General features: G+C 37.5%; 53 protein-coding genes and 11 pseudogenes (1 of these 64 cut by a window edge). 21 read left to right on the plus strand and 43 right to left on the minus strand.

Going from position 1 to position 57671, the window contains the following annotated elements; translation table 11 throughout:
• Positions 1 to 55: 55 nt before the first annotated feature.
• From JEU79_RS13990 to JEU79_RS14025, 8 genes are all read right to left on the minus strand, one after another.
• Positions 56 to 1180: an IS1 family transposase gene (locus JEU79_RS13990; protein ID WP_198264592.1), complete on the minus strand. Its 1125-nt coding sequence runs from the start codon at positions 1178 to 1180 to the stop codon at positions 56 to 58.
• A gap of 71 nt (positions 1181 to 1251) precedes the next feature.
• On the minus strand, positions 1252 to 1479 hold the full coding sequence (locus tag JEU79_RS13995) for a hypothetical protein (protein WP_198264593.1): 228 nt from the start codon (positions 1477 to 1479) through the stop codon (positions 1252 to 1254).
• A 2-nt stretch (positions 1480 to 1481) separates the two neighbouring features.
• Positions 1482 to 2096 (minus strand): hypothetical protein, encoded by a 615-nt coding sequence (locus JEU79_RS14000; protein WP_198264594.1) that lies wholly within the window; start codon positions 2094 to 2096, stop codon positions 1482 to 1484.
• Between the two features lie 271 nt (positions 2097 to 2367).
• A complete protein-coding gene (locus JEU79_RS14005) occupies positions 2368 to 2859 on the minus strand; it encodes a hypothetical protein (protein WP_198264595.1) in 492 nt (163 codons plus the stop codon).
• Positions 2860 to 2983: 124 nt separating this feature from the next.
• A complete protein-coding gene (locus JEU79_RS14010; RefSeq protein WP_198264596.1) occupies positions 2984 to 3193 on the minus strand; it encodes a CopZ family metallochaperone in 210 nt (69 codons plus the stop codon).
• A gap of 36 nt (positions 3194 to 3229) precedes the next feature.
• Positions 3230 to 6295, minus strand: a complete 3066-nt coding sequence (locus tag JEU79_RS14015; RefSeq protein WP_198264597.1) for a heavy metal translocating P-type ATPase — start codon at positions 6293 to 6295, stop codon at positions 3230 to 3232.
• Positions 6296 to 6455: 160 nt separating this feature from the next.
• Positions 6456 to 6875: a hypothetical protein gene (locus tag JEU79_RS14020; protein ID WP_198264598.1), complete on the minus strand. Its 420-nt coding sequence runs from the start codon at positions 6873 to 6875 to the stop codon at positions 6456 to 6458.
• A 154-nt stretch (positions 6876 to 7029) separates the two neighbouring features.
• A complete protein-coding gene (locus JEU79_RS14025; protein ID WP_198264599.1) occupies positions 7030 to 7677 on the minus strand; it encodes a c-type cytochrome in 648 nt (215 codons plus the stop codon).
• A 211-nt stretch (positions 7678 to 7888) separates the two neighbouring features.
• Between JEU79_RS14025 and JEU79_RS26570 the strand changes: the two genes are divergently transcribed.
• Positions 7889 to 8305, plus strand: coding sequence for an SHOCT domain-containing protein (locus JEU79_RS26570; protein WP_246540313.1), 417 nt, complete (start codon positions 7889 to 7891; stop codon positions 8303 to 8305).
• Positions 8306 to 8374: 69 nt separating this feature from the next.
• Here the strand turns inward: JEU79_RS26570 and JEU79_RS14035 are convergent, their stop codons facing one another.
• The 9 genes and pseudogenes from JEU79_RS14035 to JEU79_RS14075 form a co-directional block, all read right to left on the minus strand.
• Entirely contained in the window at positions 8375 to 8863 is a 489-nt protein-coding gene (locus JEU79_RS14035; RefSeq protein WP_246540315.1) for a DUF411 domain-containing protein, read from the minus strand.
• Positions 8864 to 8874: 11 nt separating this feature from the next.
• Positions 8875 to 9165, minus strand: a complete 291-nt coding sequence (locus JEU79_RS14040; protein ID WP_198264601.1) for a P-II family nitrogen regulator — start codon at positions 9163 to 9165, stop codon at positions 8875 to 8877.
• 43 nt (positions 9166 to 9208) lie between these two features.
• Entirely contained in the window at positions 9209 to 12370 is a 3162-nt protein-coding gene (locus JEU79_RS14045) for an efflux RND transporter permease subunit (protein WP_198264602.1), read from the minus strand.
• The gene (locus JEU79_RS14050) at positions 12371 to 14134 is read right to left on the minus strand and encodes a copper-binding protein (protein WP_198264603.1); all 1764 of its coding nucleotides are present in this window, start codon (positions 14132 to 14134) and stop codon (positions 12371 to 12373) included.
• A gap of 71 nt (positions 14135 to 14205) precedes the next feature.
• Positions 14206 to 15519: a TolC family protein gene (locus tag JEU79_RS14055; protein ID WP_198264604.1), complete on the minus strand. Its 1314-nt coding sequence runs from the start codon at positions 15517 to 15519 to the stop codon at positions 14206 to 14208.
• Between the two features lie 258 nt (positions 15520 to 15777).
• Positions 15778 to 16170: pseudogene (locus JEU79_RS28660) on the minus strand (PepSY-associated TM helix domain-containing protein); the annotation flags it as partial.
• Between the two features lie 120 nt (positions 16171 to 16290).
• Positions 16291 to 16944 (minus strand): annotated as a pseudogene (locus JEU79_RS14065) (IS3 family transposase); the annotation flags it as partial.
• Positions 16945 to 16974: 30 nt separating this feature from the next.
• The gene (locus tag JEU79_RS14070) at positions 16975 to 17295 is read right to left on the minus strand and encodes a transposase (protein ID WP_198264606.1); all 321 of its coding nucleotides are present in this window, start codon (positions 17293 to 17295) and stop codon (positions 16975 to 16977) included.
• Between the two features lie 219 nt (positions 17296 to 17514).
• Positions 17515 to 18705 (minus strand): porin, encoded by a 1191-nt coding sequence (locus JEU79_RS14075; protein ID WP_198264607.1) that lies wholly within the window; start codon positions 18703 to 18705, stop codon positions 17515 to 17517.
• Positions 18706 to 18955: 250 nt separating this feature from the next.
• Between JEU79_RS14075 and JEU79_RS14080 the strand changes: the two genes are divergently transcribed.
• From JEU79_RS14080 to istB, 7 genes are all read left to right on the plus strand, one after another.
• Positions 18956 to 19534: a hypothetical protein gene (locus tag JEU79_RS14080; protein WP_198264608.1), complete on the plus strand. Its 579-nt coding sequence runs from the start codon at positions 18956 to 18958 to the stop codon at positions 19532 to 19534.
• A gap of 31 nt (positions 19535 to 19565) precedes the next feature.
• Complete coding sequence (locus JEU79_RS14085) at positions 19566 to 19847, plus strand: hypothetical protein (RefSeq protein ID WP_246540317.1); 282 nt, start codon at positions 19566 to 19568, stop codon at positions 19845 to 19847.
• A 59-nt stretch (positions 19848 to 19906) separates the two neighbouring features.
• Complete coding sequence (locus tag JEU79_RS28040) at positions 19907 to 20164, plus strand: hypothetical protein (RefSeq protein WP_343074970.1); 258 nt, start codon at positions 19907 to 19909, stop codon at positions 20162 to 20164.
• 62 nt (positions 20165 to 20226) lie between these two features.
• Positions 20227 to 20589 (plus strand): DDE-type integrase/transposase/recombinase, encoded by a 363-nt coding sequence (locus tag JEU79_RS28045; protein WP_343074971.1) that lies wholly within the window; start codon positions 20227 to 20229, stop codon positions 20587 to 20589.
• A 78-nt stretch (positions 20590 to 20667) separates the two neighbouring features.
• Positions 20668 to 21054 (plus strand): Mu transposase domain-containing protein, encoded by a 387-nt coding sequence (locus tag JEU79_RS28050; RefSeq protein WP_343074972.1) that lies wholly within the window; start codon positions 20668 to 20670, stop codon positions 21052 to 21054.
• Between the two features lie 14 nt (positions 21055 to 21068).
• Positions 21069 to 21365, plus strand: a complete 297-nt coding sequence (locus JEU79_RS28055; RefSeq protein ID WP_343074973.1) for a hypothetical protein — start codon at positions 21069 to 21071, stop codon at positions 21363 to 21365.
• A 13-nt stretch (positions 21366 to 21378) separates the two neighbouring features.
• Positions 21379 to 22137 carry an IS21-like element helper ATPase IstB gene (istB, locus tag JEU79_RS14095; protein ID WP_425511179.1) on the plus strand — a complete coding sequence of 253 codons (759 nt, stop codon included), beginning with the start codon at positions 21379 to 21381 and terminating at the stop codon, positions 22135 to 22137.
• 648 nt (positions 22138 to 22785) lie between these two features.
• Here istB and JEU79_RS14100 read toward each other — a convergent pair.
• The gene (locus tag JEU79_RS14100) at positions 22786 to 23805 is read right to left on the minus strand and encodes a sensor domain-containing diguanylate cyclase (RefSeq protein WP_214660575.1); all 1020 of its coding nucleotides are present in this window, start codon (positions 23803 to 23805) and stop codon (positions 22786 to 22788) included.
• A 633-nt stretch (positions 23806 to 24438) separates the two neighbouring features.
• On the opposite strand from JEU79_RS14100, the gene JEU79_RS14105 reads away from it, so the two are divergent.
• The 4 genes and pseudogenes from JEU79_RS14105 to JEU79_RS14120 all read left to right on the plus strand — a co-directional run bounded on the left by JEU79_RS14105 (position 24439) and on the right by JEU79_RS14120 (position 26485).
• Complete coding sequence (locus JEU79_RS14105) at positions 24439 to 24639, plus strand: SHOCT domain-containing protein (RefSeq protein WP_214660576.1); 201 nt, start codon at positions 24439 to 24441, stop codon at positions 24637 to 24639.
• Between the two features lie 68 nt (positions 24640 to 24707).
• Positions 24708 to 25142 carry a DUF4399 domain-containing protein gene (locus JEU79_RS14110; protein WP_198264611.1) on the plus strand — a complete coding sequence of 145 codons (435 nt, stop codon included), beginning with the start codon at positions 24708 to 24710 and terminating at the stop codon, positions 25140 to 25142.
• Between the two features lie 114 nt (positions 25143 to 25256).
• Positions 25257 to 26203: pseudogene (locus tag JEU79_RS14115) on the plus strand (IS1595 family transposase).
• Between the two features lie 12 nt (positions 26204 to 26215).
• The gene (locus JEU79_RS14120) at positions 26216 to 26485 is read left to right on the plus strand and encodes a response regulator (protein WP_198264612.1); all 270 of its coding nucleotides are present in this window, start codon (positions 26216 to 26218) and stop codon (positions 26483 to 26485) included.
• Positions 26486 to 26501: 16 nt separating this feature from the next.
• Here JEU79_RS14120 and JEU79_RS14125 read toward each other — a convergent pair whose 3' ends face one another.
• From JEU79_RS14125 to JEU79_RS14170, 10 genes and pseudogenes are all read right to left on the minus strand, one after another.
• Positions 26502 to 26879, minus strand: a complete 378-nt coding sequence (locus JEU79_RS14125) for a hypothetical protein (RefSeq protein WP_198264613.1) — start codon at positions 26877 to 26879, stop codon at positions 26502 to 26504.
• A 433-nt stretch (positions 26880 to 27312) separates the two neighbouring features.
• The gene (locus tag JEU79_RS14130; protein WP_425511180.1) at positions 27313 to 27930 is read right to left on the minus strand and encodes an Eco57I restriction-modification methylase domain-containing protein; all 618 of its coding nucleotides are present in this window, start codon (positions 27928 to 27930) and stop codon (positions 27313 to 27315) included.
• A 133-nt stretch (positions 27931 to 28063) separates the two neighbouring features.
• A complete protein-coding gene (locus tag JEU79_RS14135) occupies positions 28064 to 28222 on the minus strand; it encodes a hypothetical protein (protein WP_198262479.1) in 159 nt (52 codons plus the stop codon).
• Entirely contained in the window at positions 28219 to 28401 is a 183-nt protein-coding gene (locus JEU79_RS14140) for a hypothetical protein (RefSeq protein ID WP_198264615.1), read from the minus strand. The genes JEU79_RS14135 and JEU79_RS14140 overlap by 4 nt, the downstream gene beginning before the upstream one ends.
• A 355-nt stretch (positions 28402 to 28756) precedes the next feature.
• Positions 28757 to 29916 (minus strand): annotated as a pseudogene (locus JEU79_RS14145) (IS3 family transposase).
• A 108-nt stretch (positions 29917 to 30024) separates the two neighbouring features.
• Positions 30025 to 30543: an N-6 DNA methylase gene (locus JEU79_RS14150; protein WP_246540320.1), complete on the minus strand. Its 519-nt coding sequence runs from the start codon at positions 30541 to 30543 to the stop codon at positions 30025 to 30027.
• 53 nt (positions 30544 to 30596) lie between these two features.
• A complete protein-coding gene (locus JEU79_RS14155) occupies positions 30597 to 30878 on the minus strand; it encodes a hypothetical protein (protein ID WP_198264616.1) in 282 nt (93 codons plus the stop codon).
• Positions 30879 to 30970: 92 nt separating this feature from the next.
• Positions 30971 to 31270, minus strand: coding sequence for a hypothetical protein (locus JEU79_RS14160; RefSeq protein ID WP_198262483.1), 300 nt, complete (start codon positions 31268 to 31270; stop codon positions 30971 to 30973).
• A 334-nt stretch (positions 31271 to 31604) separates the two neighbouring features.
• A pseudogene (locus JEU79_RS14165) lies at positions 31605 to 32762 on the minus strand (IS3 family transposase).
• Between the two features lie 30 nt (positions 32763 to 32792).
• Entirely contained in the window at positions 32793 to 33143 is a 351-nt protein-coding gene (locus tag JEU79_RS14170) for a hypothetical protein (RefSeq protein WP_246540321.1), read from the minus strand.
• A gap of 49 nt (positions 33144 to 33192) precedes the next feature.
• On the opposite strand from JEU79_RS14170, the pseudogene JEU79_RS14175 reads away from it, so the two are divergent.
• Positions 33193 to 34344: pseudogene (locus tag JEU79_RS14175) on the plus strand (IS3 family transposase); the annotation flags it as partial.
• A gap of 560 nt (positions 34345 to 34904) precedes the next feature.
• On the opposite strand, the gene JEU79_RS14180 reads toward JEU79_RS14175, so the two are convergent.
• Positions 34905 to 35489, minus strand: coding sequence for a hypothetical protein (locus JEU79_RS14180; RefSeq protein WP_198264617.1), 585 nt, complete (start codon positions 35487 to 35489; stop codon positions 34905 to 34907).
• A gap of 16 nt (positions 35490 to 35505) precedes the next feature.
• Positions 35506 to 36030, minus strand: coding sequence for a hypothetical protein (locus tag JEU79_RS14185; RefSeq protein WP_198264618.1), 525 nt, complete (start codon positions 36028 to 36030; stop codon positions 35506 to 35508).
• Positions 36031 to 36111: 81 nt separating this feature from the next.
• Here JEU79_RS14185 and JEU79_RS14190 point away from each other — a divergent pair.
• Both JEU79_RS14190 and JEU79_RS14195 read left to right on the plus strand, forming a co-directional pair.
• Positions 36112 to 36573 (plus strand): annotated as a pseudogene (locus JEU79_RS14190) (winged helix-turn-helix domain-containing protein); the annotation flags it as partial.
• A gap of 124 nt (positions 36574 to 36697) precedes the next feature.
• Complete coding sequence (locus JEU79_RS14195; protein WP_198264620.1) at positions 36698 to 37030, plus strand: hypothetical protein; 333 nt, start codon at positions 36698 to 36700, stop codon at positions 37028 to 37030.
• A 232-nt stretch (positions 37031 to 37262) separates the two neighbouring features.
• Here JEU79_RS14195 and JEU79_RS14200 read toward each other — a convergent pair.
• The 4 genes and pseudogenes from JEU79_RS14200 to JEU79_RS14215 all read right to left on the minus strand — a co-directional run.
• Positions 37263 to 37595: pseudogene (locus JEU79_RS14200) on the minus strand (IS3 family transposase); the annotation flags it as partial.
• A gap of 30 nt (positions 37596 to 37625) precedes the next feature.
• Complete coding sequence (locus JEU79_RS14205) at positions 37626 to 38003, minus strand: IS66 family transposase (protein ID WP_198264260.1); 378 nt, start codon at positions 38001 to 38003, stop codon at positions 37626 to 37628.
• The gene (locus tag JEU79_RS14210) at positions 38000 to 38209 is read right to left on the minus strand and encodes a hypothetical protein (protein WP_198264622.1); all 210 of its coding nucleotides are present in this window, start codon (positions 38207 to 38209) and stop codon (positions 38000 to 38002) included. Before JEU79_RS14210 ends, JEU79_RS14205 begins: the two co-directional genes overlap by 4 nt.
• A gap of 277 nt (positions 38210 to 38486) precedes the next feature.
• Positions 38487 to 39053, minus strand: a pseudogene (locus JEU79_RS14215) (IS3 family transposase); the annotation flags it as partial.
• A 1-nt stretch (position 39054) separates the two neighbouring features.
• On the opposite strand from JEU79_RS14215, the gene JEU79_RS14220 reads away from it, so the two are divergent.
• Positions 39055 to 40107, plus strand: a complete 1053-nt coding sequence (locus JEU79_RS14220; protein ID WP_198264624.1) for a sensor histidine kinase — start codon at positions 39055 to 39057, stop codon at positions 40105 to 40107.
• Between the two features lie 145 nt (positions 40108 to 40252).
• Here the strand turns inward: JEU79_RS14220 and JEU79_RS14225 are convergent, their stop codons facing one another.
• From JEU79_RS14225 to JEU79_RS14265, 9 genes and pseudogenes are all read right to left on the minus strand, one after another.
• Positions 40253 to 41401, minus strand: a complete 1149-nt coding sequence (locus JEU79_RS14225) for a response regulator (RefSeq protein WP_198264625.1) — start codon at positions 41399 to 41401, stop codon at positions 40253 to 40255.
• Between the two features lie 128 nt (positions 41402 to 41529).
• Entirely contained in the window at positions 41530 to 41868 is a 339-nt protein-coding gene (locus JEU79_RS14230) for a hypothetical protein (protein ID WP_198264626.1), read from the minus strand.
• A gap of 114 nt (positions 41869 to 41982) precedes the next feature.
• Positions 41983 to 43140: pseudogene (locus JEU79_RS14235) on the minus strand (IS3 family transposase).
• A gap of 19 nt (positions 43141 to 43159) precedes the next feature.
• Positions 43160 to 43666, minus strand: coding sequence for a transcriptional regulator domain-containing protein (locus JEU79_RS14240; protein WP_198264627.1), 507 nt, complete (start codon positions 43664 to 43666; stop codon positions 43160 to 43162).
• Positions 43667 to 43677: 11 nt separating this feature from the next.
• Positions 43678 to 44616 (minus strand): WD40 repeat domain-containing protein, encoded by a 939-nt coding sequence (locus JEU79_RS14245; RefSeq protein WP_198264628.1) that lies wholly within the window; start codon positions 44614 to 44616, stop codon positions 43678 to 43680.
• A gap of 105 nt (positions 44617 to 44721) precedes the next feature.
• A complete protein-coding gene (locus JEU79_RS14250) occupies positions 44722 to 45141 on the minus strand; it encodes a tetratricopeptide repeat protein (protein ID WP_198264629.1) in 420 nt (139 codons plus the stop codon).
• 17 nt (positions 45142 to 45158) lie between these two features.
• On the minus strand, positions 45159 to 47141 hold the full coding sequence (locus JEU79_RS14255; protein ID WP_246540588.1) for a PilZ domain-containing protein: 1983 nt from the start codon (positions 47139 to 47141) through the stop codon (positions 45159 to 45161).
• Between the two features lie 289 nt (positions 47142 to 47430).
• Complete coding sequence (locus tag JEU79_RS14260; RefSeq protein ID WP_198264631.1) at positions 47431 to 48111, minus strand: YciC family protein; 681 nt, start codon at positions 48109 to 48111, stop codon at positions 47431 to 47433.
• Positions 48112 to 48118: 7 nt separating this feature from the next.
• Positions 48119 to 51130, minus strand: coding sequence for an insulinase family protein (locus JEU79_RS14265; protein ID WP_198264632.1), 3012 nt, complete (start codon positions 51128 to 51130; stop codon positions 48119 to 48121).
• Positions 51131 to 51339: 209 nt separating this feature from the next.
• Here JEU79_RS14265 and JEU79_RS14270 point away from each other — a divergent pair, with 209 nt between their 5' ends.
• From JEU79_RS14270 to sat, 5 genes and pseudogenes are all read left to right on the plus strand, one after another.
• Positions 51340 to 53427: a 2-oxoglutarate dehydrogenase E1 component gene (locus tag JEU79_RS14270; RefSeq protein WP_198264633.1), complete on the plus strand. Its 2088-nt coding sequence runs from the start codon at positions 51340 to 51342 to the stop codon at positions 53425 to 53427.
• A gap of 15 nt (positions 53428 to 53442) precedes the next feature.
• A pseudogene (locus tag JEU79_RS28665) lies at positions 53443 to 54602 on the plus strand (IS3 family transposase).
• Between the two features lie 281 nt (positions 54603 to 54883).
• Positions 54884 to 55840, plus strand: coding sequence for an IS66 family transposase (locus JEU79_RS14290; protein ID WP_198264634.1), 957 nt, complete (start codon positions 54884 to 54886; stop codon positions 55838 to 55840).
• The gene (locus JEU79_RS14295) at positions 55841 to 57055 is read left to right on the plus strand and encodes an FAD-dependent oxidoreductase (RefSeq protein ID WP_198264635.1); all 1215 of its coding nucleotides are present in this window, start codon (positions 55841 to 55843) and stop codon (positions 57053 to 57055) included.
• Positions 57056 to 57320: 265 nt separating this feature from the next.
• Positions 57321 to 57671, plus strand: the 5' end (the start) of a protein-coding gene (gene sat / locus JEU79_RS14300) for a sulfate adenylyltransferase (RefSeq protein ID WP_198264636.1). 840 nt of this gene lie beyond the right edge of the window; only the first 351 of its 1191 coding nucleotides appear in the window; its start codon is at positions 57321 to 57323; its stop codon lies off the right edge, out of view.

Here is a 57671-nt window from a genome sequence, read left to right on the forward strand (position 1 = left end):
TTTATTTCGTTATGGAAAGCTGTTAAGCAGGTTGCTCTCATTCCAGAATCTTGATCTAAAAAGAATCTGATTTTTTCAACACCACTGAACAATTTATGTATAAAAAGAAATGTCCATACATCGTATATTCAGAATGGATCTGCATTCCATTTTGAGGCAATTTTTGTACTTGATAGAGAGCTTCTGATTCTTCTATATCATCACGAGAAATTGCATCCTTGTATGTTGCTGATATATCGGCACTTAAAGATGATCCATTTGTCTTTTTGGATCTTGAATTTTTCACACTCTCTTTATAATCACCATTCAACCAGAATCTTGCATGTTTTCGATAGGCGTATTGGGCATTATAATCATTAACAGATAAAGCATTTTCTTCTATTTCAATAGGGCTAATACAAGGATCATAGTTTAAATTCATTTGAAATACGTAGCCCGTTTCATTGTCAGCACTACCGATTGCTGAAAGTTTAATATTTCGTTTATCTTCTCTTGTCCAATTAACAATATATTCCTGTCTATCCACGCTAACATAAAGTCGCTTTATATTGCTTTTAATTAACCTCTGTTCTCTTTCTGATACAAAGGTCATGCACTGTTTATGCAGAAAATCAATTTTTGCATAAACAGTCGCCATACCAACATCAGCAACTTCACAGATTCGCCTTAAAGGGGATTTATTCATTAGAAGTTTGAAAATAAGATTGTTTTTATGAGGCTGTTTTTGACCAGTTGTAGATTGTTTAACTGAAAATGTTTTCTTACAAGACTTGCATCGATAACGACTAGAACCTGATTTTGTTTTCCCAAAAGACTGGTAAAATTCTTTTCCTAACTTAATACTAATGAGATTATTTTTACATGAATTATCAGGGCATGACACCTCTGGAGTTTCTTTTAAATATTCTTCAATTCGCTGTAATTCATCCCAAATTCCTTGATTGCTCTTAACTGGGAATAACTCATTACAAGACTTGCAAATCAGTTTAGTAACTGGCTTTCGACTACCACTTGATAATTTGTAGCAGTCTTTTTGTGATTTATGGAGTTTAACTTGGCTTTCTGTGCTGGCAGGAACACCATAATTTTGGCACAATGGATTTTTGCAAAAATTAACCTGAATATCGTTAATTTCAACTGGAATTCTTGGTTGTTTTATATCAGAAGATATTTTATCCATTTAGATATCCCCTTAAATGTTGATTTTACAAGAATAATAGCTTAATTTATCGCATTTATCAACACCTTTATTTATCGGCTTGTATTTCTAATGGGGGTTCGAAAAGGAACGACATTATCATCTTCTGCTACTTTCATAATAGATTCAGCAGCACGAATATGAGATTGTACGGTATAAACGGCAGCCACTTGTGCCATACGTTTTCGGTCTTTTTTCTCTCCCTGACTCAGACGACCTTTGAGCTTCTTATTCTTCTGGGCATTTTTCTTTGTGCATTCTCTTAAACCTTCAGGTCGCATAACTATCCCTTTCCATCAAAGGTTAAGACCAGAAAATCTGATGTTTTTTCGGGTTCAATAAATCGTTTTTTCTTATAAAAACCTTCAAAATCCTGAGCAACATCTCTCACTATATTGAGGCACTGTCTTTTGGGCACATGACCAGCAGTTGTACTATCAATACTTTCAACGACATCATCGAATGAACCTCGAATGGCTTCTTTAGACACTCTGAAATAAATACCATCACTGTAACTGTTAGTTGATAAATTCAGTTCAGCATCAATAGGAAATAAACTGTCTTTATTTCTTTGACTATAACCATTTCTGGTGGCAGTGACCTGACCAAACAAACTATTCAGCGAACGATGGGTGTTTGTACGGACATAATTCAGCTTGTCTCCTGAAACGGTGTTAACACAGCTTCTTTTTTCCTCGTTGGCGGCTTTTAAATCTAGCCAGCCCTGCAGTAGTCGTCTTAAAATTTCCTGACCTTCCTTGTTAATAAAATCTTCTATGTCACCATGTTCACAATTTTTATGTTTATCTGTTTGTAATTGTTTAATCAACTGTTCAAGTTGATCCTGAGCACCAAAAAAGAATGAATAATCGTTTGAATTTAGGTATGCTATGTTCATGAGAGAGGTCTTTTTATTGGGTTATGAAACTAAGAAGCTTATAAAACAATATTTTGATCTTTCTCTTTTCATTTTTCAAGCATTAACTATTGAATTTATTGTTTATTTTCATCGTTTTAGAAGATCTGCACCCAAACGATTTTGATGCGGTTCGTTCCTCACCACATCCTACTAATGTAAAGACAAATGGCTTATTTTATCATTCCAAATTAAAAAGGATGAATAAGTCTAAGCAAATCCACCCTTCATGATCACAAAACAGCCAATCTTATTAGTGCTTATGGTCACCATTTGATGAGCTGTTCATATTACCCATCATTGGCATAGAACCCATCATACCTTGCATTTTAGTCATGTGAGAATCTAACATAGCCTGACGCTTAACCGCATCAGTTTCATTGGTTATTGTCATCATTTCAGCCTGCATTGCCTGACGTTTTTGCATCATTTCAGGTGACATTTTCATACCTTTGTTAGCCATCATTCCACCCATCATACCCTGCATTTTTTGCATGTGAGCCGACATCATATCCTGACGAGTCTTAAGATCAGGCTCTTTTTGTATCTGCATCACTTCAGCACGCATTGCCTGACGTTTTTGCATCATTTCAGGTGACATTTTACCTTTACCCATACCACCATTCATAGGCATTGAGCCATCATTCATACCTGAGTGATCCATACCTGAGTGATCCATAGCGGCATAAACAACAGCAGAGCTGGCTAGTAGTGTCGATATTGTCAATGTTAGTAATTTTTTCATTGGTATCTCCGTATTGATATATTCATATTAATTGATAATAAATTTGTGTTGAGTCCATTATATGACAAAACAATTACGTAAAAGTGTCATAAACATTAAATATTTGTAATGTTGGGATAGAATATTAATTAACTAATTCAGCTTCATAGCCAGCATCAATTATAGCTGCAATTGCAGCATCACTGCTCATATCGCCTGAAATGTTTGCCGCACCAGGCTCTAAAGTCACTTCAACCTCTTCAACACCTGATACATCTTTTAAGGCCTTAGTCGCTTTCATCACACAGTGATTACAAGACATTCCGGTGATTTTTAAATTAATAACATTTCTCATAATATTCTCCTATTTTTAAATTCTTTATATTTGAACTTAAGGTTTAAAAAATCTTAATCGATTGGCATTGGCCACAACAGTGACTGATGACATGGCCATAGCAGCGCTTGCAAACGCTGGCGCTAATAACCAACCCGTTAGAGGGTAAAATACTCCTGCTGCTAAGGGTATGCCAATGACATTGTAAATAAATGCACCAAATAAATTTTGTTTTATATTTCTTATAGTTGCCGTGGAAATAGCGATTGCTGTACCGACATTCATTAAAGAGTTTCCCGCCAAGGTAATATCAGAATTTTCAATAGCAACATCAGTACCACTACCAATTGCAAAACCGGTATTAGCCTGTGCTAAAGCAGGTGCATCATTCACGCCGTCGCCTACCATTCCAACCAAAAATCCTTCTGCTTGTAATGCTTTAACAATTTTTAATTTATCTTCCGGCATCACTTGGCTATGTACTTCTTCGATACCTAATTCATCAGCAACAGCCTGAGCTGTTTTATGGCTATCACCTGAACACATAACCACTTTAATATTCTTTTGTTTCAAGTTTGCAATGGCTGCAGGAGTATCCGCCCGAATGGGGTCTTTTAAAGCAATTAAACCCAACAACTGTTGCTCACTCGCAAGCCAGATGGGTGTCGCTGAAGATTCTGCAAGCTTTTCAGCCTGTGACTGCAATTCTTCAGAGACTTTAACCTTGTTGTCCAGCATAAAGGCTAAATTACCTAATTGAATATTGCTATTTTTTACTATAGCTTGCACTCCCCTGCCTTCCACAGCTAAAAAAGAATCAATATCTAATAAAGCAATGCACCTTTCGTCACTCGCTTTAAGAATAGCTTCGGCGAGAGGATGTTCAGAATTTGTTTCAAGTGACGCTGCTAATTGTAAAAGACTATTCTCATCAAATTCCTGTAAATCATCCTTGGTGTCTTCTAAATCAGGATTAACAATAATTTTTGTCACTGTTGGACGTCCCTGAGTTAAAGTACCTGTTTTATCAACAACGATATGAGTTAAGGTACTAGCTGTTTGCAGGGCATCAGAGTTTTTAATTAGAATGTTGAGCTGTGCGGCTTTACTGGTTCCCATCATTATGGCAATGGGAGTTGCAAGACCCAGAGCACAAGGACATGCTATCACTAAAACAGCGATTCCCGCTGTAAGAGCATAGGCAAGTTGTGGTTCAGGGCCAACAAAGAACCAGATAAAAAATGTACTAATAGACACTACAATAACAATAGGCACAAATACTGATGCAATTTTATCCACCATTCGACCAATAGCAGGCTTGGTCATTTGAGCCTGTTTCACCATATTAATAATCTGTGATAAGGTCGTATCATCGCCCATTTTATTTACAGCGAAAATAAAACTACCCGATTTATTAATTGTACCACCGGTCACTTTATCGTCGATCGATTTCTTAACAGCTAAGGGTTCTCCGGTCAACATAGACTCATCTACCGTTGAAGAACCTTCCACAATACTACCATCAATTGCAATCCTTTCACCCGGTTTAACCTTGATTAAATCCCCCATTTGTAAGAGTGATACGGGTAAGGTAACATCGCTATTCTCATAAATAATGGTCGCAGTTTTAGGCGCTAACTCCACGATACTGGCGATTGATTCACTCGTAGTACGTTTTGCTTTCACTTCCAAGGCGTGACCAAACTGTAGAAATGCTAAAATAATGACTCCTGCGTCAAGGTACAAATGCCCTCCCCCTGGTATAAATTCAGGGTCAATGATAATAAGTAAGGATGAAAGCCATGCAGCTGATGTGCCTAAGGCAACTAGAGTATCCATATTAGACGATAAGTGTTTCGCTTGTTTTACTGCAGTTATATAGTAATTTCGACCACTGAACCACATCGTAAAAAGGCAAACCAAGGCAACAATAAACCAAAATAATTGCGTACTAATACCATAAAACTGCGTATTACTGCTGAGTTCTGGAAACCAGTTAAAATGCTCAGCAGTCATCAGTGTTGCGCCCACACTACCTGCCCAAATCGCACGTTGCCATGATTTGCGTATTTCTATTTTCGTTTTTCTAGCTTGCTCAAAATAAGGATTTTCATACTGCTCATTAATTGTTGCATCGATGCCAGCATTTTTAAGAATGACTAGTAATTTTGCTGGATGCAAGGTGCTGGTGATTTTAACAGTAATATCATTCTTTGAGTCAAGAAAGTTTGAGTCAAGAAAGTTTAACTCAGAAATATCAGCTTTTTCATCGGCTGAAGACGTTTTTATATAAGATGAAAAACATGCATTGACTTTATCTTTCAATAAGGTGAATTCTTTTTCATTTTGAACGTTTTTTAAAATGATTTGATAAGCATTACTGGTTTTTTTTTGTTCAATTAAATGTGCATCATAACCTTGATCAATAATCGCATTAATAACACTTTGTGGCTCACCACCTAATATCTGAGCGGTCTTTTCAAGTAGATTGACACTGCCTTCAATCACACCCGATACAGACATAATGGCTTTTTCTACTGATGAGACACAACTGGAACAGGTCATATCTTCAATTAAAATGGCATAGTAGTGATTTGATTGCGTTGATTTTGTTTGTTCTTTTATACTGGCATTATAGCCTTGATCAATAATCGCATTAACAACCTCTGTTGCCGAACCACCATGAACCTGGGCAATGTGTTCAAGTAAATTGACAGCAACATCGCTCACACCAGAAACGGATAATATGGCTTTTTCAACACTTGAAACACAACTAGAACAGGTCATATCTTCAATGTTAATAATATAAGGTATAGAGACATCGTTAACGTTAGGGGTAATATTCATTCTGTTGCTTACAGTTTTAGAATCATCTGAACCATTAATGTCACAGGATTCTGGAATGTCTGCAATGGGATGTGCAGGATAACCTGCCAGTGTTATAGCTTCTATGACTTCATGTGGTAAACCACCTTTAATACGAGCCAGGGAATTCTCTAAATCGACATCAATTGACTCGACATTACTTATAGCCAAGGCCGCTTTGCTGACACTCGCTACGCAATGTTCACAAGTCATATCTTCGATACCAATAGAATATGATTTGGTTTGATTTTCACTCATAGATAAACCTGATTAATTAAACTGAATTCTGGATGCTAAATTAGCTGAATATTATCGCATTATTGATAGCGTCTAACAATCAGCAAGGCATTAAAAAAGCCTCGAGTTTTTAAGGGCTCGAGGCTTTTTTGTTTAGACTCAAATAAAACCGAGTTAAAACTTAACGAAGTTGGTATTCATCAGCAGCTTCATCCCAAACAAAAACAGAATCAGGAGCAGATAAAATGACTTGACTGACAACAACTTGCTCCATCATAGCTTCAAGCATGCTGATGCGAGTTTCCATTTTTGACATTTTATCCATGTGATCCTTACCCATCATTGAATTCTTATCACCTTTCATCGTACTCATCATAGCACTCATACCCTTCATGTGCGTTTTCATCATTGATTTACGCTTGGCAGGATCTTTTTCTTGCTGAATTTTTTTCATATCCGCTTTCATTGACTTCATGCTAGCGCTCATATCGCTTGACATGCTCATAGCCATACCATCAGAATGCTTATGATCATCGCCTGCATAAGCCATAGTGCTAGTGGCCAAAACTAGTGCTGTTGCAATCATTGTGATTTTTTTCATTTGTAAATCTCCATATATATAAATAAATTTTTGATTAACATCCTAAAACAAGTTAGACATTTATTAAAATATTTAACTTGTATTAAGTATATAAAATCTTATATTACACAATGATGACATGAACATTAAATATAATTCATCTTAGCTAAAACGTTTAGTGTGAGTGATTATGTCCATCATCGGCTACAGGTTTTTCTTCTACATGATGAACAGGGGTTGATTCTGAACTGCCATCATGGTGATCGCTGGTCTCACTACTGATGCTGCTTTGTTCACCATGCCCACCTGCTCCATGACTATGACCACCACCACTGGATGTAGATAATTTTGTATATTGCTCTGCTGAGTAGGACTTAATTTTTTGCAAGAAGGCTACCATACCCCATATTTGCTCATCTGTGTGAGCAGGAGACCAGGCTGGCATTCCGGTCATTTTGATGCCATTTTTAATGACCCAAAATTGAGCTTCTGGTGTGCTAGCGTATTCTTCACTAGTAAATACAGGAGGAGTAGGATATAGACCAGCATTCAATTCTGATGATTCAAGCCCTGGCGCAAGGTGACAGCCTGTGCACATTTCAGCATAATGAACCGCACCTTCTGTTATCTGTGCTGTATCAGTGAGATCAGGTACTTTAATATCAGCAGAACGGGTGCTAATGGAGCGTTTAAGAACAAATTTTAAAAACTGTTCTGTACTATTTAAGTGTTTATCATTAGCAGCGACATTGTACAATCCAAACCAGATGACCGACATGGCAATCAGTAAACCTATAACAGCAGCTATTATTATTGTTTTCATATTCTTTATTCTCTTTAATCTCAAATAATTAGTGTCAAATTTTGTACTATTTTAATTCATTTATTGTGTCGCTAACCTTACATGAACATTACATTTAATTAATGTTCATGTAAGGTTAAATTCACTCTGATATGTGATACTGCTTTTTATATAGACAAGCTTATTCGAAATAAATTCGATAATTATTTTCAAAAAATTGAGGTCTTTTAATATGATGAATAATGGTTTAGAGATTGAGTCAATCGGCTACCAAACCATGGGCTACGGCGCTAATGGGATTTTTTGGGTTTTATTATTTATTCTCATTGTCTGGCTTATTTCTGTTTTAATGAATAAAAAAAATAACAATCAAGATAACAGCCATGAGCAAGATGACAGCCGTGAGCAAGATGACAGCCGTGAGCAAGATGACAGCCGTGAGCAAGATGACAGCCGTGAGCAAGATGACAGCCGTGAGCGAGATGACAGCCGTGAGCGAGATAACAGACGTGAGCAAAATAACAGCCATGATAGATCTGAACGCAATAATAGCCCAGTCGAAATATTACAAAAACGTTATGCCGAAGGACGTATTAACGAAGAGGAATACAATAAACGGATGGCTCACCTGCATAAAAGTATAGACTAAAATAGCCCTATACTTTTATCAGATGATAGTTGAGATAATTTAAGCAATTCAATATAAGAAAAAATCTTTCTAATATTGATTGACCACCGCAGCCTTTCCTGACTTATCAAATTCATAAACAGAATATTTATCAACTCGATTACCTTCCATACCAGGCGACCCCATCGGCATCCCAGGTACAGCTAGACCAGTGACCTGACGTTTTTCTTGCAATAATTTTTTTATGTCATCCGCCGGGACATGGCCTTCTATCACATAACCACCAACAATAGCAGTATGACAAGACCTTGCCCCCATTGGTACTCCATTTTTGTCCTTAATTGCCGTCATATTATCAGTATCAATAGCATTTACTTTAAAACCATTGTCTTCCAGGTGAGACACCCATTTTTTACAACAACCACAAGTAGGTGATTTATACACGGTGACAACATTTTCATCAGCATAACTTTCATCTGTTTGTAAGACTAAAATCAACACAATAAAAGATACAAAGGCAGCTGAAAAAATATACATAAAAAAATTGTTTTTCTGCGCTTTATTATTGGTTTGTGACATAAAATTATTCCTTATTTTTCTGCTAATTTTTTTACATTGAGTAATTTTGAAACGGGTTCAATAGCGACTAATCCACCGCCTTCTGTCATGCTCATTGACAAATCAGCCAATACTTGAGCAATTTCATCGGCCTGTTCGATGCTGGTATAAATTTCTACTTTTAAGCTATCACACAAGCCTAATTGTAAAAAATGATTGGCATAATCACCATAGCCTTGGACGTGACTCACCGTCACACCGGGTACATTTAATTTTTTTATTTCTTCACTGATTAAATTATAATCAGTGATATTTATTAGCATAATAACTTTACAATATGACATGAGCAATAAATCTCCTTGTTACTTACGAAAGCGATGCATTTTTAGTTTCATCAGTTGAGGGACAGGCTTTAAGTGTCACTGATTTCCATAAGTAATAGATAGCAGGGATCACCAACAAGGTTAATACAACTGAGCTAAGCATTCCACCAATCATTGGTCCAGCGATACGTTGCATGACTTCTGAGCCAGTTCCCGAACTAAACATAATCGGAATTAAACCCACAACAATTGCCGCCACGGTCATAACAATAGGACGAACTCTTTGACCTGCACCCGTCATCACAGCCAATTTTACATCATCTTTAGTTAAACATTGCCCTTTACTTTGTGCATCATCAGCAAACTTACAATAGGACTGATTCAGATAAACCAACATTAACACACCAATTTCTACTGTCACACCGGCCAAAGCAATAAAACCTACGCCGACAGCAACCGACATATCAAACTTGAGTAAATACATAAGCCAGAAACCGCCAATTAATGCGAAAGGTAACGTGCCCATAATGATCATTACTTCAATAATATTTCTAAAGTTAATATAAAGCAGCAAGACAATAATACCTAGTGTTAAAGGAATAACCACTGTCAGGCGTTCTTTTGCTCGCACCATATATTCATACTGACCTGACCAGGCAAGCGAATAACCAGCAGGAAGTTCTACTTGTTCAGCCACAATACGTTGTGCTTCGGCAACATAAGAACCCAAATCACGACCTTCGATATCAACCAGCGTCCAACCATTCAATCGTGCATTTTCACTCTTGATTGCTGGTGGTCCATCAGCGACATAAATATCTGCTACATCCGATAATGCGATGCGTTGATTACTCTTAGTGACCAATGGTAGCAATCTGATTTTATCAACAGAATCTCGATAACTCTGAGGATAACGTACATTGATAGGATAGCGTTCCAAACCCTCAATGGATTGGGAAACACGCATACCACCAATAGCAGTCATAATAACCTGTTGGATATCCGCTATATTGAGCCCATAACGCGCGGCTTTATCGCGATCAATGTCTGCTTTAATATAACGTCCACCGGCGACACGTTCAGAATAAACTGAAGCCGTCCCTTCTACATCTTTAAGCACTAGCTCCAATTGTTTACCGACTTTTTCAATTTCTTTTAAGTCAGGGCCTGAGACTTTAATGCCAACGGGGGTTTTAATACCTGTTGCTAGCATATCAATTCGAGTCTTAATGGGCATTACCCAGGCATTAGTTACACCTGGAAATTTAACTAATTTATCCAGTTCTTTACGTAAACTTTCTGTGGTGACCCCCTCTCGCCATTCACTCTTTGGCTTTAATTGAATGGTTGTTTCAATCATGGTTAGAGGTGCGGGGTCAGTCGCAGTTTCTGCTCGGCCTATTTTACCGAAAACAGTTTTTACTTCCGGAATAGTTTTTATCAGTTTATCCGTTTGTTGCAGTAATTCTCTTGCTTTACCAATCGAAATACCTGGATAAGTAGTAGGCATATACATCAAATCACCCTCATCTAAGGGGGGCATAAATTCGCTACCAATTTGAGTGACTGGCCATAAACCAATTGCCAAAACAATACCTGAAATGAAAATCATTGTTTTTGGTGCATCTAAGACGTTTTTGATAATCGGGTTATATATCCAAGTCACTAGACGATTAACCGGGTTTTTATGTTCGGGTAAGATCTTTCCACGCACAAAGTAACCCATTAATACCGGCACCAAAGTAATAGATAAACCAGCAGCCATAGCCATTGCGTAGGTTTTGGTAAATGCTAAGGGAGCAAACATTTTACCTTCTTGTGCCTCCAGACTGAATACGGGCAAAAAGCTCATGGTGATAATCAATAGAGAGAAAAATAAAGGTGGTCCGACTTCAACTGACGCTTCAGCGATAATTTGCCAACGATTTTCATCGGTCAATGGTGTTTTTTCTATATGTTTATGAACATTTTCAACCATCACAATAGCACCATCAACCATGGCACCAATAGCAATAGCAATACCACCTAATGACATAATATTGGCATTAAGTCCCTGCGCATGCATAATAATAAATGCACCGAGAATTCCGATGGGCAGACTGAAAATAATGACCAGTGAAGAACGAAAGTGAAACAGGAAGATGGCACAAATTAATACCACCACAATAAATTCTTCTATGAGTTTTTCATACAAATTTTCAACTGCGTGATTAATTAATGTTGAACGATCATAAGTAGGAATGATCTCTACACCTTCAGGTAAGCCTAATTTTAATTCTTCAAGTTTTTCCTTAACCAGATCAATGGTTTTTTGAGCATTCTCACCAAATCGCATGACGACAAAGGCACCAACCACCTCACCTTCACCATTTAATTCAGCAATACCACGGCGCATTTGTGGGCCAATAATGACATCGGCAACATCTTTGAGTTGTAATGGTGTGCCATTAACGTTAAGTCCCAAGGGTACTTTCTTTATATCATCAATGCTGGTCAGATAGCCTGTTGCTGTGACCATATATTCAGCTTCACCTAATTCAAGCACTGAAGCTCCTGCTTCTTGGTTACCCCGTTGAACAGCTTTTTTAATTAAATCAAGTGGAATGTTATAAGCACGTAATTTTTCTGGGTCAACAATAATTTGATATTGTTTAACCATGCCGCCAATAGTGGCAATTTCTGACACCCCAGGGACTGTTTGCAATTCATATTTTAAGAACCAGTCTTGTAAACTACGCAATTGACTAATATCGGTTTTACCCGTTTTATCAACCAGCGCATAACCATAAACCCAGCCCACACCGGTCGCATCAGGCCCTAATTGTGAAGAGGCCGTTGCCGGTAATGAAGAGGCCACTTGACTCAGATATTCGAGTACCCGAGAACGTGCCCAATACAGATCGGTGCCTTCTTCAAAAATGACATAAACATAGGAATCACCAAAGAAAGAATAGCCACGTACGGTGATAGCCTTGGGCACTGACAACATGGCTGTTGTCAGTGGGTAAGTCACCTGATCTTCAACAACTTGAGGCGCCTGCCCAGGAAATGATGTTTTTACAATCACTTGCACATCTGATAAATCAGGCAAGGCATCAATAGGGGTTTGTTTGACTGAGTAAATCCCAAAAGCAAACATAATCAGGGTGGATAAAATAACAAAAAAGCGGTTTTTTATCGACCAATGAATAATAGCAGCAATCATTTACAGACCCTCTTTGTTCATTTCGATAATTTCAATGGAACCATCACCGTGTTTCTCAACTAAGAAATTAAATTCAGTGCCTTCTTTGAGGCTAGTTAAATCCATGGATTTAATGACCGGAAAATCCATTTTCATAGCAGGCCAACCCCAGCTTTTTACTGGTTCATGTTCCAGTTTGAGCTTTTGCGCATCAGCCATAATGGTTAAAATTTTACCTTTAATCCATGCTTGATCATTGTTCGCTTTTTTATCCATGCTATTACTATTAGTCATACCTTCAATTTCAATGAGTTCGATAGAACCATCGTTATATTTTTCGACTAAAAACTTAATATCTTGCTGTGCTTTAAGCGCATCCATGGCTATGGATTTTTTTACAGGGAAATCCATTAACATATCAGGCCAGCCCCATTCTGCGACGGCCTTATGTTGTATAGTTAACATCTTGTGCCCAGGCATTACATCAATGATTTTTCCTTCAATCCATACTTGTGTCTTATCATCAGACATCTCATCGCTGTCACTCATCTCAGCCGGCTCTTCCATTCGGTCAAAAGAAGCTGTCAGACTCGATTCTGAATCAATCAAAAATTGTGCAGAAGTAACAATGACATCATTTTCTTTCAGACCACTTAATATCTCTATAAAATGACCACTTTCACTGCCAGTTTTAACGGCAACTGACTGAAACTTTCCATCGCCAAGAGATTTAACAACTCTTTCCATCGTGCCACTGCGAATAATCGCTTCACGTTTAACAAATAATGAATTTTTGTTAAAGCTACTATGGATTATTAAACGAGAAAACATATTGGGTTTTAACAATTGGCCGGGATTATTGAAACGAATTCTAACGCGGAGAGTTCTAGTTTTTTTATCAAGTACAGGATATATGTAGTCGACAATGCCTTTCCATGATTTTTCAGGATAGGATTCCACATTCATATCCACTGTCTGCCCTTCTTTAACCCAACTACTTTGGCGCTCAAATACTTCGGCAATGACCCAAACAGTATCAATTTGTCCAATGGTTAATACATTCATCGAAGGTTTAACAAACATACCTTCGAGAATTTTCATATCCTGAATAAAGCCACCTTCTTTAGCAAAATAAGAGACACGTTGTTGAATTTTACGTGTTTTGCCTAGTCTTGCTATCTGACCCTTGCTTATCCCCAATGAGATTAAACGATCTTTTGATGCTTTGATTAAAATTCTATTTTGACTTTTTAATGCAGTCACATATTCTTCTTGGGCATTAACTAAGGTAGGACTGTAAATTTCAAATAGTTTCTGACCTTTTTTTACCACTTCACCGGTTGCTTTAACCAGTAACTTTTCTACCCAGCCTTCAACGCGTGTATGCAAATGGTAGAGTTTTTCTTCATCAAAATTAATATAACCCACGGTATCAATTTCACGATCTAGCTGGCCTTTTTTGACTGAACCAGTACGAACACCGAGATTGTTTTGTACGATGGGAGAAATTTTAACCACCCCATCTTCACCACCATCGGCTTTATAAAATGGCACTAAATCCATTCCCATAGGTGATTTGCCTGGCTTATCTCGACGATAATTGGCATCCATTGGTGCCACCCAATAAAGAACTTCTTCTTCATCTGATTTGGCCGCACCCCCAGATGATTCATCCATTGCAATCAATCCGGATGCTTGTAATTGTTCTTGTAAAAAGGGCTGTGCATAATAACCCGCAACTAAGCCAGTACTGACTAGGATAAAACCTGATAAAAGTTTATTCACATCGAAATCCTCAAATTTTCATATACCACAAAAGCTATTTTTTATAAGCTATAGTTATAAATATTATTTTTTTAAGTGCCTGTATTATTTTGCTCAAAACTGGACGTAAAATATAAAATCTTTGCTTTACTCTGCAAATGATCAACGGCAATACGACGTTCATCCAATTTGACATTCAAGTCATCAATATAAGCACGCATTACATCAGCGAAATCACCACGATCTGACTGATAGGCGAGCAGAGAAGCCTGAGTTTGTTGTTTAGCCTGAGGCATCAGCAAATTGATATAAAGTTGATGACGGTTTTGCAATTGTTCTTCAACTGCTTGTTGTTGTTGTAAGCTAGCGACAAGTTGACGCAACATACTTACTCTTTTATCTTTTAAGGCTTGTAATTTATGTTCTTTGGATAAGAGTTTTTTATCCTGTCGATTGGCCGTAAACATCGGCAAATCAAAAGTCACGCCAGCAGAGACAAAATCAGAGCGAGAGCCACCACCAAATTCTTTTGGCTTGTTGTCACGATAGGCATAGCCAACATTAAGAGCCCAACCGGGTTTAAATGCTTCTTTGGCTAAGGCAATATCTTCACGAGAAATGTCAATTTGTTTATCGATTTCTTGAATTTTAGGATGGGAGTAAAACAATTGACTCAAGGTTTCAAATTCATCACTGATTTCTGGGATACTTAACTCCGGCAATTGACTACTCAGGGCATGAGTACTGTTTTGGTCTCGCACCCAACGGGAAAGTTTAGAGCGTTGCATATTAATTTTTTGCGTGATTTTAACAATCCGATCATCCAAACGGCTTAGTTCTAATTGCGCACGAATAAGATCTTGTTGATTATTGCGTCCCACAGAAAACATCGATTGAACAATTTCAACTAATTGCGAAAAAAATCGTTGATTTTGAACAATTGTTTTTTTGGCTTCTTCCCAATAATATATCTCAAAGTAAGTTAAGCGCACTTCTTTAATAATACTTAACTTTCGATCAGCAATTTTTGATAAGAATAATTCAGATTGCTTCTGAGTTTTTGCTTGCTTGATACTTAGGGTATCACCTGAGGGGAACTGTTGGATAATACCGACCTTAAGTTGGGTCATATTTTCCTGATCAAAATCAAAGGTATCGGTGGGCATGTTTGCCAGTGCCACTTGCATCTTAGGATCATTTAATTGGCCATCAGCAATCGACTGAGCCGATAATGATTCCATTTGCCATTGTTGGCTAATAATCTCTGGTTCATCTTCAAGCGCCATCGTTTCTGCTGCTTGTAAAGTGAGGATTGGTGCGGCTAAAGCCATGTTTGAAGCGCCAATAAGATTAAAGCCAATAATCAGTGCAAGAAGCTGTTTTTTTGAATGAAACACCAAGTGCATAATAAACTCCCAAATTATAATCAATGCCTTATCGCATTAATTAATTATCATCCGTTTTAGTATAGTTATAATTTTAGAGCCTATTCTACGGCCACTACATAACACCAGCCCTTCGTGAACATTAAATAAATTTAATGTTCATGAAGGGCCTAAATGGCAAGAAGACAAGGATAAACCCTAACAGAGGGGTAAAAGTTTGAAAATAGGTCTAAGATATTATCTAAGAAGGGAGAATTAATGACATTTTATCCTTTTAGATCAGGAGCTTAAAACCCTCCTTAATCGTTTACTCCAAATCCAAACACCACTTAAAGCAAGCAGTAGTAATATTATAGCAATAAGATCCATAAATAATACACCCAATGACCCCATTATTCTTCCGGAATGTAGGTCTTGAATTAATTTTTCCAAACTGAGTTTATTATCCAAATAATGTGCCTGATAGTTTTTAATTATTATCTTAGGGACTAAATGGTTGGCAAGAGGTTCTAATGAAGCAATTAATTCATTGCTCTCATCATCTGCTATTGCCTGCCAGTTGATATATTCATCATCCGGTGAAAAAAGCTGATTATGGACCCTTATTGCATATTTCGCTTCATGCGATGGAGTACTATTAATTAAGAGAAGCTCTGAAATAGGTGTAGGTAAGCCCTTTTCACTATCAAGTGATGTGTCAACACTTTTCCGGACAGTTTTCTAAATATTTTTTTGGCTGTTTCAAGTGATTTTTGTCATTTTGTATTTCCTATCATTTTAGTTTCTCATAGTTTTCAAACTATGAAAGAAGCTCTCTGATACAGCATTGTCCCAGCAATTTCCTTTGCGGCTCATAGACTGAATTATGTTATGATCCGACAATATTTTTCTATGACTATCAGAGGCATATTGGCTACCTCGGTCAGTATGCCAAAGCAATCCATCCATTGGTTTACGCTTCCATATGGCCATCAGTAAAGCATCATTGACTAGCTTGGCTTTCATTCGCTCATCCATCGACCAGCCAACAATTTGCCTAGAGAATAAGTCAATGACAACCGCTAAATATAACCAGCCTTCCTTGGTGGCAATATAGGTAATATCACCCACATAGTAGCGATCAGGTTGAGAGACAGTAAACTCTCTTTCCAGTAAATTTGGAGATATACGCTTATTATGCTTGGAATTAGTCGTCGCTTTAAAGCGTCTCTTCGTTTTACAAAACAAACCGGCTTTTTTCATTAATCGACCAATTCTCCGGCGGCTTATATGAACGCCTTTTTCAGCCAGTTTTCTTTTTAAGACGACGGGTTCCATAAGTCTTGCGACTGTCTTCAAACAGTTTTTTAGCTGCTCAGTAAGCGCTTCATTTTCTTTCTCTCTATCCGTTTTAGGAGAGCTAACCCAATCATAATAGCAACTACGGAAACATCCATAAAACGGCACAGAATCGTTACCGGGTAATCTTTAGCCTGATCAGTTATCCATGCGTACTTCACAAAGTTTCCCTTGCAAAGTACGCTGTGGCCTTTTTAATAAATCACGCTCCTGAATCACTTTTGCCAATTCTTTTTTCAGACGTTTTACTTCATCATAAATGTGTTCATCACTTCTATTGGCTACCGTCTTCACCGGTTTGGAATATTTACTGATCCAGGTATGTAGAGTATTTACATTAACACCTAGCTCCCTGGCAGTCTGAGAAACGGGTTGATCCGTCTCATTAGCTAATTTGACAGCTGATTCTTTAAATTCTGATGTATAGCTTTTTATTCGGTTTTTTGTTTGATCATTCATTTTAGGTCACACTTTTTATTTGGCACCGTATGATTGAAGACTTCATTTAGAAACTCATCGGATGTTTGATACACACCCTTAGCTAAAAGACTGCTAGGAAATATAATAATTAATAAAAAAAATGACTTTGTATTTCATTATGAACAACTTATAAAAGATTGATAGACATAGAAAACTTCAGGGGTGAATAACTCCCCTGAAACTGTCACTATTGGTTAATTAAAATTGATAACCAACGCCTAGATTAATACCACTGAATTCATTTTTACCTTTGGGTGCATTCTGGCTTTGATAATCAGCTTTTAATACCACACCTTCGTCTAACCAGTAGTTAACCCCGAAATCACTTTGCTTGTATTTTGTGTCTGAAGAGCGACCCGCAGCATTATCCCACTCATTGTAACGTGCAAATATACCCCATTTTTCGGTAATTTTATAGGATGGCTCTATATACCAGCCCTTTTGCTTATCAGCACCAATAACTTTTGCATTATCACCATTAAGACTCCAACTGGCATAGAGTGCCTTTAAAGTGACATCCTTAAGGGTATAAATAACATGTGATTCAAAACCATTTAAGCTATCAGAGCCACTGATTTGACCCTGGTTATAATCATCCTGATAAAAACCTGAAAGTGAAAGTTCAAGTCCTGACATACCGGTATACTTGACACGCCCAGCCATCGCCACAGAATCAGCCTTGGCCTGAGAAACACTTTGACGTCCCTTACGAATTTTAAAGTTATTTGCTGCTGTTAGATACAAGCCTGAAGTAACAGATACATCAGTACTGATGCCATTTTCAAAATGAGAGCTCAAACCCACTCCACCTTCCCACCAAGTTGCAGGAATAATATTCTTTTCCACGGGATTTCGTTCGGTACCATAAAAAGTTGTTGGCTCATGGCTTTCATTAATAATACCAAAGGGCATTAAAAAGACACCTGCCTTGGCACTATGGCTATCATTCAAGTCATATTCCACATAGGCTTGCTCAACTTCAACTTCACCATTTTTGCCTTCACCTGATACGGTGTGCTCGACTTCTAATTCAGAAAAAAATCTCAGGTCATCGGTAAACTCATGACCAAAAAACAACACAAAACGATGTAAATCAATTTCTTTTTTATCATTACCACCAGTTCGGTCATTGTCTAGATTATTGTAATGTAGTTCACCATAGCCACCCACGGAGGTTTTATTAAACCACTCTTTGGTTTTGCCATAAGTTTTATCCGATTCTTCTAATGCCAGCGTTGTTGCCTCAATTTTTTCTTCATTATCATTGGCAACATTTTTTAATCGGGATATTTCCTGTTTCTGAGCATCAAGCACTTTTTGTTGTGCTTGAATCATTTTCCACATTTCTTCCATACTCGGTGTACTACCGGCCATAGATGCCTCTGCCATTGTCAGCAGCAATAATGCTGACAAAGTAATTTTGATGACTTATTCACTACAATCTCCACTGTGTCAGGGGTCTCCTGAAAGTGTCCTAATCTTGGCCATTTGAAAATGTCATTTCTTCTTCTGCTTTTTCTTCCCAATTTTTAAAAAAATCTTTTGTTCTACTTGGATTTTCTTCTGTCTTCTTCCGTTCTTTTCTTTGCTGTACTTTTTCTTGCTTTTCCTCAACTATCTCAGGTAGAGGAAATACTCAATGCCACGTTCAGGAACTTGCAAGTGCTTGCACTGCCACACTTTTTTCAAACCCAACCCCCGCTCTAAAGGTCGTCAGAAATTCTGCTCAGCACCTGAGTGTCGACAAGCCAGTAAGGCCGCCAGTCAAAAAAAATGGCTGCAAAAACCTCAAAATAAAAACTACTTCTGTGGCACTGTCAATGTCCAGCGTGTTCAGCAATGGCGTTCCCAAAATCCAAAATACTGGAAAATTGTACAACAATCATTGGATAACCCATTACCGTTACAAGATACCTTAATCACGCAAGCGATTGATATAAAAGAGAAAACAGACGATCTTAACGCCAATGCGTTACAAGAGATCTTAAAGTCCCAACCCACTGTTTTAATAGGATTAATTGCACATCTTATCGGTAGTACGTTACAAGATGACATAGTCGAGAGTGGTCTGAAACTGCGAGAATTAGGCGAGGATCTTTTACTCAACACTCACCTAAAACATGGAGAAAACAATGACCGAGCATCCTATGCCCAATCCAGGGCAATTACGTCAAATCCCCTCTCAGTTCAGTTGGATCGATCACCGCCTGGTTCGTGATGGCCACTTTGAGTCTTGCTCTTGTGAATCAATGGCATTTTATTTATTTTTACTTACCGTTGCCGATCAAAATGGGCTGAGTTATTACTCACAACCGAGCTTAATGAAACAGTTGAATATAGGGACATTAAAGTTCACTCAGGCACGAACAGAACTCATTCAGGCCAAACTAATCACTTATAAACATCCTTTGTATCAAGTCCTATCTTTATCCCCATCAGCCAAATCTGACCCCGTTAGACAAACCTCATCTTCACCTGTCCACATAAAACAAATACTCAAACAATTAAATGCTGGAGGCCATCATGATTGATTATGAAGCCTGGTGCCGTATGAAACAGTATCAACAGGATAAGCTGAACGTAGGTCAGATTGCACAAAAGATGGATCTCAGATCACCGCACAGTAGAGAGCTGGCTACAGGAAAAACATTATCGACCACGGAAACCGGCAGCACAAAACAGCAAACTCGATCCCTATAAGGATGATATTGTCAGTTTGCTGGAAAAGCATGCTTATACGGCGACTCAGCTCTTTCAACGAGTACAGGAGGAGGGTTATGACGGGAGCTACTCTGTGGTCAAACGTTATGTTCATCAGGTTCGACCCAAACGAAAGCCCGCTTTTTAACCTTAGCCTTTGCACCAGGTGAAGCTGCTCAGGTTGACTGGGGCCTGTACAAAACCATTCAAGTGGGTGAAACCACTCGCAAGCTGAACTTCTTTGTGATGGTGTTATGCCATTCCAGAATGATGTACGTAGAATTCACTTTATCACAAAGCATGGAACACTTTCTGGCCTGTCATCAACATGCTTTTGAGTTCTTTGGTGCCGTGCCGGAAAAAGTCATGATTGATAATTTGAAGACGGGCGTTCTCTCTCGCCCTGCAGGAGAAGATATTGTTTTTAACCCTAAATACTTAGACTTTGCACATCATTATGGTTTTAGAATTAAAGCCTGTGGCGTTCGTAAGGGCAATGAAAAGGTCGGGTTGAAAACGGGGTGGGTTATGTCAAAAAAACTTCCTCAATGGCCTGGAGTTGACTCAGTTTGAGATCTTGAATCCAGCCATTAAAATCTGGATGGCTGACATTGCTAATGTGCGCATCCATGGCGAAACCCGAAAAAGCCAGTGGATTGTTTGCCTGAAGATGTGCAGGCCATGCGCTCTTTGCCCATTAACCGATATGACATTGCACGGATTGAAACCGTCCGCCGACCGAACAAACTGTTTCGCATCAGTCTGGATTCTAACCGCTATTCAGTGCCCGCAGAATATGCCAGCCAGTCACTGACCTTAAAAATCTATCCCGAGCGACTTTGTGTTTATGATCAGGAAAAACTCATTGCCCGACACATTCGCAGCTTTGAGCGCCATCGTGATTTTGAAGATCCGGACCATCCCAAAGAATTGCTAGCCCAGCGCAGACGTTCAGAAGATCAAAACTGTTTCAACGCTTTATTGCACTGTCACCTCGTGCCAGTGATTACTATCAAAAGCTGGCTCAGAAGCGTTTAAACCCTAAAGTTCATGTGCGAAAGATTGTTGGCCTCAGTGAAATCTATGGCATTGAAGCCACTGAACGAGCCATGCTGGATGCCTTTGTCTTTGAAGCCTTCAGTAGTGAGTATGTGGCCAATTTATTGGAACAGCGACTCAACAAATTACCCGAAGCAGGTGCTTTGCATTTAACCCGCAGTGAAGACTTACTCGACATTACGTTAGAAAAACCCGACATCAATATTTATCAACCTAAAGAAATCAAAGGAACAACTTATGACTCAACCATCCAGTTTGAAACAAAACAATCAAACAAAGAAGAAAAGTGAAGCCATTCAAATGATGCTTGATATGCCCACTGATAAAGAAGTCGAAAGACTACTTGAACAGTTGAAATACTTTAAGTTGCCTGGTATTGCCGAGCATTATGAAGAGACGGCTTTAAAGGCTAATAAAGACAGTTGGTCTCATGTTAATTACCTGACTCAGTTAATTGAGTTGGAAAATAATAGGCGACAGGAAAGAGCAATTGAACGTAAAGTGAAAACGGCTCGATTCCCATTTGTGAAAACACTACAGCAGTTCAGTTGGAACTGGCCAAAGAAAATTAATCAACTGCAGATCAAGGATCTCTTTCGGCTACAGTTTTTAAAGCAACACACTAATATTATTTTACTGGGTGGCGTTGGCTTAGGAAAAACGCATCTGGCCACCGCCTGTCATCATGCCTGTCTCAATGGAAAACGGGTCTTGTTTACAAATACGGTGGATGCCATTAACTCACTCATTGTGGCACAGAAATCGGGTCGTTTGAAACTGGAAATGCGCAAATACATTAAACCTGAAATCCTCATTTTAGATGAACTGGGCTACTTACCCATTGATAAGAATGGAGCCGATATGCTGTTTCAAATCATCTCTGGTCGTTATGAAGTGGGCTCAACGGTGATCACCACCAATCGTGCCTTTAAGGACTGGCCAGAGATCTTTAACAATGACAGCACATTGACCTCAGCATTGCTGGATAGATTACTGCATCATGCTCAGACAGTGGTTATTGAAGGAAAAAGCTATCGTATGAAAGATCAGATTGAAAGTTAAAGGGAAGTCATTCAAATCCCAGATCATGACTTGATCTGGGAGTCATTGAGGTGATCTGGCCGAAACAATTTCAAATGGCCAACTCTTTACAAATTCACGAGACCGCTGTCACCACTGTTTTAATTTTACGAGATCATAATACGAATCATTATCATTTGCAATAGTATTACTTAAATATTTCCTAATTAACTAATTGATTAAAAATAATCAAATGTGAATTTTATTTAATCTTCGTGTAAGGTTTGAGTAAGAATTGATATGGGATAATAACGAGAAAAATAATTAATATAAATTTCTGAACTATTAAATTCTGAACTATTAAATTCTGAACTATTAAATTCTGAACTATTAAATTCTGAACTATTAAATTCTGAACTATTAAATTCTGAACTATTAAATTCTGAACAAAAGAGCAGACCATGATAAATAAAGGCAATGAAAATTTCACAATCAAACTATTATTTATACTGCTAATCACCCTATTATTAATAGTATTAACTTTAATGTGGACACAACATAAAAAGTACCACAACTATCAAACAAACCAATATGGCCATTCTGAGGTGGTATTAATAAGTAATGAGGCGAGCAAGAAATTAAAATAGATTTATTTTAATTAAAGACTGTAAGCAATTGAAATAAAATCATTTAATGACTATTGCCATGATAAAAAGAATAGGTATTGCGACCAAGAGATTTAGCGTGATACATCGCATCATCCGCCTGTTTTAATAACTCACTTGAATCAGTCGTGTCATAAGGATAGAGGCTGACACCCACACTAGCACCTATATTAATTTGTTGTGACTTAAGATGAAAAGGTAAATGCATTGCCTGTATGATATTTTTAGCTATCAGTGAAATGGTCTGCTCATCAGACAGTGAGTTAATAATCATCACAAATTCATCACCGCCTACTCTTGCTAAGAAGTCACTACTACGCTTAACATTATTCATTCTTTGGGCAGCCATTTTTAGGATGGAATCACCAACATCATGACCATAAGTATCATTAACCGCTTTAAAACCGTCAAAGTCAATGAATAATAAAGCAACAGACATCTCATTACGTTGGGCATAAATGAGCGTCTGATTTAAGCGTTCATTGAGCAATAGGCGATTCGGAAGTCCGGTTAGATGATCGTGAAATGCCAAGTGCGCTAATTGTTCATCTCTGTCATCGGTATCAGAAATATCACTGAACACCCCAAAATGATACATTATCTTGCCCGACTTATTTTTGATGACATTGATTGTCAGGAGTTCAAGAAAAACCTCACCATTTTTACGCTTATTCCACACTTCTCCCTGCCATTGTCCTGTATTTTTAAGTGACTTCCAGAGTCTTTCATAAAATTGTTTGTTATGGCGCCCAGACTGTAAAAAACGAGGATTATGTCCCATAGATTCGGCCTCACTATAACCTGTGATTTTACTATAAGCATCATTCACACCGATTATTTTATGCTGGCTATCCGTCACTAACATACCGTCAGATGAATGGTTATAAATAAGTGAGCTATTAAAGGTATTTTGATTAGTAAAATAAGAAGTAAATGAAGTCATAGCACAACTCAGTTTGTGCATGAATAATGATAATAGGCCAATAACCCATTGCATTAAATGACTCAATGACATTCTCATAAACTGACTTCCCCAAGTATTCACTCATTTAAGCAATGCAGCATTGAAGCTGTAATGCCAGATGAATATTTATTTAAATTACGCTTATTTCTAAGCATAATTTCACATTAGGATTATCTAATTTGATCAAAAAAACATCAACAGCCTAAAGGTATACAGTTTTAAAGCCTCATTTGAGACTAAAGTCTATTTTCTTTAAGCCTATGATTATAATAGCAGATTTGTAATTTTTTTCATTGATATGTCTCACACAAGAAACCTAAATTATATTTAATGATGGTGTAAGGTTAGCGACAGAATTCTTATGTGATAATACAGCCATAGAAAGAAATTAAACCTTAAGTCAATCTAAACCTGACTCAATTAAAAAAACGACAAAAAAATTAAGGAGAAATAGTCATGAAAAACACTCACAAGCTAAATATAACATTAAATGCATTGGTTCTTCTGCTACTGGCATTATTTTTTCTGGCAGGCACTATGATGTGGTCACAAAGTCATCAATACCAGAATCATAGTTATATGCATCAAGATAGTTCCTACGGTCAGTTTAACTCCATGACTTGGAATAAAGCGGGTCAATAGTATAAAAGTAATAATTAAATCAAAATAATATAAGGCTATAAATTTTAATTTTATCTCTGGAGGTGTATCATGTTGTGGCTACTTTTATTAGTTGTTTTCGGTGCATTATATCTGTCCCACCAATCCGGTTATCTGGCTCAGACACTGCCTGAGTCACATAGAAAACAAAAAAATGCACAGGACGTTCTCGATGAACGCTATGCACGCGGTGAATTAGATACCGATGAATATGAGTCAATGAAAGCAACACTGACTCATAATCAGACTCACTAATTCTTTATCATGAGCAAAACTGGCGGTATAAAAGAGCTTTCTTTTATGCCGTTTTATTGGAATTATCAATGACACTCAATTTAACTGGCATTACTTTTTATATAGTCTTACTTAATATCGTCATATTTAGTGCAGATATTTCTGCTCATGGGATTCCTGTCCCCATGAATGCCTCAACGTCTATAAACTCACCGGCAGATGGCGATACTGTTAGCTCCCCTTTTCTGGTTAAATTCAGCGTTAGAAATTTTATGATCGCACCATCGGGTGAGAATGTTAATCGTGCCGGTCACTATCATCTTTTAATTAACGTCATTGAGCCGGTAAATTATCATGAAAGTCTGCCTTTTGATCAACAGCACTTAGATTTTGAACAAGGTGAATCAGAAGTATTACTCAAGTTACCTAAAGGTAAGCATCGCCTACAGCTAGTAGTGGGGGATCAAACTCACGAACCCATAAAGCCCTTGGTTTCTAATCCTATTACCATTACTGTTAAATAAAAAGCTAAATAAGAAGAAAAAATTACTTGATTACCCACAAAGCTCCGCCATATTTCGATAATTATACTATAATTATACTATAATTAAAGTATAGATTATGTGTGGAGTAGAATGATGTCAAAAAATAAAATTCAGTTTCAAGAAGGTTATAGTTTATTTGAGCTTTTTAATGATTATGGCACTGACAAACAGTGCCGACAAGCCTTATTTAAATGGAAATTTCCTGATGGATTTGTTTGCCCAGAGTGTGGCAATAAGACTTATTGCACTCTAGAACATCGCCATCTTTATCAGTGCCACCATTGTCATCATCAGACATCAGCAACCTGTGGGACAATATTTGATAGTACCAAACTGCCTTTATCTAAGTGGTTTTTAGCGATTCATCTTATGACTCAATTGAAGACAGCGGTTTCAGCATTAGAATTAAAGAGACAGCTTAAGGTAAGCTACAATACAGCCTGGAGTATGAAACAAAAGATCATGCAGGTTATGAAAGAACGTGATGACAGTAAACCTTTATCAGGCATCATTCAAATTGATGATGCCTACTGGGGTGGTGAGCACAGAGGCGGCTCCAGAGGTCGTGGTTCAGAAAATAAAACACCGTTCGCAGCCGTTTCTACTAATGAAGATGGACACCCGATTGCAATGAATTTAAATGTGCTTAAAGGGTTTAAATCCAGTGAAATAAAACGATGGGCACAAACTCATTTAACACCTGGAAGTACTGTTTACTCAGATGGGTTAAATTGTTTTCCTGCGGTTAAAGAAGCTGACTGTAAGCATGTTCCAATCGTCACGGGTGGTGGTGCGGCAAGTGTTGATAAAATTGAGTTTATCTGGGGTTAACACTATGATAGGTAATATTAAAAACTCTATGAAGGGAAGCTATCATTCCATTAACTCAAAACATTTACCTCGGTATCTTGCTGAATTTTGTTATCGGTTTAATAGACGCTTTAACTTAAAAGACATGATGCCAAGGTTTTTTATGCGTGGCGATGAAAACGCCACCTATGAATGGAAAGCTCCTAAAAATGGCGGAGCTTTATGGGTAATCAAGAAAAATTATGCGTATATTATTAATTGAAGACGATATCAGTGTTGCTGATTTCATTATCAAAGGCCTCGGTGAAAACAATCATGTTGTCGATCATCAGGCCGACGGCAAAGAAGGATTATTTTTTGCCACCACGGAAAACTACGATGTTATGATCGTGGATAGAATGCTCCCAGGCATCGAAGGCTTAACCATTATACGTACTATACGCGCCTCAAATATAAAAAACCCCCGTTATTATACCAAGCCGATAAACAAAGGTGTTGATATTTTTGTATAAAAACACCCATATTTGCTCAAAGTAATGAATTTCCAAGTTTAGAAATAGTTTTTAACAATGCTTGTCTTTTGATTTTGTTATCTTCATTATGTGCTACTTCACTTAATGCTGATAACTCTTTATGTTTCTTATTATCTGCATCAAATTCTGGTAAATTCATGTGTTTAAACACATTACCCACTTGAATTGAAATATTATGACTATCAATAAAAGCTTGTACTGTAGAGCTGTTTAGTAAACCACAAAGATAATAGGCTGGCTCTGAATCATAAAAATCAACAAAAAACAATTTGTGGTCGGGAACAAAAACTTTTTGACCACTGATAGGATCGTTACCTTTTGTAATGACTGCCGCTCTAAATGATTTATTGCCAGGCTGTTCAGGCCATACCACTTTAAATGGTGCGAAAGTATAACTGCCAACATTTGAAATACAGAAATAAAGGTGCGTGTTCTGTCATTCGTTTGCTATATGTTGATCTTAAAATAAGCTGGTCTTGATAGGTGCTAAAAAATCCTTCACACTTTGGTTTGTCTTCCATGTCATTTTCACAATCTTCTAATAACTGTTTTGTGATCCCCTTATTAGGCACCAGTACATATAAATCTTTTTTGATTGAGACATAACATTCCTGTATATCTCCAGCCCCTTAACTAAAGGATATAGAAAATCAGGTTCTATCCAAAACTTTCTTGCTGGTTTTACTTTTTCATTTCTTCCAAAGTCAGGGCAGGTTTTAATTTGCACCAAATTATTATTTTTATTTGTATCAATAATTTTTACAAAATAAATACCATTTAATTCTGTGGTTACTCCTTTTCTGCCGTTAACCCAAGTGCTTGCACCAGTGATCTTTTAAATGCTTTAAAACCACCTTTCGGTGTAATAGCCCATGGTGAATCACCTCCCGTAACAGGGGTTGCCTCACACTTATCAATGTCAACTGAATCAAGAGCTTCTTGTTTTGTGAGGTGAGCAGGGATTGCTTTTTATTTCCTTTAGCCGCTTCCCATATAGCATAGGGTATAGGATATTTTATTGTGTTACCTTTGCATTTTTTAGCAATAAAAATAGCTGTTTTATTGGCTGCATCAGGAAATGGCTTTAAAGCTTTTAGATCATCAATCCCTACAGGTTGAATGATCTGATTATTTCCGATATAAAATGATCGAAAACCTGCTGAAGATGGTGATTGAAAATGAGTTTGCGTGATAACAAATGCTAAAATTCCGTCTTCATCTTTGAGCCATTTATCTGCAACGGTATAGGTGATCATTCCTGATATATCAAGTTCATTTCCACCATGAAATTTTGTTTTTGAGAAAATTCCATAATGATCACAGGTTGGCTTTATACGTTCACGGTATAATTCGGGTAATTTTGACCATCTGACCCAAGGTGGATTACCAACAACCACATCAAACTTTCCTGCAATAGCAGACAGAAGAAATTACGCACTATACGAAACCAGATACCATTCCAGTTTCTTTCATGTAAATCCAGAATTTTTTTCATAAGTATGCTTGAGTGGTGATCTCCATTCTTTCATTTCATTGGATGTAATTAATTTTTTTGTATTAATTTTTTTCTGTCTCACGCCACTGAGTACTTTTTGAAACTAAATTATCCATTAGTAAAAATACGGAATCTAAACGACTTCTATCAAAAGCCAATTCTGAAGGCAATAAAATTTCAAGATCGGCTACTTCACTACCAATTTTATAAGAGACAATCAATTCATCTTTTTAGGATTTCGAGCTGGGGAATACACTGCATCCGCTAAAAGAATCGGTATTTCTATATCTGTTCCTTTGTTATTGTCTAATAAATCAGAAATAGCGATTAATATATTCACTCGGGCAGTCTGGACTGCTAAAGGATTTAAATCAAAGCCCCAGACATTGTGATGTGTCAACGGACAGTTTTCTAAATATTTTTTGGCTGTTTCAAGTGATTTTTGTCATTTTGTATTTCCTATCATTTTAGTTTCTCATGTTAACTTTAAACAGATGAAGAGAAAGGGCTTTGCCCTCTGGAACTTTTGTCATTTTGTATTTCCTATCATTTTAGTTTCTCATGTTAACTTTAAACAGATGAAGAGAAAGGGCTTTGCCCTCTGGAACGATAGAGCCGTTCCATTCACCCAAGGTATTTTCACAACGGTAATGATCCTGTTACAATATCTTCACGGCACAGGCTGAGGAGCCGATGGCCGTCAACGGTAATGGGCGGCATTTATGTCGCCTTTTACCCCTCTTCAATCAATCGATTTAAGCTATTTCCTGCTGTATTTCATAATCGACTGGTGACAAATAATCATTAGCCGAATGAAGTCGCTCCCGATTATAAAATACCTCAATATATTCAAATATTGCCTGCTTTGCTTCTACTCTGGTTTTGAATCGACAATGGTGCGTCAATTCAGTTTTCAAACTATGAAAGAAGCTCTCTGATACAGCATTGTCCCAGCAATTTCCTTTGCGGCTCATAGACTGAATTATGTTATGATCCGACAATATTTTTCTATGACTATCAGAGGCATATTGGCTACCTCGGTCAGTATGCCAAAGCAATCCATCCATTGGTTTACGCTTCCATATGGCCATCAGTAAAGCATCATTGACTAGCTTGGCTTTCATTCGCTCATCCATCGACCAGCCAACAATTTGCCTAGAGAATAAGTCAATGACAACCGCTAAATATAACCAGCCTTCCTTGGTGGCAATATAGGTAATATCACCCACATAGTAGCGATCAGGTTGAGAGACAGTAAACTCTCTTTCCAGTAAATTTGGAGATATACGCTTATTATGCTTGGAATTAGTCGTCGCTTTAAAGCGTCTCTTCGTTTTACAAAACAAACCGGCTTTTTTTCATTAATCGACCAATTCTCCGGCGGCTTATATGAACGCCTTTTTCAGCCAGTTTTCTTTTAAGACGACGGGTTCCATAAGTCTTGCGACTGTCTTCAAACAGTTTTTTAGCTGCTCAGTAAGCGCTTCATTTTCTTTCTCTCTATCCGTTTTAGGAGAGCTAACCCAATCATAATAGCAACTACGGGAAACATCCATAAAACGGCACAGAATCGTTACCGGGTAATCTTTAGCCTGATCAGTTATCCATGCGTACTTCACAAAGTTTCCCTTGCAAAGTACGCTGTGGCCTTTTTAATAAATCACGCTCCTGAATCTTTTGCCAATTCTTTTTTCAGACGTTTTACTTCATCATAAATGTGTTCATCACTTCTATTGGCTACCGTCTTCACCGGTTTGGAATATTTACTGATCCAGGTATGTAGAGTATTTACATTAACACCTAGCTCCCTGGCAGTCTGAGAAACAGGTTGATCCGTCTCATTAGCTAATTTGACAGCTGATTCTTTAAATTCTGATGTATAGCTTTTATTCGGTTTTTTTGTTTGATCATTCATTTTAGGTCACACTTTTTATCTTTTAGTTATTTTAAGTTGTGTGTCCGGTTAAGTATAACCACATTATTGTTTATGATGTGTTTTAACACTTCTAAATCACCCCACCCATCATCTGTTGCTTGTATTTTTTATTTTCCTGATTAAAGCCAGTAAGAAAGAAGCTGAACCACATGTTGGATCAAGAAATCGTTGAGTTAAAAAATTTTTTACATTGATTCTATCCAGAGTGACTTCAACCAACCATTCTGGTGTATAAAATTCACCCAGACTTTTTCGTAGCTCATTTGGCACGAGATCTTGATAAAACGACTTAAGAACATCTTTTGAACGTGCGGAAGTTAATTTATCCGCTCTATACATGGAGAATGAAAGCAAAATACCTTTTAATCCATCAATTATTTTGGCTTGATGTTGTTTCAATCTTGCAACATCAAGATACCAACTGAAAATAACTTCTTCTCCAAACCCATTTATTCCAGCACCAGAAAAGAAATTACCCTGTTCAATTTCATATTCCATTCGGTCAATTAATAATTGACCATCAAGGCTGACTGTTTCTCTGATAAATCCTTTATAAGTGGTTAGTGCATGTTCGGCAACAACTTCTGCACCAAGAATTTTTATCAAAAGAGAGTTGTAAGTATGTATGACAAAAAAGTGCAACAGGGATCTTCAATTCTTCAGACTTTTTTGTTCAGAGAAATTGACTTGAAATCAATATTATCAAGAATCCCATTCACTTGGCTGATGGAAAGATTTGATGTTTGTCCATAAAGAGCTTTCCACTCTTCAAAGATCATTTTTATTTTATTATTATTTTTCTTTTCCAGTCGCTCTGATAATGCGTCAGATAAAGCCTGTAACATATTACAGCCAGCATCAGAACTATGACCAAAATCAGTGATTAGATTTTCTGATGTAACAGGAACCCATTTACAATCAGTCAGAGCCTTAACTATCAAAGATACACTGGATTCACTTAATGGTAATAATGCATCATGAACTATTTTTCCTCGGCTGTACCGTGCAAATGCAATATGCTCTGCATCGGTAACTATTCCAATATAATCCTCATTGTCGAGGGATTCGAGTTTAGCACGAGTCGGGATATATTTTTTAAGCGATCAAACACCGCATTTTTAAATGCAGAACTGGAAGTACTGCCATTAAATAAGCCCTTATCCTTAAATTCAATAATAACTCTGTTATAACTGGCATCAACTCTTTGCCTCTCCATTTGAAAAGGAATATTTAAAGCATCACCAATAATCTTTATCCATCCCTGGCGTACTTCTGTTTCATTGAGCCAGTTACCTTTGTCTTTCTTAAGTTGTTTGAAAATTGTTTTATTCATAATGGCTCATAGTTAATTAGGTGAAAAATAAATGATGTCTTCTTGATGTGTCAACACTTTTCCGGACAGTTTTCTAAATATTTTTTTGGCTGTTTCAAGTGATTTTTGTCATTTTGTATTTCCTATCATTTTAGTTTCTCATGTTAACTTTAAACAGATGAAGAGAAAGGGCTTTGCCCTCTGGAACGATAGAGCCGTTCCATTCACCCAAGGTATTTTCACAACGGTAATGATCCTGTTACAATATCTTCACGGCACAGGCTGAGGAGCCGATGGCCGTCAACGGTAATGGGCGGCATTTATGTCGCCTTTTACCCCTCTTCAATCAATCGATTTAAGCTATTTCCTGCTGTATTTCATAATCGACTGGTGACAAATAATCATTAGCCGAATGAAGTCGCTCCCGATTATAAAATACCTCAATATATTCAAATATTGCCTGCTTTGCTTCTACTCTGGTTTTGAATCGACAATGGTGCGTCAATTCAGTTTTCAAACTATGAAAGAAGCTCTCTGATACAGCATTGTCCCAGCAATTTCCTTTGCGGCTCATAGACTGAATTATGTTATGATCCGACAATATTTTTCTATGACTATCAGAGGCATATTGGCTACCTCGGTCAGTATGCCAAAGCAATCCATCCATTGGTTTACGCTTCCATATGGCCATCAGTAAAGCATCATTGACTAGCTTGGCTTTCATTCGCTCATCCATCGACCAGCCAACAATTTGCCTAGAGAATAAGTCAATGACAACCGCTAAATATAACCAGCCTTCCTTGGTGGCAATATAGGTAATATCACCCACATAGTAGCGATCAGGTTGAGAGACAGTAAACTCTCTTTCCAGTAAATTTGGAGATATACGCTTATTATGCTTGGAATTAGTCGTCGCTTTAAAGCGTCTCTTCGTTTTACAAAACAAACCGGCTTTTTTCATTAATCGACCAATTCTCCGGCGGCTTATATGAACGCCTTTTTCAGCCAGTTTTCTTTTAAGACGACGGGTTCCATAAGTCTTGCGACTGTCTTCAAACAGTTTTTTAGCTGCTCAGTAAGCGCTTCATTTTCTTTCTCTCTATCCGTTTTAGGAGAGCTAACCCAATCATAATAGCAACTACGGGAAACATCCATAAAACGGCACAGAATCGTTACCGGGTAATCTTTAGCCTGATCAGTTATCCATGCGTACTTCACAAAGTTTCCCTTGCAAAGTACGCTGTGGCCTTTTTAATAAATCACGCTCCTGAATCACTTTTGCCAATTCTTTTTTCAGACGTTTTACTTCATCATAAATGTGTTCATCACTTCTATTGGCTACCGTCTTCACCGGTTTGGAATATTTACTGATCCAGGTATGTAGAGTATTTACATTAACACCTAGCTCCCTGGCAGTCTGAGAAACGGGTTGATCCGTCTCATTAGCTAATTTGACAGCTGATTCTTTAAATTCTGATGTATAGCTTTTATTCGGTTTTTTTTGTTTGATCATTCATTTTAGGTCACACTTTTTATCTTTTAGTTATTTTAAGTTGTGTGTCCGGTTAAGTATAGCCACATTATCTGGACTAACAATGCCTTTTGCCAGACCTAAACGCATAGCGGGTGTTTTTTTGTCTTTTCCTGCAATACAATAATTATAATAAACTCGGAATATATCGAGTAACTTAACAATGTTCTTTGGGTTGTAAGCAGAATACCCATACCACCTTCTGCCAGAACTGCTGGCAGATGAAATAACTCGCTCTAATAATGATAATCTACGTCTAACCTGCATAAAAAAATTATCAATCCCATGCATGGAGGCTTTGTTATATAACCATGCCTGATGGTCTTCATCATAGTTAATGTGGCTATACTTAACCGGACACACAACTTAAAATAACTAAAAGATAAAAAGTGTGACCTAAAATGAATGATCAAACAAAAAACCGAATAAAAGCTATACATCAGAATTTAAAGAATCAGCTGTCAAATTAGCTAATGAGACGGATCAACCCGTTTCTCAGACTGCCAGGGAGCTAGGTGTTAATGTAAATACTCTACATACCTGGATCAGTAAATATTCCAAACCGGTGAAGACGGTAGCCAATAGAAGTGATGAACACATTTATGATGAAGTAAAACGTCTGAAAAAAGAATTGGCAAAAGTGATTCAGGAGCGTGATTTATTAAAAAGGCCACAGCGTACTTTGCAAGGGAAACTTTGTGAAGTACGCATGGATAACTGATCAGGCTAAAGATTACCCGGTAACGATTCTGTGCCGTTTTATGGATGTTTCCCGTAGTTGCTATTATGATTGGGTTAGCTCTCCTAAAACGGATAGAGAGAAAGAAAATGAAGCGCTTACTGAGCAGCTAAAAAACTGTTTGAAGACAGTCGCAAGACTTATGGAACCCGTCGTCTTAAAAAGAGAAAACTGGCTGAAAAAGGCGTTCATATAAGCCGCCGGAGAATTGGTCGATTAATGAAAAAGCCGGTTTGTTTTGTAAAACGAAGAGACGCTTTAAAGCGACGACTAATTCCAAGCATAATAAGCGTATATCTCCAAATTTACTGGAAAGAGAGTTTACTGTCTCTCAACCTGATCGCTACTATGTGGGTGATATTACCTATATTGCCACCAAGGAAGGCTGGTTATATTTAGCGGTTGTCATTGACTTATTCTCTAGGCAAATTGTTGGCTGGTCGATGGATGAGCGAATGAAAGCCAAGCTAGTCAATGATGCTTTAAAGATGACGATATGGAAGCGTAAACCAATGGATGGATTGCTTTGGCATACTGACCGAGGTAGCCAATATGCCTCTGATAGTCATAGAAAAATATTGTCGGATCATAACATAATTCAGTCTATGAGCCGCAAAGGAAATTGCTGGGACAATGCTGTATCAGAGAGCTTCTTTCATAGTTTGAAAACTGAATTGACGCACCATTGTCGATTCAAAACCAGGTTATAAAGCAAAGCAGGCAATATTTGAATATATTGAGGTATTTTATAATCGGGAGCGACTTCATTCGGCTAATGATTATTTGTCACCAGTCGATTATGAAATACAGCAGGAAATAGCTTAAATCGATTGATTGAAGAGGGGTAAAGGCGACATAAATGCCGCCCATTACCATGACGGCCATCGGCTCCTCAGCCTGTGCCGTGAAGATCATGTAACAGGATCATTACCGTTGTGAAAATACCTTGGGTGAATGGAATTCTATCGTCCAGAGGGCAAAAGCCTGTTTAAAGTTAACATGAGAAACTAAAATGATATGTTGTAAAATGACAAAAATCACTTGAAACAGCCAAAAAAATAGTTTGAGTAAGATAACAAATCGCTTTTTCTGGTTCAGACATATTAGGAAAAGGGTGTAAAAGCCATTTATCTTTCCAGTTTCCAATTTCCTGCATGTTTTCTAATCGATCTTTTATTATTTTTAATTTTATTTTATTTTTGATAAATCAGGGTGTTCTTTTTTTTGCTGATCTGAAAAATAGTTCCTGGAATCATTTAAAGTTCTCCGCTTTTCATCAACAGTTAAATCCTTTGTTATTCGAACATAAAAAGCATCACAGCTTCTATTTTTTATTTCGTTATGGAAAGCTGTTAAGCAGGTTGCTCTCATTCCAGAATCTTGATCTAAAAAGAATCTGATTTTTTCAACACCACTGAACAATTTATGTATAAAAAGAAATGTCCATACATCGTATATTCAGAATGGATCTGCATTCCATTTTGAGGCAATTTTTGTACTTGATAGAGAGCTTCTGATTCTTCTATATCATCACGAGAAATTGCATCCTTGTATGTTGCTGATATATCGGCACTTAAAGATGATCCATTTGTCTTTTTGGATCTTGAATTTTTCACACTCTCTTTATAATCACCATTCAACCAGAATCTTGCATGTTTTCGATAGGCGTATTGGGCATTATAATCATTAACAGATAAAGCATTTTCTTCTATTTCAATAGGGCTAATACAAGGATCATAGTTTAAATTCATTTGAAATACGTAGCCCGTTTCATTGTCAGCACTACCGATTGCTGAAAGTTTAATATTTCGTTTATCTTCTCGTCTTGTCCAATTAACAATATATTCCTGTCTATCCACGCTAACATAAAGTCGCTTTATATTGCTTTTAATTAACCTCTGTTCTCTTTCTGATACAAAGGTCATGCACTGTTTATGCAGAAAATCAATTTTTGCATAAACAGTCGCCATACCAACATCAGCAACTTCACAGATTCGCCTTAAAGGATTTATTCATTAGAAGTTTGAAAATAAGATTGTTTTTATGAGGCTGTTTTTGACCAGTTGTAGATTGTTTAACTGAAAATGTTTTCTTACAAGACTTGCATCGATAACGACTAGAACCTGATTTTGTTTTCCCAAAAGACTGGTAAAATTCTTTTCCTAACTTAATACTAATGAGATTATTTTTACATGAATTATCAGGGCATGACACCTCTGGAGTTTCTTTTAAATATTCTTCAATTCGCTGTAATTCATCCCAAATTCCTTGATTGCTCTTAACTGGGAATAACTCATTACAAGACTTGCAAATCAGTTTAGTAACTGGCTTTCGACTACCACTTGATAATTTGTAGCAGTCTTTTTGTGATTTATGGAGTTTAACTTGGCTTTCTGTGCTGGCAGGAACACCATAATTTTGGCACAATGGATTTTTGCAAAAATTAACCTGAATATCGTTAATTTCAACTGGAATTCTTGGTTGTTTTATATCAGAAGATATTTTATCCATTTAGATATCCCCTTAAATGTTGATTTTACAAGAATAATAGCTTAATTTATCGCATTTATCAACACCTTTATTTATCGGCTTGTTATTATACTCAGTGCTATGGCTGATGTTGAACAACGCGTTGAGGGTCTTCAAAGCGGTGCCGATGATTATCTCGTCAAACCCTTTGCATTTTCTGAATTACTCGCCCGCATTGAAATACTTGGAAAACGAAATAATTCTTCAGAATCACAAGCACAAGAAACTCAGTTACAAATTGCAGATTTGAAAGTCGACTTATTAACGCACAAAGTCACTCGCAACAATCAGGACATTACTCTACTTGCAACTGAATATCGCTTATTAGAATACTTAATGCGGAATGCCGGTCATGTTGTTTCACGCACCATGCTATTTGAGCATGTTTGGGATTATAACTTTGACCCACAAACCAATGTTATTGATGTGCACATGAGTCGCTTACGAAAAAAAATAGATAAGCCTTTTGAATTTCCTTTGATACATACAATTCGTGGGGCAGGCTATGTTGTCAAAAGCAATTAAACCAAACCTCAGTAAAGATAAAAATCTCAGTTTAAAGCAGCACATAAGAAAAGTAATACACAATTCAACCTTTAGAATGGTTATTTTGTATTTTATACTCTTTATTCTTTCCTCACTAATTTTATTGAGTTTTATCTATTGGTCTACTGTTGGCTATATTTACAAACAATTAGACCATCATATTGAATATGATATGGAAAGACTGCAATTAATTTATAATACTCAAGGAAAAGATGCATTAATAGTTGCCATTGAAACCAGCTTGCTACAAAAGAATTATGATTCAATTTATTTGCTTTACAATAAAAATACTAAAGAAATTTTTGCCGGCAACTTAAAATACATCCCCAGCACACAAACCAAAACCAAAGGCTGGCATATTATTGAATTAACCGGTTTGATGTGTCAACACTTTTCCGGACAGTTTTCTAAATATTTTTTTGGCTGTTTCAAGTGATTTTTGTCATTTTGTATTTCCTATCATTTTAGTTTCTCATGTTAACTTTAAACAGATGAAGAGAAAGGGCTTTGCCCTCTGGAACGATAGAGCCGTTCCATTCACCCAAGGTATTTTCACAACGGTAATGATCCTGTTACAATATCTTCACGGCACAGGCTGAGGAGTCGATGGCCGTCAACGGTAATGGGCGGCATTTATGTCGCCTTTTACCCCTCTTCAATCAATCGATTTAAGCTATTTCCTGCTGTATTTCATAATCGACTGGTGACAAATAATCATTAGCCGAATGAAGTCGCTCCCGATTATAAAATACCTCAATATATTCAAATATTGCCTGCTTTGCTTCTACTCTGGTTTTGAATCGACAATGGTGCGTCAATTCAGTTTTCAAACTATGAAAGAAGCTCTCTGATACAGCATTGTCCCAGCAATTTCCTTTGCGGCTCATAGACTGAATTATGTTATGATCCGACAATATTTTTCTATGACTATCAGAGGCATATTGGCTACCTCGGTCAGTATGCCAAAGCAATCCATCCATTGGTTTACGCTTCCATATGGCGTATACGTCAAAACTTCCCACGTTGACGTATCATTCCACTTTATTTAAAGGCTGAATTTTTTCAGTCAAATTCCATGGCAACAATTGCTCTAAAGCCTCATCATCATAATGCCTGCCCAGCTTAGGTAACTCAGTCAGAATGTGTGTTAAAAAGGCAAAGGGCTCTAGGTTGTTTGCTTTCGCTGTTTGCACGATTGAATATAAAATAGCACTGGCCTCAGCACCACGAGGATTTTGGTTCATGACCCAGTTTTTGCGCCCAATCACAAAGGGTTTGATCCGCCGCTCTGCCATATTATTATCAATCTGGAGGTTGCCCTCTTCAAGATAGACAGTCAGATACTTCCATTGATTGATCACATAACGAATAGCGACACCCAACTTACTGTCTTTTGTTGTTTTAGTCACTTTATCATCACACCACTTTTTAAAGTCATCCAGTAGTGGTTTGCTTTTTTTCGACGGATCAGGTAACGTTGTTCAGCATTGAGCGGTTTGATTTGTTTTTCAATCGCATACAATTTAGCAATTTTACTGATCGCCATTTGTACCATGCCAGGCTTTTTCTGACTGTTCTTGGGTAATGCTTTTAAGGCATCATGATGTGTCAACACTTTTCCGGACAGTTTTCTAAATATTTTTTTGGCTGTTTCAAGTGATTTTTGTCATTTTGTATTTCCTATCATTTTAGTTTCTCATGTTAACTTTAAACAGATGAAGAGAAAGGGCTTTGCCCTCTGGAACGATAGAGCCGTTCCATTCACCCAAGGTATTTTCACAACGGTAATGATCCTGTTACAATATCTTCACGGCACAGGCTGAGGAGCCGATGGCCGTCAACGGTAATGGGCGGCATTTATGTCGCCTTTTACCCCTCTTCAATCAATCGATTTAAGCTATTTCCTGCTGTATTTCATAATCGACTGGTGACAAATAATCATTAGCCGAATGAAGTCGCTCCCGATTATAAAATACCTCAATATATTCAAATATTGCCTGCTTTGCTTCTACTCTGGTTTTGAATCGACAATGGTGCGTCAATTCAGTTTTCAAACTATGAAAGAAGCTCTCTGATACAGCATTGTCCCAGCAATTTCCTTTGCGGCTCATAGACTGAATTATGTTATGATCCGACAATATTTTTCTATGACTATCAGAGGCATATTGGCTACCTCGGTCAGTATGCCAAAGCAATCCATCCATTGGTTTACGCTTCCATATGGCCATCAGTAAAGCATCATTGACTAGCTTGGCTTTCATTCGCTCATCCATCGACCAGCCAACAATTTGCCTAGAGAATAAGTCAATGACAACCGCTAAATATAACCAGCCTTCCTTGGTGGCAATATAGGTAATATCACCCACATAGTAGCGATCAGGTTGAGAGACAGTAAACTCTCTTTCCAGTAAATTTGGAGATATACGCTTATTATGCTTGGAATTAGTCGTCGCTTTAAAGATGTATTTAAGTTTAAGCAATATTACCCAACAAAAAAATCATTCTGCTCGCACTTTAGTCATGCCCCTACCGGGTAATTTAATCCTCCTTAATGGTCTTGATATCGAGTCTGCTCATCAACAAGAACACATGATTTTTAATTCCTTAATTACTGGCATTGCAATCATATTGTTACTTGGTGCAATCGGTGGTTTTATTATCGGCATCAGTACCATCAAGAAAATCAATCTTATTAATGAAACGATCCGTGAAATAGGTCAGGGAAATTTATCATTACGTGTCCCTACACGAGGTAGTGATGATGATTATGATTTACTGGCAATTAATATCAATCAAATGCTCGATCAAATTAATAAGCTTATGCAAGGAATACAGAATATATCTAATAATATTGCTCATGATTTACGTACCCCATTAACGCGCTTACGTGGGCACTTAGAAAGCATTGAAAAAAATTCAGATAATGAATCTGCTAATGATATACGTGAAGCTTTATTAGAAACAGATAATCTATTATCAACCTTCAATGCCATGCTGAGAATCAATAAAGTAGAAAGTGGTGCCAACAAGGGGCATTTCACCCATTTATCATTAGATCGCTTAGTTTCAGATGTGGTTGAATTTTATGAACCGCTGGCAGAAGACAAAGAAATTAACCTAAGCGTCAAAACGGATGCGCCCTACTCTATTGATGCCGATAGAGACATGCTCTTTCAAGTGTTTACTAATTTATTGGATAATGCCATAAAATACACGCCAAAGCAGGGTAATATTAGTGTTGATATTTGTTGTATTAATAAAAACAGTACTGATAATATTAGAATAGAAATAGCAGATTCAGGTATAGGCATACCAGAAGGTGAACATAAGAAAGTATTAGAGCCATTTTATCGACTTGAAAAACACCGTGATCATCAGGGTAATGGTCTTGGTTTGAGTCTTGTTTCTGCCATCATTAACTTGCACAAGGGTAATATTGAATTCCAAGACAACCATCCAGGACTTAGAATTTGCATAAACTTACCCCGTTCAAATAATAGTGTTGTAAGTTGATAGGCTTATTTGAGAGGCATAGCTCAGACCGTAGGGTGGGCACGCTTTTTGTGCCCACGCTGAAAGTGTACATAATAAGCGCTTGAGTCAGCGTGGGCAGATAAAGCCATGCCCACCCTACGGTTCTTTATATAAAAAAACCTATTTACGGATGGGCACTAATTAAAGAATAAATAGATAAAACAATAGCACTCGCAGAAAATATGATGGCTGCAATGCTATAGAGTTTTGCCTGTGAGTCTTTAATTTTTAGTGTTTGTAGAGATTTGTAAGTATTATTGTGTTCCGTGAGTTTTTCTTGTACTTTTTGTTCAATTAAATCATGAGCGAACTGATGCTCAAGTATCGTGCTGGCATAAATGGCCAAATTCTTTTCCAAGGTTTCATGGGTCTTTTGTTCGATCATCTGAGCCCAATGGTTATTATTTTCAAGTCGATCAACTTGAAACTTTAACTCTCTTAATTCTGTCATTAAATCTGCTAAAACAGCGTCATTATCTTGCTCTGAGTTATTATCGTCAACTTTTTGTAAAATATATTGATGAATATCCCTCAGCGAGGTTTTGACAGCAAAAATTATTTTTTCTTCAAATTGACTGGCTAGATTTTGCATTTTCTTATCATAATCAGTAGAGAATTCTTTTGAAAATGCCGATAAGCCTGCTAAAGAAATATTGTTTGCAACCTCATTAGCTATCTCATTAGAGACAGTTGAAGAAACTTCATTTGATATTTTTTCAGCCGTTTCCTGAGCTATTTTTAGCGCAACATCTTCACTGATTTTACCTGAAAGTTCAGCAATTTTATTAATAAGAAAACTAAAATCAAAGTGTTTAAGATGTTCTGATAAGACTTTATCCAGCGCCTTAATCTGAATGTAATTTTCTTTTAAATATTGAGTATCTAGCGTAAGTGATTGTTTATTGATGTTTTTTAAGTTATTAAGTACCGCCTGTAGGGGTTCTGGTGATGATGACTTACACATATAGTCTGAGGCGCCCATATCTTTAGCCCGTTGCTTATCTTCATCGGCTTCCTTTCCAGTACAAATAACGATAGTATTATTTTTTGTTTCGGGGTTATTCTTAATCTGCCGAGTGGTCTCAAAACCATCCATGCCTGGCATAAGACAATCCATAAAAACAACATCGGGATAATTAGACCGTAAAAACTCAAGGGCTTGTTCACCTGAATCGACCATGTCTACAAAAATATCTTTTGCTTCCAGTTGTTTCTTCAACACAATACGTGCCATTTGAGAATCATCCACAATCAGGGCGGATTGAATTAGCATCTATAGGCTTCCTTAATTATTGTTTTTTATTATTATATGTAATAGAAGTAGTCGGATTTAAAGCCAAATGTATATTTCATGGAGCATAATATAAAATAAATAACACAAATTTTGAAGCACTATTGCGCTTATTTTGTTAATAACGTTAAGGTGTTCAAATAATGAGCTAAAAAGTAGTCCGACTCAGCACTTAATAAATCAGCACTCTGCTCACAATTCTCCGGCATGACATGAGTATCAATAAACTCAAGGCAAGATCGCCAAATGACTTTTTTTCCTTCTAAAGTATAAGCTTGTAACTCGCCCCGTTTTCGCAAACGTCTTTGGGCAATTAATACTTCGTGTTTGGCTGATTCTAGTTGCTCTTTTAATGATTTGCTGAGTACAGTGGACCCCATTGTCAAGACAGCTTTCTCAAATATTAAGATATAATTCTGTTGGTTATTTATAGTATTAGTCTTATCCACATATCCACAGGTCTGCCAGTAGTCCAGAGACGCTTGCGATATATCTCAGGGCTACTGGCTTGGCCTGTGGATATGTGGACAAGGCGGTTGCCAGTAAAGTTGATTATCCTCTCATCATGCTGCCCGTTTTAAGTCTGGAACAACTTCTTTCATCACGCCATAGATCTCTGCAGGCGTTTTTCCACCGTGTGTACTGTGTGGTCGTTCATGGTTGTAAAACTCAAAATATTCCTTTAATGAGCTCTTTAGCTCATCAATACTTTGGTAATCCTTGAGGTAAATTTCCTCATATTTTACACTTCGCCAGAGTCGTTCAATCATAATGTTATCCATTGCTCTGCCTTTGCCGTCCATGCTGATTTTTATATCATTGGCCTTTAGAACACCTGTAAATGCTCTGCTAGTATATTGAGCACCTTGATCCGTATTGAAGATTTCTGGCTTTCCATATCGTCGCAGTGCTGTTTCCAGACTACTGATACAAAAGCTTTCTTCCATGCTGGTTGACACTTCCCAGGACAGCACAAAACGGCTACTCCAGTCCATAACAGCACTTAGGTAGACAAATCCATGTGGCATCCGTAAATACGTGATATCTGTGCACCAAACCTGGTTATTCCTATTAATATCAATTCCTTTGAGCAAATATGGATAGAGGTTATTTACTTTGCAAGGCTTGCTGGTATTGGGTTTTGGTGCCACTGAAACCAATCCCATGATCCGCATAAGCCGTTGAACTTTTTTACGATTAATTTTATAACATTTCAATCTTAATGCATTACGAATTTGACGACTGCCATAGAATGGATGTTTTATGTACAACTCATCAATCAAATTCATTAATGTTAAATCTTTATTTTGCAGAGGCTTTTTAGGTTGATAGTAATAGCTTGAACGGTTCAGGCCGATAAGCTCACATTGTTTTTTGATGCTCAACTGAGGGTGCTCTTTTTCTATGCAACACCGCTTTTCTGCTCTACTCAGTTGAACATCTTCAACTTTTTTGACAGCCAGTCAGCCTCTCTTTTAGTTGACCTATTTGGCTGTACAGGTGTTCTTTTTCCTTTTCATGTTCAGCATCTTTATTCTCTAATTTTTTTTTTGAAAAAGTATCGGCTGCACCATCAAGCATCTGCTTTTTCCAGCTATTGACCTGGGTGGTGTGCACTTCAAATTCTGACGCAATTTCTGCGACTGTTTTTGACCTTTCAAAGCCTCAATGGCTACTTTTGCTTTAAATTTGTTGTTGAATGTTTTTCTTTTTGTGCTCATTTTTTTGTTCCCCGTTAGGTTAGCTCTTATATCTTAACCTATTGTCCAGTTTTCGGGGTCCACTATAGAGATCAAAGCTTATGTCATGATGAATTTTACTTTTATTGAGTGAGCTATCTTTATCACAAGAATGATTATCAGGTGCATGATAATCTACTGGGAGAGGACGCCAGGTAATATCCACTTCTAAGGCATTAAGTTCAGGTGAGACAGGAAATTGATAAAAGCCCCATTTATTGCCCATCCAGCATTCAATGAGTAATTTATCGTCTGAAATGGCACAATTACCATCCGCATCAGAGTTTATATCAATTATTTTATAAGAGCGGGGATCTTGTTTCCAGGCTTGATAGTCAACGTCCGGCGCACAACCATAGTCTTTTTCTAAACTACGCCAAAGTTGAATAAACCATTGATAATCTTTCTGATAATCAGAATTTCTACGCAAGAATTCCCATGCCCACTGTTGTTGTTTTAAGTCACGGGTATAGGCATAAGTATCTAATGACTGATCACTTGTTTGCATAAATGATTAGTCTAGGGCAATTGCCAAAACTGTAGTATTCCACGGGACGTTTCACTCAATAAGACTGGCTTATTTTTATACCCATCACGTTTAAAACTCATGGTAGTGACATTAGCCAGTGAAGACTGCCAGATATAGCGGCGCTTGGGTTTCCAATTGCGTAATTTCTTGCCACTTTTGACATCCCAAAGAATGATTTCCTCACGGCTATAGCCCGTGGCAATGGTTTTGCTATCGGGTGAAAAAACCGCAGATGCAACCGTAGCACGTATTTTATTCAAACGATGCACCTGCTTACCGCTTTGGGTATCCCAGATATAGACACCATCCGATGCACCATTGGTCATGGCATATTGACCATCTGGTGAAAGTGCCACTTTAGACACTTTTAGCACTTTAGAAGATTTAGATTGATGTGGCCAAGTATATTTTAGTTCACCTGTTTCTAAGTCCCATAAGCGCGCATTACCATCATCTGAGCCGGATAAGGCATACCGACCATCCGCTGATAAGGCGACACTACTGATGATGTCATCATGATAAAAGCCATATTTGATGCCACCTGTTCTTAAATGGAAATAAACGATACGATACAGAGGATATTTGCCAGATTTATCTCGACTAGAAACCAGTGCATATTCACCATCACTTGATAGCTTTATATCGCGAATATCATCCATTGACCAGAAATACAGCACTTTTTTCTCAGCCAAGCTATACAATGCCATTGTGCCTTGCTCTGCAGTGACCACAAACTTGCTATCACTTGAAAAATCAGCGGCAATGACGCCGGCCTTAGGAGATTGATCATGTTGCCATTGGGCAATGACTTTATTTGTTTCTGTGCTTAATAACTCAACATAACCTTGTGAACGTGCTAATAAGACATAATCACCATCATGCGATAAGGTAATACTTAGGGCATTCTCATTGTGCTCAACAGTTTTCAAAGCCGGATCACCAAAGCAACCCGATAGAAAAAAAACGATTATCGATAAGAACAATATTGATATAGGACGTAGGGACATATTTTATTAGTTCATTATGTTAATTATTTAAACATTAGCTTTTAAAAAATCACGATACTTTTCATCACCTTCATGAAACACAGTATCACCTTCCAGATCGTAGGCTATTTGTAATTCGATCCTAGCATTGGCTTTATCATTTAATTCATAATAGCAAATTCCCAGAAGTAAATGCACTAATTGATTACTCACTGCTCCAGCACAGAGCATCGCATCTAATAATTTTTGTTTTGCCGTATCGAAGTCATCTAAAGCAAGTAAGCATTCTGCTTGTCCCACCTTTATCCATAAACCAGCATCCCAGAGTTGTTTGGGTTCAGGCAAGGCATTCCAGGCTTTTTGATAGCTTTTAACGGCTTCATGAAACTCTTCCTGAGCAATTAATTCATCAGCTTGGCTATTAAATATTTCAATTTTTTTAAATATTTTTTCTTGTAATTTAGGCATATTAATTTTTTATTATCTTACTTGTATTGGTAAAGTTGGTGATATATATCAGTTAAATCAAGCATCTCTGCAAAGCCAATGATATCTTTATATTCCTGGGCTAATAGTTTCGCCGAAGCTTTATTTAGCTGCTCAACTTTATCCAAGGTCATATTACGATAAAGTGTATCAACAACCAAATTATTCATGAAGCGTATGTGTATACAAAGTCCTTTATTTTGTAAAGTATAACGTATAAATTCTTCAAGCTCTGCATCGTTGATGATTTCAAAGTCAGTAATCGATGTAAAGTGCTTTCTACCCTGCTCATCTTCTTCTAAAAATAAAAATAACATAAAGCTTTGATCATTTTTATCAGTCGCTTTAAGTGCACGTTGATGAATTTCATTACGACGCAATTCCGTTGTTAAAAAATGGAAATCATAACCCTGACCATCAATGTATAGTTTTTCTGCCAGGGGACAAGGATTTTGTGTAATCCCAACCTCTCTCACATAATGTTGTTTGTTTTTATCACGGGCAAGTACAACTGGAATGGTTTGAATATTTTCAGTCACAAAGGCTTCAAAAAACAAGGTATTCACTGTATCCACTTTATCTTGAATACAGAGTTCCAATTTGCCTTTATTACGCTTAACCAGCTTAGTAAAAAATTGATTAATACTACGATGACATAGATTCGTATTACGTATAAGTCCTAAAAATAAGCCTTCATCGGTTTTTCTTGAAATCATAACCCGATGAGAGATGTTTTCTAATTGGGTGACGATGCCTTTTATCATTAAACTGGAAAAACTAATTTCAACTATCGCATCCTGAGGAATATTTACTTCCTGTTGTATGACCAGGCCTAAACCAGAACGAGAAAAGTCGATTGTTTTTGCCGCATATTTTTGCTCTTCGAACTTAACTGTAATACGCATTTCATATTGATAGCGAGGATCGTAGCGGTGATGATCGATTTTAAAACTTACAATGTCAGGTAATTGTAATTCACCTTGTTGATAGTCTTCAATAAGATGTCCATCAGCCATTCTAAGCTTTTGTTTCTCACAGATGACATTCAGATCAAGAGATTCACCTTCTTTAAACTCTAAATCATTAAAAAAAAGTGTTTGACGCGTGAATATTTTTGTAATATCAACCAAAATTACCTGAGCAATAGATTCTGAAGCACGTTTGTCAATGATCCTTGATGCCATCGCATCTATTTTTTGAATTTTTCCCAGCATTGCAGTGACTTTTTCAGCCACAGGCTTTTTATTGAGGTTGGTTAAAATTTTATAAATTCTTCCTTGGCAAGACTTAAGCTTATTAGTTATTTGTGAGATAGCTTGAAGCTTATCCTTAGCTGATTTATCAGTATTTAATTCAAAATCAAAAACCGTATGAAACTTATCATTTTCCCAATAAGAAAATAAAATGGCTGATTCATTTTCTGGTGCCATTTTGGCAAATTGCTCTATTCGTTGTGGTAGACACAAAGCATCCAGTTGTAGTTTTTGTTCTTTATCACAAATATAATTAAAAAAATCTTCATTGTGAGCCGTCTTTATCAGCGTATCAATATAAAAGCCTTGTTCAGGCTGCCAATGAATAAACATTGGCACATGTTGCATATTGACTGAATATAATTTTTCATAATACTGAGCTTTAGAGGCAAAAATTCTATCCGTTGCATCAATTTTATAACGTAGACGATTACCTGCAATAAAGCGTTTAAAGAAATCCTTGGTGACGGGTGATAAATTAACTTGGGTTAAACTTAAGTAGGTTTTTTCACCTAGATGTTTCACGTCTCGAATAAGATAGTCTATATTCTCATAAGGCGTAAATTGATCCACACCACCAATCAATGAATTTTGGTTTTCTATAAACTTGTCAAAGCTAATTTGTACCTTTTGATTGGATTCAATAAAAGTTCTGGGCAGGAAGACTTGTAAACCATTAATGGAAATATTTTTACTTTTAACAATGAATTTCTTGCCCTGATAAATCATTGTCAAGGGCATGACATACAATAAGCGTGGCTCTTTACGCTTAACAAAATAACCTAAGGGAAAAATACTGGGTTGATAGTCGTCAACGGGGTTGCTGACTTTATTTAAAATCAAATGGATAGATTGTTCAATAACATTGTTTGGATTAGTTACAATGGGCATACGCTTTATAATGTTTAAGTGCTTTTTTTATTGTTTTTCTTATCTGAAACAGGGTTTATTAGCCCCTGCCTACTTAAATATAGCCTAATTTATGACTTTGTCTACAATAAGGTCATTAGATAATAGCCTAATCTGTTTGTTCCAATTCAACGGGAGATTTGATTAATATTTCATAATGACGGTAATAGAGCACGTAGGCCATGCTCTGAAATATTAAAATATAAGCCAGCAAAATAATAGGATTGGCCAGTTGCACTAAATTGATAAAGACAAAACCAACAACAAACAACATCACTAGAATAATGATATCAATCAAAATGGTTAAACTATAGCCCTTCGTCAGCTTAAAACTATCAATAATTGCTTCAAATGGTGTCTTATTTTTTAAAATAACCAGATACGGCACTAAAAATAATCGGCTAAACAACCATATTCCCGGTAAGACAAATAATAATAAACCACCAAATATAATAAATGAGGTGATCACATTCGCCAACAACATATAGGGCCAGCGCAGAACACCCGCATACAAGCTATTCAACACCCCTTTTCCTTGCTCCTTTGCCAAACTATAAATAAGCACTATCAAACCGCCAGTATAAATGGGTTGAATGACTAAATTCATGAGTTGAGCAAAAGGTCTAATGCTTTCCTGATTGATTTCTTCAGCGCTCACACCATCAAAAAAAACCGGGATAAGCAATTGTGCAATTAATAGCACCAAAAGACCAATCGCAAAGGTATAGGTTAATATTTTTAATACATTACTGCGAAAAAAATAAAATGCTTCTTTAAATGTCTGTGTCATATTTATATTAGGCTAGGTTTATAATTTCCAGATCAAGTTCAAGGCATTCTTTTTCGTGTTCGTGATTACTCACAACAGCCATACTGAAAGCTTGATCGATAAGATAGGTTTTTGTTACACGCACTAAATCATCAATTGTTACAGCCAGGATTTGTTGACGAAATTTCTTGCGTTGTTCTGCATCCCGGCCATATAAATTGTTATGGAAGGTTTGCTTGGCATCACCCGCTGGTGAACCCGGTTTATCAACACTACTGATCACACCTAAAATAGCTTCTTCTAGTGCTTGATACTCATGCTCGGTGTCAATTAACCATTGTAGGGATTGAGTAAAATCCTTAAAAGTATCCGTTAATCTTGGATCTCGATAAGAAAAGAATTTAAAACAAGCACCGGCAGAATCCTGACTCGCACCACTACCATAGGCACCGCCCTGTTCACGAATAGCACGATGCAGATAACCATTTCTTAAAAAACCACCTAACACAGTCAAAGCAGCCGCATCTTTATGTCCCACAGGGACTGTAGCATAGCTTGTGGCACAGAAGTTTACCTGAGTACTGGTCAGCCAGGCTTGTTTAACATATTCTTTTATTGCATCGAAATTCAAATAGTGACTACTTTCAGGCGCAATTGTTTTTAATTCAGTATTAGACCATTGTTGTAAAATATCATCACAGCAACTTTGATACGCTTCTTCTTCACAGATCAATAAAAATTGCGCCGGAGCTGATTTTAATTTAGTGTGTATTGTTTGTAATATCTGACATAATTCTTTCAAGGCTTTATCATCACTTTGGATGCTATTATCCAAAGCTTTAATAAAGGCAATACTCGCCAAACCACGGGTTTTATGCGTCAACTGAGCCACAGGATTCATCCCACTAGACGCTGCTTGCATGGCCAATGAATGACCACTGCCGGTAATGCTATTTTCTTTACGCGTTCTGATTTGAGCAATGAGCTCTTTAATGCGATCAGTTTCATCAAAACGCATCGCTTCAAAAGACTCTTTCAATAAGGCTGTCATCGCTGCATGATTGCGTAACAAGGACTTGCCGGAAACACTATAAAAGCCTTGAACAATTTGCTCGTCATCTGCTTTGCCACGCAAGCTACCACTGGCATGAATACCGCCGGAAATTTGTGCCTGCAACACCTGCATTTGTAGATAATCTTTATCACCACAGCCCAACTCACCAAAGCAATAATTAAACAAAGGCAGATATTGCTGTTCTTCAGCCGTTAATTCAGGCATATCAAGAATCAATTGTTGATAAACCAGGCCGTTAGTGCCCTGATTAAAATGTGATACTTTGAGCTTTGAATAACCTAAGGGATAAAAATCTTCCAAGTTTTGTGGAATTTTGAAATCTTCAGGCACATCATCAATGGTGACTTTAGGGAGAATTTCTTCAATATTGCTCTCTAATTCATTTTGACGTTGCTCTAATTGCGCTGCCTGAGTGACAATAAGTTGTTTTTCAGCATCATTTAATGACGCTTTAATGTCTGCCAGACGTTGTTTTTCAGCCTCAGTACGACGTTGATCTAATTTAGTGTCAGGCTTATAGATCACTCTCACACGATGAGCATTATTCAATAATTGTGAACGCACCAATTGCTTAACATAATCAGGTTCTTTAGCCTTCTCACGCAAACTCTCTAAGGCCTTATCAAGGTTCATGTGACTAATCACATCGCCACGATGCATCGCAGTCGATAAACTAGAAAGAATAATTTGCAAGCCAAAGGGATAATGATCACCACCAATTTCCCGCTGACTCATTTCTAATTGATGTAAGACTGCTTCAATTTGTTCTTCAGCAATACCTTTTTCAGCGACTTCTTCTAAGACTCGAATGACTAATTGTTCAAAAGCTTGTGCATGTTCTGGAGCACTGCCTTCTAAACCACAAATAAAGCTCATTTCCTTATTGGAATCTTCCAGACCACAGAGGGGTGAAGGTGAATTACCCAATTCAGTGGTTTCAAGTGCTTGCATCAATGGCGAAGCGGAATTTTCCAGTAATAGACTGGCTAAAAACTGCGCTTCCAATTGTTGTTCAAGATTAATACTTTGCCCCAATAACCAGCCCATCACTAAATGGGTTTTATTACTTTGATCTTCTTCGGCATCCAGAGGGTAGGATTCTTCAATATTGAGTTGTGAAAAATAGCGCTTTTCATTTTTAACCGAAATCACTTTATCCAGTCGTTCAAATTGATTCAGCACCTGATTTTCAAATTTTGCCTGATGCACCGCAGCAGGAATATCGCCAAAAGTCATAAACACCGCATTGCTGGGATGATAGTGAACACGATAGAATTCTTTTAACTCATCATAACTTAAGTCAGGAATATCAGTAGGTTCACCACCACTATTAAAGTGATAGGTTACGGTTGGAAAGAGGTGTTTACTCACCGATTGCCATAAAGCACTCACCGTAGAAGACATTGCCCCTTTCATTTCATTAAACACTACGCCTTTAAATTGCAAATCTGAATTAATATCATCTGCCTTTTCAAATTCCAAGCGATGACCTTCCTGAGCAAAATCTAATTTATCCAGTCTGGAGAAAAAAACCGCATCCAGATAGACATCCAGCAAATTATTAAAGTCTTTAAGATTTTGACTGGCAAAAGGATAAGCAGTCCAGTCGCTACTGGTAAAGGCATTCATAAAGGTATTCAAGGAACGCCGAATCATCATGAAAAAAGGATCTCTCACTGGATATTTCTTACTACCACATAAAGCCGTATGTTCAAGAATATGGGCAACACCCGTCGAGTCAGTTGGAATAGTCCGCAATGCCACTAAAAAAACATTTTCATCATTGTCTGCATCAATATGGTAGTGCATCGCACCGGTATTTTTATGTTCGTAGTGATTGACAACAATATCTAAGGAGTCAATCTTCTCACTGCGTATCCAGGTAAATGATTCGTGGCAGGCTTGGACTGGTAAATTATTATCTTGATATGATTCAGAGCTTTGAACTTCAGTGGCAACGGTCATTCCAGACTGTACTCCAGATTATTTTATTAAGTAAAATTTAGATATGGTATCAGATATGGATAATTTCAAGCAAAGATAAGGGGTGGCACGAAAATTGGTGCTTTAAAAGTCATATCGAACCAAAAAACTGAGTTTTTTAATAAAAAATCATGTTAAATAGACGTTTTACATCTATTATTAACTGAATACAGAAAAACGTTGGTATTTCCATGTCTGATTCCGATAATATGCAGAATAAACAAGCAAGTTCATGGTTGGATGGTGATAATGCAGTCTGGCTTGAATACATGTATGAAGCTTATATTAATAATCCTGAAGCCATTGATCAACAATGGCGGAATCACTTTGATACCCTTTCACTACAAGCGAACAAGACAGGCAATACAGTCAAAGAAACAGCACACTCAACTATTCGAGAACAATTTAGAAAACAAGCTAGTCGAGCGACTATAAGCGGTAACACGATAACTAACAATAGTTGCCCTGACATCAGCAGTGAACGTAAACAGGTTAAGGTCCTGCAACTTATTAATGCTTATCGTATTCTGGGTCATTACAAGGCCAATCTTAATCCCCTGTATGCGACCAATGAGACTAATATTCCAGAACTGACACTCAGTTATCATCAATTAAGTGAAGCTGATTTAAGTCGTGAGTTTGATACCGGTTCATTAAATACCGATGAACGTGCCAGTCTGGCAAAAATATTACTCATTGTTCAGCAATCCTATTGCCATACGATTGGTTCTGAATATATGCACATCAGTGACACCAATGAAAAACGTTGGTTACAACAGAAGCTAGAAAGTGTCACTAATTTACCGGATTTACATTTCAAAGCCAGGCAGCGCATTTTACGTCGTTTAACTGCGGCTGAAGGTCTTGAAAAATATCTGCACACACGTTATGTCGGGCAAAAACGTTTTTCACTTGAAGGCGCTGAGTCCCTGATTCCGTTATTAGATGAACTAGTGCAAAAATCAGCCAGTTATAACATCAAAGAAACCGTAATTGGTATGGCACACCGGGGTCGTTTAAATGTCTTGATCAACATACTGGGTAAAACTGCTAGTGAATTATTTGATGAATTTGAAGGCAAAAAAGATACCGGGGATTACATGGGGGATGTGAAATACCACATGGGATTTTCCTCAGATATTACCACCACCCATTCTGCCATGCATTTGACTCTGGCATTTAATCCTTCTCACTTAGAAATTGTTGCTCCCGTTGTTGAAGGTTCTGTACGTGCTCGGCAGGATCGCCGCTTTGATAAAACCGGCGATCAAATTATTCCCATACAAATTCATGGTGATGCTGCATTTTCCGGTCAGGGTGTAGTGATGGAAACCTTTCAAATGTCGCAGGCTCGTGGCTATTCCACCAAGGGTACGATCCATATTGTCATCAACAATCAAATTGGCTTTACGACCAGTAATGTCATGGATGTGCGCTCAACTCAATATTGTACTGAAGTGTCAAAAATGGTTAATGCGCCAATTTTTCATGTCAATGGTGATGATCCAGAAGCGGTGGTATTTGTAGCGCAGATGGCTCTGGATTATCGCATGAAGTTCAAAAAAGATGTGGTCATTGATATGATTTGCTATCGCCGTCATGGCCATAATGAAGCGGATGAGCCATCAGCAACACAGCCCATGATGTATAAACTGATCAAAGCATTACCCACCACTCGGGAAATTTATGTAAAAAAAATGCAACAAGCACAAATTTTTACTGCTGAGGAAGCCGAACAACTGAAAGAGGAATACCGAAATAAAGTTGAAGCCGGTTTATGTGTCGCCCCCAATATCAGTAGCCAAAGTGATGATTCTATTATTTTTCATTGGTCAAAATATACGGGCAATGCATTGGGTCAGGCAGTGAAAAGCTCGATTACAGTTGAGACCATCAAATTGCTTATGGATCAACTTGAAGTGCTTCCTAAAGGTTTTGAGCGCCATCCACGTGTGGAAAAAATTATTGTAGATCGGCATAAAATGACTGCTGGTGCATTGCCTCTGGACTGGGGTTATGCAGAAACGCTTGCCTATGCCAGCCTGGTGAATGATGGTTATAATGTACGCTTGTCGGGTCAGGATAGTGGTCGTGGCACATTTTTTCATCGCCACGTGGTTTGGCACAATCAATTAAAAAAACAAGCTTGGGTACCGCTCAAGCATTTAAAAGATGGGCAATTAAAAGACGATGACCAAGCTCAGATAGGTGATTTTCTAGTCATTGATTCATTATTATCAGAAGAAGCCGTATTAGCCTTTGAATATGGTTATAACTAAAAAGTGTGACCTAAAATGAATGATCAAACAAAAAAACCGAATAAAAGCTATACATCAGAATTTAAAGAATCAGCTGTCAAATTAGCTAATGAGACGGATCAACCCGTTTCTCAGACTGCCAGGGAGCTAGGTGTTAATGTAAATACTCTACATACCTGGATCAGTAAATATTCCAAACCGGTGAAGACGGTAGCCAATAGAAGTGATGAACACATTTATGATGAAGTAAAACGTCTGAAAAAGAATTGGCAAAAGTGATTCAGGAGCGTGATTTATTAAAAAGGCCACAGCGTACTTTGCAAGGGAAACTTTGTGAAGTACGCATGGATAACTGATCAGGCTAAAGATTACCCGGTAACGATTCTGTGCCGTTTTATGGATGTTTCCCGTAGTTGCTATTATGATTGGGTTAGCTCTCCTAAAACGGATAGAGAGAAAGAAAATGAAGCGCTTACTGAGCAGCTAAAAAACTGTTTGAAGACAGTCGCAAGACTTATGGAACCCGTCGTCTTAAAAGAAAACTGGCTGAAAAAGGCGTTCATATAAGCCGCCGGAGAATTGGTCGATTAATGAAAAAAGCCGGTTTGTTTTGTAAAACGAAGAGACGCTTTAAAGCGACGACTAATTCCAAGCATAATAAGCGTATATCTCCAAATTTACTGGAAAGAGAGTTTACTGTCTCTCAACCTGATCGCTACTATGTGGGTGATATTACCTATATTGCCACCAAGGAAGGCTGGTTATATTTAGCGGTTGTCATTGACTTATTCTCTAGGCAAATTGTTGGCTGGTCGATGGATGAGCGAATGAAAGCCAAGCTAGTCAATGATGCTTTACTGATGGCCATATGGAAGCGTAAACCAATGGATGGATTGCTTTGGCATACTGACCGAGGTAGCCAATATGCCTCTGATAGTCATAGAAAAATATTGTCGGATCATAACATAATTCAGTCTATGAGCCGCAAAGGAAATTGCTGGGACAATGCTGTATCAGAGAGCTTCTTTCATAGTTTGAAAACTGAATTGACGCACCATTGTCGATTCAAAACCAGAGTAGAAGCAAAGCAGGCAATATTTGAATATATTGAGGTATTTTATAATCGGGAGCGACTTCATTCGGCTAATGATTATTTGTCACCAGTCGATTATGAAATACAGCAGGAAATAGCTTAAATCGATTGATTGAAGAGGGTAAAAGGCGACATAAATGCCGCCCATTACCGTTGACGGCCATCGGCTCCTCAGCCTGTGCCGTGAAGATATTGTAACAGGATCATTACCGTTGTGAAAATACCTTGGGTGAATGGAACGGCTCTATCGTTCCAGAGGGCAAAGCCCTTTCTCTTCATCTGTTTAAAGTTAACATGAGAAACTAAAATGATAGGAAATACAAAATGACAAAAATCACTTGAAACAGCCAAAAAAAAAAAATATTTAGAAAACTGTCCGGAAAAGTGTTGACACATCATAGTACTTATATCCATGTTGATGATACGGGTAGTCGTCATGATGGAAAGAATGGTTATTGTACTCACGTTGGCAATGAAACCTTTGCCTGGTTTTCAAGTACTCGATATAAGAGCCGGATTAATTTTCTACAATTGTTACGAGGTGCTGCTGTTGATTATACGCTCAACGATGCAGCACTTGATTATATGAGAGCAGAAAAATTACCTCACAAGCCATTGAGCGTTATTGAACAAAGTCATCAGACTTGCTTTGATAATGAAGAAGCCTGGAAATACTATCTGCAGAACAATAGTATCATAACACAACGGCATGTTCGCATTGCCACAGAAGGCGCTTTACTGGGGGCATTAATTAACAGTGGCTTTCCAAGTGATTTGGTGATTGTGAGTGATGATGCAGGACAATTTGATATTTTGTTGCACGCATTATGTTGGATACATGCAGACAGAGTGTTTCAGCGGATACTACCACTCAATGAGCGACATGATAAAGAACTGAACTGGGTACATACTCAGATTTGGGAACTATTTTATGATCTCAAACAATATAAACTTGAGCCAGATGATCCGTTGAAGTCAGCGATTGCTGAACATTTTGATGAATTGTGCCGGACTAAAACAAGCTTTGAAACGTTGAATCAGGCACTGAAACGATTGGCAAGAAATAAAACAGAATTACTGCTGGTATTGGAACGGCCTGATATTCCTCTTCATAATAATTTGAGTGAAAATGATATTCGAGAATATGTTATTAAGCGTAAAATTAGTGGTAGTACACGCTCAAAGGATGGGCAACTTTGCAGAGATACCTTTGTCAGTTTAAAGAAAACTTGTTTGAAACAAGGAATTTCATTCTGGGATTTTATTAATGACCGGATCAGCAAGAGAAATTTGATCCCATATCTGCCTGAGTTGCTGAAAGGTAAAGTTTGTGCTGTTTAAATGCACAGACTTATTGAGAAGTTACTCGTTAATACCCTAACCTTCGGTATTGAATCATTATTTAAGTCCAACAAAATTGACTGGATTCAAGGTCAGGCCTTGATTGAATCATTTGAAATACAAAACAAAACGACTGATGACTCAACACAATACGATAAACAAATTAAAGTGCTTCTGCATAATAAGAAGGAGCAACGATTTAAGACGAAACATATTATTATCGCGACGGGATCGTCACCAGTTAATTTGTCGATTGCCCCCATTGATGACGAATTCATAGTCGATTCTACGGGCGCCTTGGCATTTAACAAAGTGCCTAAAAAACTCGGCATTATTGGCTCTGGTGTTATTGGCTTGGAATTAGGCAGTGTCTGGAAACGCTTGGGCTCAGAAGTCACCATTTTTGAAGCACAGGATACTTTCCTAGCCTTTGCCGATCAATTTGTCGCCAAAGAAAGTCTCAAACTATTTCAAAACCAGGGTTTAAATATCAACCTTAACACCCGTTTGCTGAATGCAAAGAAGATCAAAAAATCCGTACAGGTGAGTTATACGGATGCAGAAGGTGAGCATAGCGAGAAATTTGATAAATTAATTATTGCAGTGGGGAGGAAACCCAATAGTGAAAATTTGTCCAATGACGAAATGGGTCTGGTCATCGACGAAGGCGGCTTCGTACATGTTAATGAACATTGTCAAACTTCAATTCCTGGCGTTTATGCCATAGGTGATGTTGTCCGTGGTCCTATGTTGGCACATAAGGGTTCTGAAGAAGGTTCGATGGTTGCTGAATTAATTGCCGGTCGCTTCCGTGAAGTTAATTATGATCTAATCCCCTCGGTCATCTATACCCACCCTGAAGTTGCCTGGGTGGGTAAAACAGAACAAGCACTTAAAGCAGCTGGAATTGACTATAAAATTGGCACATTTCCTTTTGCTGCCAGTGGTCGTGCTCAGGCTTTAAACGAAACCCCAGGCATGGTTAAAATCATCTCCGATGCACAAACTGACAGAATTTTAGGTGTGCATATATTAGGCTCTCAAGCTTCAGAATTAATTGCTCAGGCAGTCATTAGTATGGAGTTTGGAGCTAGCGCTGAAGATATCGCTTTAATGATGTTTGCCCACCCTACTTTTTCAGAAGCCTATCATGAGGCATCACTGGCCGTTTCTGGTCGGGCAATACATATAAAACAGAGAAAAAGCAAAATTTAATGAGTTTCCACGCCTGAATTTGATTAGTATATTAGGCTAATCTAAATATCATTAAAATGGCTTATTTTTTCCCCAATAGCCTCTTATTTCTGGTAGAATCCATGTCACTAATTTATCGTGTTTGATGCGCCTTATTAAGCAATTGCTTAAATAGTTGATAAATATCAATACTAATTATCAGTAAATGCGCTAGTCTTTCACGGTTAAAAAAATTTAGCCCGCATTGGATGAGCCGATGCGTTATTTGAAGATTTGGAGAAACTATATGATCAAACCTCATGGGTCGGATGAACTAAACCCGTTATTCGTTTATGATTCAGCTAAAAACGAAGCCTTACAAAAGGAAGCAGAAGGTCTTGCTTCTATCGTTGTTAGCTCTGCCACAGCAGCAAATGCGGTTATGTTAGGCGCTGGTTATTTTAACCCGCTAACAGGTTATATGAACAAGGCTGATGCCTTATCAGTTGCGACTGATATGAAAACCACTTCAGGTCTTTTCTGGCCAACACCAGTATTAAACCTACTTCAAGATGCTGGCAATATTAAAGCCGGTGATCGTATTGCACTTAAAGATCCCAATGTTGATGGCAACCCTATTCTGGCAATAATGGATGTT

It is taken from the genome of sulfur-oxidizing endosymbiont of Gigantopelta aegis (assembly GCF_016097415.1).
Taxonomy (GTDB): Bacteria; Pseudomonadota; Gammaproteobacteria; order GRL18; family GRL18; genus GRL18.

Coding starts and splice junctions, on each gene's coding strand:
- JEU79_RS14005 (WP_198264595.1), bottom strand. CDS start 2,859: ATGAAAAAATTACTAACATTGACAATATCGACACTACTAGCCAGCTCT.
- JEU79_RS14055 (WP_198264604.1), bottom strand. CDS start 15,519: ATGCACTTGGTGTTTCATTCAAAAAAACAGCTTCTTGCACTGATTATT.
- JEU79_RS14080 (WP_198264608.1), top strand. CDS start 18,956: ATGCCACGTTCAGGAACTTGCAAGTGCTTGCACTGCCACACTTTTTTC.
- JEU79_RS13995 (WP_198264593.1), bottom strand. CDS start 1,479: ATGCGACCTGAAGGTTTAAGAGAATGCACAAAGAAAAATGCCCAGAAG.
- JEU79_RS14020 (WP_198264598.1), bottom strand. CDS start 6,875: ATGAAAAAAATCACAATGATTGCAACAGCACTAGTTTTGGCCACTAGC.
- JEU79_RS14035 (WP_246540315.1), bottom strand. CDS start 8,863: ATGTCACAAACCAATAATAAAGCGCAGAAAAACAATTTTTTTATGTAT.
- JEU79_RS13990 (WP_198264592.1), bottom strand. CDS start 1,180: ATGGATAAAATATCTTCTGATATAAAACAACCAAGAATTCCAGTTGAA.
- JEU79_RS14265 (WP_198264632.1), bottom strand. CDS start 51,130: ATGACCGTTGCCACTGAAGTTCAAAGCTCTGAATCATATCAAGATAAT.
- JEU79_RS14180 (WP_198264617.1), bottom strand. CDS start 35,489: ATGGCGACTGTTTATGCAAAAATTGATTTTCTGCATAAACAGTGCATG.
- JEU79_RS26570 (WP_246540313.1), top strand. CDS start 7,889: ATGATGAATAATGGTTTAGAGATTGAGTCAATCGGCTACCAAACCATG.
- JEU79_RS14045 (WP_198264602.1), bottom strand. CDS start 12,370: ATGATTGCTGCTATTATTCATTGGTCGATAAAAAACCGCTTTTTTGTT.
- JEU79_RS14120 (WP_198264612.1), top strand. CDS start 26,216: ATGCGTATATTATTAATTGAAGACGATATCAGTGTTGCTGATTTCATT.
- JEU79_RS14260 (WP_198264631.1), bottom strand. CDS start 48,111: ATGACACAGACATTTAAAGAAGCATTTTATTTTTTTCGCAGTAATGTA.
- JEU79_RS14220 (WP_198264624.1), top strand. CDS start 39,055: ATGTATTTAAGTTTAAGCAATATTACCCAACAAAAAAATCATTCTGCT.
- JEU79_RS14000 (WP_198264594.1), bottom strand. CDS start 2,096: ATGAACATAGCATACCTAAATTCAAACGATTATTCATTCTTTTTTGGT.
- JEU79_RS14240 (WP_198264627.1), bottom strand. CDS start 43,666: ATGCAAACAAGTGATCAGTCATTAGATACTTATGCCTATACCCGTGAC.
- JEU79_RS14040 (WP_198264601.1), bottom strand. CDS start 9,165: ATGCTAATAAATATCACTGATTATAATTTAATCAGTGAAGAAATAAAA.
- JEU79_RS14185 (WP_198264618.1), bottom strand. CDS start 36,030: ATGGATAAAATATCTTCTGATATAAAACAACCAAGAATTCCAGTTGAA.
- JEU79_RS14250 (WP_198264629.1), bottom strand. CDS start 45,141: ATGCCTAAATTACAAGAAAAAATATTTAAAAAAATTGAAATATTTAAT.
- JEU79_RS14160 (WP_198262483.1), bottom strand. CDS start 31,270: ATGAATAAAACAATTTTCAAACAACTTAAGAAAGACAAAGGTAACTGG.
- JEU79_RS14075 (WP_198264607.1), bottom strand. CDS start 18,705: ATGGCAGAGGCATCTATGGCCGGTAGTACACCGAGTATGGAAGAAATG.
- JEU79_RS14225 (WP_198264625.1), bottom strand. CDS start 41,401: ATGCTAATTCAATCCGCCCTGATTGTGGATGATTCTCAAATGGCACGT.
- JEU79_RS14270 (WP_198264633.1), top strand. CDS start 51,340: ATGTCTGATTCCGATAATATGCAGAATAAACAAGCAAGTTCATGGTTG.
- JEU79_RS14255 (WP_246540588.1), bottom strand. CDS start 47,141: ATGATTTATCAGGGCAAGAAATTCATTGTTAAAAGTAAAAATATTTCC.
- JEU79_RS14110 (WP_198264611.1), top strand. CDS start 24,708: ATGACACTCAATTTAACTGGCATTACTTTTTATATAGTCTTACTTAAT.
- JEU79_RS14070 (WP_198264606.1), bottom strand. CDS start 17,295: ATGAATGATCAAACAAAAAACCGAATAAAAAGCTATACATCAGAATTT.
- JEU79_RS14010 (WP_198264596.1), bottom strand. CDS start 3,193: ATGAGAAATGTTATTAATTTAAAAATCACCGGAATGTCTTGTAATCAC.
- JEU79_RS14025 (WP_198264599.1), bottom strand. CDS start 7,677: ATGAAAACAATAATAATAGCTGCTGTTATAGGTTTACTGATTGCCATG.
- JEU79_RS14085 (WP_246540317.1), top strand. CDS start 19,566: ATGGCATTTTATTTATTTTTACTTACCGTTGCCGATCAAAATGGGCTG.
- istB (WP_425511179.1), top strand. CDS start 21,379: ATGCTTGATATGCCCACTGATAAAGAAGTCGAAAGACTACTTGAACAG.
- JEU79_RS14015 (WP_198264597.1), bottom strand. CDS start 6,295: ATGAGTGAAAATCAAACCAAATCATATTCTATTGGTATCGAAGATATG.
- JEU79_RS14295 (WP_198264635.1), top strand. CDS start 55,841: ATGCACAGACTTATTGAGAAGTTACTCGTTAATACCCTAACCTTCGGT.